Raw genomic sequence first — 54489 nt, 5'->3', positions numbered from 1 at the left:
GCTCGGCTTCGTAGGGCGTCACGCGTCCCATCAGGTAGACGGTGCCGCGCTCGGTGACGACCTTGAAGGCCTGGTTCTGCAGGTCGGAGGCGTCGACCAGCGAGGCGCGGATCTTGCCCGTGACGTAGGTGTCGGTCGAGCGCTGCTGCAGCGACGACGGCGGCGCCACCGCCAGTTCGTTGACGACGCTGCGCACGTTGTCGACGCGGCCGACGATGGTCTCGGCCATCTGCTTCGCCTGGTCGCTGGGCACCTCACCCGTCATCAGCACCTGGCGGTTGTAGCTGGTGACGTTGATGTGGGCCTTGTCGCCCAGCGCTTCGCTCAGGCGCAGCGCGGACCGGACCTCGATGGTCTCGTCGTCCACCTGGGCGCCGGAGCTGCGGCGGTCGGTGGCCATCAGCGCGGTGCCTGCTGCGGCGCCGACGACGACGGCGGCACAGCCGCCCAGGGTGGACGCGGCCACGGCGATGGCCGCGAGGCGCAGGGCGAAAGACGGGTACTGCAACTTCATGTGGGGCTCTCCTGGTCGCCGAGCAACTGCGCGTCTACGCCGTCGCAGATGCAATGAATGGCAAGGATGTGGACTTCCTGGATGCGCGCGGTGCGCTCGTGGGGCACGCAGATGTGCACGTCGGTTTCGCGCAGCACGCTGGCCATCCGGCCGCCGCCGCGTCCCGTCAGCGCCACCACGGTCATCTCGCGCTCGTGCGCGGCCTCGACCGCGGCCAGCACGTTGGCGGAGTTGCCGCTGGTGGTGATGGCCAGCAGCACGTCGCCGGCCTGGCCGAGCGCGCGCACCTGCTTGGCGAAGATGCGTTCGAAGTCGTAGTCGTTGGCGATCGCGGTCAGGATGGAGCTGTCCACCGTGAGGGCGATCGCGGCGAGTTCGGGCCGTTCGCGTTCGAAGCGGCCGACGAACTCCGCGGAGAAGTGCTGCGCGTCGGCGGCCGAGCCGCCGTTGCCGCAGGCCAGCACCTTCCCGCCACTGGTTACGCACGCCAGCACGGCCTGCACCGCCTGCGCGATCGGCTTGCTGAGCGTCTGGGCGGCCTGGTATTTCAGGTCCGCGCTGTCGATGAAATTCTGCTGGATCCGTTGCTCGAGCATGTGGGGAATGATACCTCTGCGCCTGTTGCGCCCCGGTAAATCCAGGCCCCGCAGCCGCCGCGCGCGCATGAGGTCGTGCGCCTGTGCTACGCACCGTTACCACCCTTTCCGCACCGTTGCGGGATGGGTCGAACGTGTAGGCCTCATCGGACGAGGCAGGCGCGGGATGACCGACGCAGAGGCGGACGTGACCCGACACGAAACCCCGCCGCGTGCTGACTCCGCGCAAGTTGCGGCTCACTACTCTTGACACCGCTGGCTTCGTTGCCCGCAGGTTCAATCCACAAATCAAGCTCTAGGAGAAGTTGCAATGGCTATCATGAAAAAAATCGCTGGTCTGATCGCGGGTGCCTCTGCCGTCGCCGTTATCGGTGTCGCCATGGCCCAGGGCGTCCCGCCCAACCCCTTCATCGCCAACCCCGCTCTCGGCGCCGGCCAGCAGAGCACCCACCTGACCTCGATGGGCGAAACCGGCGTGCCGGGCATCGTCGACCAGGTGCAGACCGCCCAGACGACGGTGGTCGAAGAGCGCACCGCCGTCGTGGAGCAACCCGCTCCGGTGGCCCAGGTGACCGAACAGCAATCCATGGGCGCCGCTCCCGAGCCGGCTCCGCAAGTGATTGCGAAGGCCGACCGGAACTGATCCGGGAAGCCAAAGCAGGTTTGCTAGGGCCTGAGGTCCTAGCCAGCATCGAAGGCGGCGCGCATCCACTGGATGCCGCCGCCTTCTTCCATGCAGACCACGTCGAAGCGGCAGGGGGGCTCCGCGCCCAGCCGCAGCAGGTAGTGCCGTGCGGCGAACACGATGCGGCGCTGCTTGGTTGCGGTGATGCTGCCCAGGGCCCCGCCGAAGGCCCGCGAGCGGCGCTTGCGCACCTCCACGAAGACGAGCGTGCCGTCGCGGTCCCACAGCACGAGGTCGATCTCGCCGCCGCCGCGGCCCGGCGTCCGATAATTGCGCGCGGCCAGCCGCAGCCCGCGTGCGCACAGGAAGACCAGGGCACGGTCTTCCGCCGCGTCGCCCTCGGCCTTGGTCGTCATGGCCCGGCCTTCAACAGGAGAGTCCTTGAGCGCATCGTTTGCCTCCGCCCTCGCAGCCGCGCGCGAGGCGGCCGCCTCGCAGCATTATCCGCAGGGGGCGCTGTACGTCGTCGCCACGCCCATCGGCAATCTGGCGGATGTCGGCCTGCGGGCCTTGCACGTTCTGGAGCTGGCGGACTGCATCGCCTGCGAGGACACGCGCCACACGCAGGCGCTCGCGCGCGCCTATGGCATTGCCAAGCCGGCGGGCGGCTGGCTCAGCGTGCACCAGCACAACGAAGCCGCCGGCGCGCAGGAAGTGATCAAGCGCCTGCAGCAGGGTGAGCGCGTGGCCTATGCCAGCGACGCCGGCACGCCTGGCGTCAGCGACCCCGGCGCGCGCCTGGCCGCCGCGGTGCAGGCCGCGGGCCTGCGCGTGGTGCCGCTGCCGGGGCCCAGCAGCATCACCGCGCTGCTCAGCGCCGCCGGCGCCGTCGGCGAGGAGTCCGGCTTCGTCTTCCAGGGCTTCCTGCCGGCCAAGGCCCAGGAGCGCCAGCAAGCCGTGCAGCAGCTGGCCGGCGAGACGCGGGCCATCGTGCTGCTGGAGGCGCCGCATCGCATCGAAGCGCTGGCCGACGCGCTGGTGCCCCTGGGCGAGCGCGGACTGACCGTGGGTCGCGAGCTCACCAAGCAGTTCGAGGAGGTCGCCACGCTGGCCTGCGCCGGTTTCCCGGCCTGGCTGCAGGCGTCGCCGCAGCGAAGCCGCGGCGAATTCGCCCTCGTCCTGCATCCGGTGGCCGCGCAGGCAGACGATCGCGAGCCGCTGCGCGTGCTGCGGCTGCTTTTGGCAGAGTTGCCGCTGAAGACGGCGGTGAAGCTGGCCGCCGAAATCACCGGCGCGCCACGGAATACCTTGTACGAAGCGGCGTTGCGCGAGAAGGAGTCCTAGGCGCCCGGACGGACCACGCAGCCGCCGACCACGCCTGCCAGCCGCGCCTGCATCGCGGCGCCCAGGCTCTGCAGTCCGAATGTTTGCGTGACCACCGGCGTGAGCGCGCCGGCCTGCATCCATGCCAGCAGCTGGCCCAGCCTTCGCGCGCGGCCTTTCGGGTCGCGCTGGCCGGTGATCACCATGGGCGAGCCGGTGACGGTGAGGCCTTTCAGCTGCAGCAGGTTCGTGGGCAGCAGGTCCGGCTGCAGCGAGCCGCCGGCGCCGTGCCCCGCCGCCACTTTGGTGTTGGCGGCCCAGCCGATGATCGCCATGCGGCCGCCGAAGAGCAGGGTGCGCAAGGCGGGGACCAGCCAGTCGCCGCCGACGGTGTCGAAGACGAGGTCCACGCCCTCGCTGCCGGTGAGCGCCTTGACGGCGTCGCGCAGGCCGGTGGGGCCTGGCGGCAGAGCCCGCAGGTCGATGACGTGATCGGCGCCATTGCCGCGTGCAGGCGCCAGGCGTTCGAGGCCGCGGCCGGTGGCGATGACCTGTCCGGCGCCCAGCAGCTTGGCCACTTGCACGGCCGCCAGGCCTGCGGCGCCGGTGGCCCCCGTGACCAGCACCGTCTCGCCGGCCTGCAGGTGAAGGCGGCTAGCGAACGCGAACTGCGCCGTCTCGTAGTTCAACAGCAGGTTGCAGGCGGCGTCGAAGCACAGGCTGGCCGGAATGCGGTGCAGCGCGGCGGCCGGTGCCAGCGCGTAGCGCGCCCAGCCGCCCCAGGCCTGGTACGCGCCCGCGCTGCGCGGCCCCGTATTCAGGAAGTCGCTCAGGACACGGTCGCCAGGCTGCAGGCCGCGCACGGCGCTGCCGGTGCGCGCCACGACGCCCGCGTACTCCAGGCCCGGCGTGTAGGGCAAGGGCGGCTTGTGGTGGTACTGGCCACTGAGCATCAGAAGGTCGATGTACGCGACGCTCGCGCTTTCGACCTGGACCAGCACTTCATCGGGGCCGATGCTGTTCGGCGCCTCCTGCCGCGCGAGCTCCACGCCATGCGCGACGCCGTCCTCGCGCGTGGCGGCGAACTGCGTCACGCGCGCATGCCAGCCCGGCGCGAGGGAGGCTTCGCTCATTCCGCCTGGATGCCGGCCTGGCGCACGTGCGCGCCCCAACGTTCCTGTTCGGAGTCGACGAACTTCGCGAAGGCGTCGCCGGTGAGCAGCGCGCCTTCCATGCCGATGGTGCGCAGCTTGTCCTGCACCGCCGGGACGGCCAGGGATTGGGCCAGTTGTTCGGTCCACCAGGTCACGACTTCGGGCGGCAGTTTCGCCGGCCCGTCGAAGCCGACCCAGCCCCCCAGCAGCACGGGAGTCAGGCCCACTTCGCGCGCCGTGGGAACGTCGGGCAGCAGCGGCGAGCGGCGCTCCGCCAGCACCGCGATGCCGCTCAAGCTGCCTTCCTTCAGGAAAGGCAGGATCGCGCCGAGGTCGGACGCGACGAAGTCGACGCGGCCTCCCAGCAGGTCGGTGACGGCAGCCGGCTGGCCCTTGTAGGGGATCGGGCGGACCTGGATGCCGGCCGCATGGCTGAACGCTGCGCTGCCCACCTGGCCCGTGCCGGAGCCGTAGCCATAGGTCAGGGCATCCGGCTTGGCCTGGCCGGCGTCGATCAGCGCCTTCGCGCTCTTGTAAGGGCCGGCCTTGCTGGTCACCACTGCAATGTCGAAGCGCGACACGCGGGCCACGTGCGTGAGCCCCTTCACCGGGTCGAGCTTCTGCAGCGCCTTGCCCAGGTGCGGCCCGGACGAATGCGTGGCGCTGGAGCTGGGCATCAAGGTGTAGCCGTCGGCCGGCGCGCGCTCCACCTGCTCGACGCCGATGGCGCCCAGCGCGCCGGGCTTGTTGTCGATGACGATGGTGGCGCCGGTGCGCGCGCGCACGTCGTCCAGCAGGATGCGCGAGGTCACGTCGATGCTGCTGCCCGCCGGGAAGCCGACCACGAAGCGGATCGGCTTGCTGGGGTACGCCTGCGCGAGGGCGGCGCTCGTTGCGGCGAGAGCGGCGGCGCCTGCCAGGATCCGGAACCAAGCTTTCATGTCGTCTCCTCGTTCTTGATGTCTGCGTTGTGTTCCCCGATGCGCGGGGCATGGCGGCGCACGCTGGCCGGCGTGCGCGAGAAGTGCACGGGCAGGCCGGCCTGCAGCAGGCGGCCTTCCGAAGGGTGGTCCACCTCGCGCCAGAAGCCGATCGCCTTCAGGTGCGGGTCGTCCAGCAGGTCTTCGAGGGAGTTGGCCTTCGCGAAGGGGATGTCCGCTTCCTGCAGCAAGGCCAGCCACTCCGCGGTCGTCTTGCCCGCGAGGATGGTCTCGACGAAGGCATACAGCTCGGGGAAATGCCGGCTGCGCGCCGCCTGCGTGCGATAGCGCTCGTCGGCCAGCATCTCGCTGGTGCCGGCCAGTTCGAAGAAGCGCTTCCACTGGCCGTCGGTGTAGGGCACCACGCCGAGGTAGCCGTCGCGCGTGCGGAACGGGCGGCGGAACTCGTTGAGCAGCCGCGTGTAGCCGGTGCCGCCTTCGGGCGGCACGAAGGTGCGGCCGGCCAGGTGCTCCGCGCTGGTGAAGGACACCATGCATTCGAACATCGGCACTTCGATGGCCTGGCCGACGCCGCTGCGCTCGCGCGCATACAGCGCCGCGCCGATGGCGCTGGTGACGTACAGCGCGACCACCTTGTCGGCGACGACGCTCTTCACGTATTCGGGCGCGCGTTGGCCGTTGTCTCCCTGGATATAGGCGAGGCCGCTGGCGGCCTGGATGGTGTCGTCGACGGCCGGCCGGCCGGCGTAGGGGCCGCGCTCGGAATAGCCGTAGCAGACGCAGTGGATCAGGCGCGGAAAGCGCTGCTGCAGCGACTCGGCGTCGAGCCCGAGCCGGCGCAGGGCCGGCGCGCGCATGTTGGAAACGAAGACATCCGCCGTTTCGATCAGCGCGAACAGCTGCTCGCGGCCCGCGGAGGACTTCACGTCGAGGCTGACGCTGCGCTTGTTGCGGTTCAGGTTGAGGAAGGCGTGGCTCATGCCCGCGTGCCGCTGCGGCATGACGTGGCGGAACACGTCGCCCTCGGCCGATTCGACCTTGATGACGTCGGCGCCGAAGTCGCCGAGCAGCTGCGTCGCCATCGGGCCCATGCCGACTGCGGTGAGGTCGACGATGCGCACGCCCTCCAGCGCGCCGACCGCGCTCATGCCTGCGCCGGACGCTTGTGCATCAGCGCCGCCCGCTTGCAGGCGCAGATCACCTTGCCGTCCTGGTTGTAGCCGGTGTGCTCGAACTCGATGATGCCGGCTTCGGGCCGCGACTTGCTCTCGCGCTTGGACAGCACTTCCGTCTTCACGTGGATGGTGTCGCCGGCGAACACCGGGTTGGGAAAGCGCGTGTCGCCCATGCCGAGGTTGGCGATGGTGGTGCGGAAGGTCGTGTCGTTGACCGTCATGCCGATCACCAGCCCCAGCGTGAACAGGCTGTTGACGATCGGCTTCCTGAACTCGGTCTGCGCCGAGAAGTGCGCGTCGAGGTGCAGCGGCTGCACGTTCATCGTGAGCGTGCTGAAAAGCACGTTGTCCATCTCGGTGACGGTGCGCGTCCACTCGTGGTCGAAGCGCTGGCCGACCTCGAAATCCTGGAAATACAGACCGGGCATGGGTGTCCTTATTGACGTTGCAGGGAAGCCAGTTCGGCGGCGGCGCGCTTGAGCGCGGCGCCGATCTTGTCCACCTCGGGGCCGAGGCGGCTCATGGGCGCGCCCACGACCAGGGCGAGCAGGGCGCCATCGAGCATCGCGGGCACGGCGATCGACACCGTGTCGGCCTGGTGTTCGCCCAGGTTCACGTGCCAGCCGCGCTTGCGGCCTTCTTCGACGCGCCTGGCCAGCGCCTTCGGCGTGGTGACGGTGGACTGGGTGAACGCGTGGTAGTCCAGGCTTGCGGCCAGGGCTTGCATCTCTTGTTCCGGCAGGCCGGCCAGCAGCGCGTGCCCCGAGGCGCCGGCGTGGATCGGCTTGTGCTGGCCGACGTGCGCCGAGAAGCGCAGCACGCGCTCGGCCTCGATCACGTCGAGGTACACCACCTTGTCGCGCGAGAGCTGGGCCAGGATCACCGTCTCGCCCACGGTCTGCGCCAGCTTTTCGAGCGTGGGGCGGCAACGCAAGGCCACCTGGTCGTGCGAGGCCACGGCCTGGGCTTCGCGCAGCCAGCGGCTCGTGAGGTAGTAACGGCCGTCGGTCTGGTACGCGTAGCCCTCGGTGACCAGCGTTTCCAGCAGCGCCAGGCAACTGGATTTCGGCAGGTCGAGGGCCGTGGAGATGCGCGCCAGCGAGGCCGGCGCCTGTTCCTCGGCGAAGAAACGCAGGATTTCGAGCACGCGCTTGGCGCTCTTGACGTCGCTCATTGCGTTCAGCCGGTTGAATGCCAGAACATATCCATGAATTCTGGCGGCGCCCCGGCGGGCGCACAAGCTAGGGCGAGCCCTTAGATCACCAGCGGATCGACGTCCACCGCCCAGCGGATCAGGCCGCGGATGCGCTGCTCCTGCAGCACCGGCTGCCAGGCCGCGAGGAAAGCCTGCAGCGCCGGGCGCGACGTGCTTTCCACCAGCAGCTGCGCGCGCTCCACGTTGGCGACCCGCTGCACGGTCATCGGCACCGGCGCATAGACGAACACGTGGCTGCTGCCGTCCAGGCCCGGCGCCGCGTCGGCCGCGGCTTGCAGGAATTGCTGCGCCACTTCCTGCGTGCGGCCTTCGGCGCGCAGCACGGCCTGGAAGGCGAAGGGCGGCATCGCGGCCGCCTGGCGCTCCTTCAACTGCTGTTCGGCGAAGGCGGGGAAATCGTGCTTGCGCAGCGCCATGAACAGCGCGTGCTCTGGGTTCCAGGTCTGCACCCACATCTCGCTGGCGGCGGCCTGGGCGGCATCGCGGCCGGCCCGGCCCGCGGCCTGCATCAACAGCGCGAACAGGCGCTCCGGCGCGCGGAAGTCGCTGGAATAAAGCGCCGAGTCCGGGTTCACCGCCGCCACCAGCGTGATGCGGCGGAAGTCGTGGCCCTTGGTGACCATCTGCGTGCCCACCAGCACGTCGACCTCGCCCGCGTGCACCTGCGCCAGCTGCTGTTCCAGCGCGCCCTTGGCCTTGGTGCTGTCGGCGTCCATGCGGGCGATGCGCGCCGGCCGGCCTCCGGGGCCTTGGGCATCGGCGAGCAGCTGGGCGAGCTGTTCCTCCAGCTGCTCGGTGCCGCGGCCCAGCGGCGCGATGTCGACGTTGCCGCAGGCCGGGCAGGCGCGCGGCACGCGCTCGGTGTAGCCGCAGTGGTGGCAGCGCAGCGTGCGGTCGATCTTGTGGAACACGCGGAAGGCGCTGCAGTTCGGGCATTCGCTGCGCCAGTCGCAGGCGCCGCAGGCCAGCACCGGCGAGTAGCCGCGCCGGTTGAGGAAGATCAGCGATTGCTCGCCGCGCGCGATGCGTTCGCGCACCGCCGCCAGCAGCGGTTCGGAGAACAGCGTGTTGCGCGGCTGGTGGTTCATGTTGACCACCCGCACGCGCGGCAGCGCACCGGCGCCGACGCGCGCGGGCATGTCCAGGCGGCGGTAGCGGCCGCGCTCGCAGGCGGACCAGCTTTCCAGCGAAGGCGTCGCCGAACCCAGCACCACCTTCGCGCCTTCCAGCCGCGCGCGGTAGATGGCGAGGTCGCGCGCCGAATAGCGTGCGCCTTCCTGCTGCTTGTAGCTGGGGTCGTGCTCCTCGTCGACGGCGACCAGGCGCAGCGCCGGCAGCGAAGCGAACACCGCCATGCGCGTGCCCAGCACGATGCGCGCCTGGCCCAGGTGCGCGGCGAGCCAGCTGCGCAGGCGCTGCGGGTTGGTCATGCCGCTGTGGATGGCCACGACGGATGCCTCGCCGAAGCGCTCGACGAAGCGCGCCTGCAACTGCGGCGTGAGGTTGATTTCCGGCACCAGCACCAGGGCCTGCGCCTGCGGTTCGCGCTGCAGCAGGGCCTGCACGGCGCGCAGGTAGACCTCGGTCTTGCCGCTGCCGGTGGCGCCGAACAGGAGGAAGGGGCCCGGCTCGGCATCGATGGCCGCCAGCGCCTGCGCCTGTTCGGCCGTCAGCGGCGGGCCTTTGGGCGCCGCCGGTCCTTCGCCGGGCGGGCCGGCGCGCTTGAGGCGACGCGCGAGCTGCGCCGCGTCCAGCTCGCGCAGCTGCGGCGGCAGCGCCGCCACGGCCACTTCTCCCAGGCTGCGCTGGTAATAGTTCGCGGCGAACGTAACGAGCTGTCGCCATGCTTCCGACAGCGGCGGCAATTGCGCCAGCGGCGCGATCACCGACTTCAGTTGGTCCGGCGCGAGGTCCGCTTCGCCCTCGGCGGCTTCATCCCAGACGACGCCGCACACTTCACGGCGACCCAGGGGCACGCGGACCAAGGTGCCAGGGGCGAGTGGAAGCTCACTTGCATAGCTCAGGGGTTCGCTGAGGGTGCTGTGCGCGGGCGTGGGCACCACCACCCGGACCGTCAGGCGCATGCCGGCTCCCGACTTAGGGTGTTTTCCTTAGGCTTGTCTCGCGAAAACCCGGGTAAGTGCTTGATTCCACAACGCTTTCCACAGCCGGGTAGATTTCTGTGGATAACTTTGGGGATTAACTGCCTCCGATCGGCCGGCAAGCCCCTGGAATCAAGGGCTTGGCTGGATCGCCCGGAAAAAGTGCATATCCTGAAATTCAACAAAATCAACAACTTACGTGCGCTACCGTTTTCGGAGCAAGAACCGTTAGCGACAGCTCTTCTGGTTGCGCCGCAGCACGGTTTCTGTGCACAAGTCAATGTGACTGGCAAAGTTTTTGCAGCCCATGTCATCTAGGGATCACCCGGATGACGCGGGCTTTACGAAGCGCTTGCAAGCCGCATGTGCGCGGAATGCGCATGCACTGCTTCCACCAGCGCATGCACGTGTTCCGGCGGCGTGTGCTGGCTGATGCCGTGGCCCAGGTTGAAGATGTGCGTGGGGCCGGTGCCCGCGCCCTGGTGCGGCGTGCCGAACTCCTCCAGCACGCGGCGCGCTTCGGCGGCCACCTGCTCCGGCGGGGCAAACAGCACCGCGGGATCGAGGTTGCCCTGCAAGGCCTTGCTGGCGCCCACCTGCGCGCGCGCCTGGGCCAGGTTCACCGTCCAGTCCACGCCCAGCACATTGCAATCCAGCTGCTCCATCTGCGGCAGCCATAGCCCGCCGCCCTTGGTGAAGACGATGCGCGGGATGGTCGCGCCATCCTTCGCCTGCTTCAGCTTGGAGAGCACTCGCGCCGTGTAAGGCAGGCTGAATTCGAGGAAGGCGCGGTGCGACAGTGCGCCGCCCCAGCTGTCGAACACCATCACGGCCTGGGCGCCGGCGTCGATCTGCGCGTTGAGATAGGCCGCCACCGCTTCGGCGTTCACTTCCAGGATGCGGTGCATCAGGTCGGGCCGGCTGTACAGCATGGCCTTGACGCCGCGCCAGTCGTCGGCCGAGCCGCCGCCTTCGACCATGTAGCAGGCCAGGGTCCAGGGGCTGCCGGAAAAGCCGATCAGGGGCACGCGGCCTTTCAGCGCATGGCGAATGGAAGTCACCGCGTCGAACACGTAGCGCAGGTTCTCGAGGTCCGGCACCTGCAGCGCGGCCACCGCCGCTTCGTCGCGCAGCGGGCGCGCGAGCTTCGGGCCCTCGCCCTCGGCGAAGCTCAGCCCCAGACCCATGGCGTCGGGCACGGTCAGGATGTCGGAGAACAGGATGGCCGCGTCCAGCGGGAAGCGCTCCAGCGGTTGCAGCGTGACTTCGGTCGCGTACTGCACGTTGGTGGCCAGGCCCATGAAGCTGCCCGCCCGGGCCCGCGTCGCCTTGTATTCCGGCAGGTAGCGCCCGGCCTGGCGCATCAGCCACAGCGGGGTGTAGGGCGTGGCCTGGCGCAGGCAGGCGCGCAGGAAGGTGTCGTTCGCGAGCGGGGGGAAAGCCATCCCGCGATTGTCGCAGGGCGTCCGGCGCCGATAATCCCGCCGGAATGAACAGCACATTCGAACAGGCCCGCGCCTTCTTCCTCGAAGGCATCGCGCACTATGAAGCCGGGCGGCTGCCGCAGGCGGAGCAGAAGTTCGCCGCGGCGCTGGCGCTGATGCCGGGCCGCCCTTCGGTGCTGACCAACCTCGGCGCGGTCCGCCTGAAGCTGGGCCGGCCGGCCGATGCGCTGGACCTGCTGGAAGAAGCCATCGCCCAGGAGCCCGCCAATGCCGAAGCCCTGGGACACTGCGGCGCCGCGCACGCCGAACTGGGGCACCGCGAGCAGGCACTGGCGCTGTTCGACCGCGCGCTGGCGGCCGACCCGTCGCGGGCCTCGGTCTGGACCTTGCGCGGCACGCTGCTGAAGGAACTGGGCCGCTTCGACGAGGCCGCGGCTTCGTTCGAGAAGGCGCTGGCGCAAGGCGGCGACCCGGAGTTGAACCGCTACTACCTGGCCGGCCTGGCGGCGGCGCGGGCGCCGCAGTACGCGCCGCGCCACTACGTGCAGGCGCTGTTCGACGGCTATGCCGCGCAGTTCGACAGCCACCTGGTGCAGGCGCTGAACTACCAGGCGCCGCGCCTGCTGACCGAACCACTGGCGGCCGCCGGCCGCCGCTATTCACACGCGCTGGACCTGGGTTGCGGCACGGGCCTGTGCGGCCATTACCTGCGCGCCATGGCGCAGCGCGTCACCGGCGTCGACCTGTCGCCCAATATGCTGCAGAAGGCGCAGGTGCTGGACGTCTACGACGAACTGCGGCAAGGCGACGTGCTCGAATTCCTGGGCACGGCGCAGGAGCAGTACGACCTGGTCGTGGCGGCCGACGTCTTCGTCTACGTCGGGGCGCTGGACGATGTCTTCCGCCAGCTCGCGCAGCTGGTGCCGGCGCAGGGCAGCTTCTGCTTCACCGTCGAAGAGTCGCGCGACGAGGACCTGGTGCTGCGTCCCAGCCTGCGCTACGCGCACTCCGAAAGCTACTTGCGGCGCCTGGCGCAGGAACATGGCTTCGCGCTGGCGCGCCTGGAGCATGCGCCCGTCCGCGAAGACCAGCGGCAGCCGATCCCCGGCCTGTTCGTCTGGATGGAGAGGGTTTAAACGGCCGCCCGCAAGGCCTGGTCGACGTCCCAGAGGATGTCCTCGACATCCTCGATGCCCACCGACAGCCGGATCATGTCCGGCCGCACGCCGGCCTGGGCCAGTTCTTCCTCGTTCAGCTGGCGGTGCGTGGTGGACGCCGGATGGATCACCAAGGTCTTGGCGTCGCCGATGTTGGCCAGGTGGCTGAGGAACTCGCAAGCGTCGATGAAGCGCTCGCCCGCCTTCACCGGGTCGTCGGCACGGATGCCGAAGGTGAGGATGCCCGAGGCGCCCGGCTGGCCGTCGATGGCGCGGAACTGCTTCTTCGCCAGCGCGTAGTGCGGCGAGGACTCGAGGCCGGGGTAGTTGACCCAGCCCACCAGCGGATGCTCGCTCAGGAACTCCGCCACGCGGCGCGTGTTGCGGCAATGCGCCTGCATGCGCAGGTGCAGCGTCTCGATGCCCTGCAGGATCAGCCAGGCGTTCAGCGGCGACAGCGCGCCGCCGAAGGTGCGGTTCACCTCCATGCGCGCCTTCATCGTGTAGCCGAAGTCGCCGAAGGTCTCGTAGAACTTGACGCCATGGTAGGCGCGGCTCGGCTCCAGCATTTCGGGAAACTTCTGCGCCGCGAGGCCGCTGCCCCAGTCGAACTTGCCCGACTCCACGACCACGCCGGCCATGGTGGTGCCGTGGCCGCCCAGGTACTTGGTGGCGCTGTGCACCACGATGTCGGCGCCGAAGGCGAAGGGGTTGCACAGGTAGGGGCTGGCCACCGTGTTGTCGACGATCAGCGGCAGGCCGTGTTCGTGCGCGATGTTCGCCACCGCTGCGATGTCGAGCACGTTCACCAGCGGGTTTCCCAGCGTCTCGCCATAGACGGCGCGGGTGTTGGGACGGATCGCGCGGCGGAAGTTCTCCGGGTCCTCGGGGTCGACGAAGGTCGTCGCTATGCCGAGCCGGCCGAAGCCTATGCCCAGCTGGCCCACCGTGCCGCCATACAGCGTGGAGGCGGCAACGATGTGGTCGCCGGCCTTCAGGATGGCGAGGATGGCGGTCATCTGCGCCGCCATGCCGGTGGCGCAGGCCAGCGCCGCGCGCCCGCCTTCGAGCGCCGCCACGCGTTCCTCCAGCACCGCCACCGTCGGATTGCTGATGCGGCTGTAGACGTTGCCGAAGGTCTGCAGGTTGAACAGGCTGGCCGCGTGTTCGGCGGAGTCGAACACGAAGCTGGTGGTCTGGTGGATGGGGACGGCGCGGGCGCCGGTCACGGGGTCGGGGATGGCGCCGGCATGCACCGCGCGCGTACCGAAACCGTACTCGTGGTCGTTCTGGCTCATCGTCAGTAGAAGAGTTGTTGCGGGCGACGCGCGGAGATGACCTTGGTGTTCACCCCGGCCCAGTTGAGCCCGCCGAACAGGCGCGCATGTTCGATCTTCACGCAGCGGTCCATCACCACGTCCAGACCCGCGGCGCGCGCCTTGGCGGCCGAGGCTTCGTCGATGACGCCGATCTGCATCCACAGGCACTTCGCGCCGATGGCGATGGCTTCGTCCGCGATCGGCGGGATGTCGCTGCTCTTGCGGAAGCAGTCCACCATGTCGATCTGGATGCCTGCTTCGGCGGCCGCGGTTACGCTGGGATAGCTGCGCTGCCCCAGGATCTCGGGCGCGGTGGGGTTCACCGGCACGATGCGGTAGCCGTGCTCCCGCATGTACTTGGCGGCGAAGAAGCTGGGGCGATGCCACTGCGGTGACAGCCCCACCACCGCGATCGTCCGGCAGGTGGCCAGGATGCGGCGCAGGTCGCGGATGGTGTTCATGGCCGCAGTGTAGGGTGTGCAGCTCCGCTGCGCACCTGCCACTGCGCCGCCCTGCCTGGTGCCGCGTTCAGCAATCCGGCCAGCGCTGGGCCCACGGCGCGAGCTGCTCGAAAGCCTCGCCCAGCGCCAGCAGCAGCGCTTCGCTGCCGCGCGGCCCGACCAGCTGCAGGCCGATCGGCAGGCCTTCCTCGGAGGGGCGGCAAGGCAGCGACAGCGCCGGCAGTCCCGCCGCATTCACCCAGCCCGTGTAGACGGCGTGGCCGCGCGGGCCGGCCTCCAGCCCCGCGATGCGGGGTGGGAAGCGCTCTTCCACCGGCCAGGGCAGGGCCGCCGTGGTCGGTGTCGCCAGCACGTCGCAGGTGGAGAACAGCGCGTCCGCTGCGGCACGCAGCGCATCGACTTCTCGCGTGATCTCCTGCGCGCGGCCTCGCGGCAGCTCGGCGCCGCTGGCTGCCAGTTCGCGCCAGCGCGGCGACGCCGCCGCGGCCCAGTCCGGCTTCTGCTCGAACAAGCCCGCGAGCGCAATGGCCGGCACTTGTGGCCAGAAGCGGTCGAAGGCGGTGAGATCCAGCGGAAACGCAGCGGGCGTGAGCGCGTGGCCCAGCGCCGCGAACTGCGCCAGCGCTGCGCCGACCGAGGCGGCGATCTGCGGGTCGAGCGGGTGCGGCCCGATGCGCTCGGCGTAGAGGATGCGAAGCCGTCGCCTGGCCCACGGCGGCAGCGGCGCGGACTGCAGCACTTCGAGTGCGAGCCGCAAGTCCGCCACGTTGCGCGCCAGCGGGCCGACTTCTTCGAAATCCAGCAACAGCGGCGGCAGCGTGTGCACGCGCGGCACGGTCCCCAGTCCGGGCTTCAGGCCGACCAGCCCGCAATGGGCCGCGGGCCGGCGGATCGAGCCGCCGCCGTCGGTGCCCAGGGCCAGCGGGCCCATGCCGGCGGCGACGGCCGCGGCCGCGCCGCCGCTGGAGCCGCCGGGCGTGAGCGCCGGCGCCCAGGGGTTGCGTGTCACGCCGTGCAGCGGATTCAGCGTGACGCCTTCCAGCGTGAACTCGGGGACGTTGGTCTTGCCTGGCAGCAGCGCACCGGCCGCGCGCAGGCGCTGCACCGCCAGTTCCTCCACCGGGCTGCGGAAATCGCGCAGGGCCGGCGTGCCCCAGGTGGTGGGCAGGTCGGTGGTCAGCAGGTTGTCCTTGATGCTCACCGGCACGCCGTCCAGCATGGACAGTGGCCGGCCCTGCGCGTGGCGCTGGCGCGAGGCGCGGGCGTCGGCGAGCAGGGCCGCGTCGCGCCGCGCGATGATGGCATTCAGGCGCGGGTTCACTGCATCGATGCGCGCGAGACAGGCTTGGGCAAGCTCCACCGGCGACAAGGTGCCGGCGCGATAGCGCGCCGCCAGCGTGCTGGCCGGCAGCCGCCACAGTTCTTCAGTCATGCAGGCTGGAGAGGAAGCTTTTCAGTTCCGCCGTCTGCGGGCTGCCGAACACGGCCTGCGGCTCGCCGGCTTCGTGCACGCGGCCCTGGTGCATGAAGACGATGCGGTCGCTGACCTTGCGCGCGAAGCCCATCTCGTGCGTCACCATCAGCAGGGTCATGCCTTCGGCGGCCAGGCTTTCCACCACCTGCAGCACCTCGCCCACGAGCTCGGGGTCGAGCGCGCTGGTGATCTCGTCGCACAGCAGCACCGCGGGCTCCATCGCCAGCGCCCGCGCGATCGCCACGCGTTGCTGCTGGCCGCCGGACAGGTGCTCCGGCATCGCGCCGAACTTCTCCGCCAGGCCCACGCGCTGCAGCAGGCGGCGCGCCTGCTTCTCGGCCTCGCCCTTGTCCTTCTTCTTCACCAGCGTGGGCGCCAGCATCACGTTGCGGCCTGCGCTGAGGTGCGGGAACAGGTTGAAGCCCTGGAAGATCATGCCCACCTGCTGGCGCAGCGCGCGCATGGCGGCCGCGTCGTCGTGCTTCAGCGCCTGGCCGTTGACGGTGAGCCCGCCGGACTGGAAAGCCTCCAGGCCGTTGACGCAGCGCAGGAGCGTGCTCTTGCCGGAGCCGCTGCGGCCGATGATGGCGATCACTTCGCCGCGGCCCACCTGCAGGTCGATGCCTTTCAGCACCTCGGTGGCGCCGTAGGACTTGCGCAGCGATTCGATTTCAACGATGGGCGACATTCAGCTTCTTCTCCAGCCCGCGCGCATAGAGGCTCACGGGGTAGCACAAGGCGAAATAGAGGAGGGCCACGCAGCCGTACACCAGGAAGGGCCGGAAGGTGGCGTTGGTGATCATGGTCCCGGCCTTGGTGAGCTCGACGAAGCCGATGACGCTGGCGAGCGCCGTGCCCTTCACCACCTGCACCAGGAAACCGACGGTGGGCGGCACGGCGATGCGCAGCGCCTGCGGCAGGATCACGTGGCGCAACTGCTCGTGGAAGTCCAGCGCCAGGCTGCGCGCCGCTTCCCACTGGCCCTTGGGCACGGCGGCGACGCAGCCGCGCCAGATCTCGGCGAGGAAGGCGCTGGTGTAGAGCGTCAGCGCCACGGACGCTGCCGTCCAGGGCGACACGTTGATGCCGAACAGCGCGATGCCGAAGTAGGCCAGGAACAGCTGCATCAGCAGCGGCGTGCCCTGGAACACCTGCACGTAGGCGCCGACGAAAGCCTCGGCCCAGCGCGAGCCCGTGAGCCGCAGCACCAGCAGCGCGAGGCCGACAACGCCGCCGCCGATGAAGGCGATCAGCGACAGCGCCACCGTCCAGCGCGCGGCCAGCAGCAGGTTGCGCACCACGTCCCACAGTGAGAAATCGATCATGCGCGGCTCCCGAACAGGAAGCGCGGGCCGGCCCAGTTGAGGGCACGCCGCAGCGCGAGGGCCAGCAGCAGGTAGACGCCGGTGGCGACGATGAAGGCCTCGAAGGCGCGGAAGTTGCGGCTCTGGATCAGGTTGGCGGCGTAACTCAGTTCCTCGGTGGAGATCTGGCCGCAGACGGCGGAGCCGAGCATCACGATCACGATCTGGCTCACGAGCGCCGGCCACACCTTGCGCAGCGCCGGCGGCAGCACCACGTGGAAGAAGGTCTGCGCGCGCGTCAATGCGAGGCTGGCGGCGGCTTCGAGCTGGCCGCGGGGCGTGGCCTCGAGGCCGGCGCGCACGATCTCGGTCGCATAGGCGCCGAGGTTCACCACCATCGCGATCACCGAGGCAGTTTCCGGTGACAGCTTCACGCCGGCCGCCGGCAGGCCGAAGAACACGAAGAACAGCTGCACGATGAAGGGCGTGTTGCGCACCAGTTCGACGTAAGCGCCGGCGACCGTGCGCAGCCAGCGCGGGCCGGCGCTGCGGGCCCAGGCGCCGCCCACGCCGATCGCCACGCCCAACACCGCGCTCACGGCCGTGAGGGCCAGCGTCCAGGCCACGCCGCGCAGCAGCAAGGGCCACTGCGTGAGCACCGCGGCGAAGTCGAAGGTGATGCGCACGGCTTCAGTTGGGCAGTTCGCCGGCCGGGCGGCCCAGCCACTTGAGCGCCATCTTGTCGATGTCGCCGTTCCTGCGGCCTTCCAGCAGGATCTCGTTGACCTTCTCGCGCAGCTTGTCTTCGCCCTTGCCCACGCCGATGTAGTTGGGCGAATCCTTCAGCACGAACTTGAACTCGGTGCCCAGCTGCGGGTTCTTGGCCATCATGGCGCCGGCCACCTGCGCGCTGGTGGCGAGCGTCTGCACCTGGCCGGCGACATAGGCCGACACGGTGGCGTTGTTGTCCTCGAAGCGGCGCAGCTCCGTGCCCGCGGGCGCCACCTTGGTGAGCTCCATGTCGTCGACCGAGCCGCGCGTGACCGAGATCGACTTGCCGGCCAGGTCCCCCGGCGACTTGACGGCGACGGACTTGGGCGCGAACACGGCGATGAAGAAGGGCGAGTAGGCGACGGTGAAGTCGATGACTTTCTCGCGTTCCGGGTTCTTGCCCAGGGTGGAGATCACCAGGTCGGCCTTCTTCGTCTGCAGGTAGGCGATGCGGTTGGCGGTGGTCACCGGCAGCAGTTCCACCTTCACGCCCAGTTTGGCGGCGATGTAGTTCGCCGTGTCGATGTCCAGGCCTTGCGGCTTGAGGTCGGTGCCGACGAAGCCGTAGGGCGGGAAGTCGGTGGGGATGGCGATCTTGATTTCCTTGGCCTTCAGCACGTCGTCCAGCGCGCTCTGCGCATGGGCGGCGCCGGTGGCGGCCAGGACGGCGGTGGCGAGCAGGGCCAGGGAGAAGTGGCGTTTGCGCATGGGAACAGCTCCTTATGAAATGGGGACGATGGCTTGGGGCGCGGCTGGCTGCAGCGCGTGGCGCAGCGCGGCGAGGCCATGGGCTCGGGGCGGGACGTGCAATTTCCGGTCCCAGGTGCCGAGGTGCGCCGCCATCGCGCTTTCGGCCGCGGCGAGGTCGCCTGCTGCGAGCGCATCGACGATGGCGGCGTGTTCGGCGCAGGACGCCTCGGCCTCCTGCGGGCTTTGGTGGTGCATGGCGACCAGCGTGGTGCGCACTGTCAGGTCGCGCAGGATGGCTGCGAGCAGCGGGCCGCCGAGGGCGCGCGCCAGGCAGACGTGGAAGTCGCCCAGCAAGGTGCTGCGGAGTCCTGCGTCGTCGTTCGCGAGTGCGTCGCGCTGGCGCTGCACATGGGCCCGCAGTTCTTCCACCGCGCCGGGCGACACGGCGCGCGCGCAGCGCAGCACGCCTGTTTCGATGGCGCGGCGCGCCTCGAAGGTGGCCTGTGCATCTTCGGCATCGGGCTGCACCAGGAACCAGCCGCGGCGGGCCGTGACTTCGACGATGCGCCGCGCCGCCAGCGCGGTCAGCGCTTCACGGACGACCGTGCGGCTGCACGCAAACAGGGTGGCGAGCTGGACCTCGCCCAGGTGGGCGCCCGGCGCGAGCTTGCGCGCCAGGGTGGCTTCGATGATGCGGTCGCAGATGTCCGCGGAGGTGGGCATGCCACCGGATCAGCAGCTTCCATGCCAGCTTGTCGACAAGGCTTGTGCACCACGCTGGCGCACAAGTGACGGAACTCAGGCGGCGCCGTCCTTGTACTTGATGGAGCAGCCGTAGGGCCGTGTCACCGGCGCGCTGATGGCCTTGCCGGCCGTGGCTTCGGCCAGCCCCTGCTTCACGTAGTTGGTCGCCTTGGCGATGTCCCCCGGATCGCTGGACGCAATGCTGTCGATGCCGCCCGCATAGACCAGCCGGCCTTGCGGGTCGACGATGTACATGTGCGGCGTGGTGCGCGCGCCGTAGGCCTTGCCGGCGCTGCCTTCTTCGTCCATCAACAGCGCCGTGGGGTGCGCCTTGCGCTGCTGCTGCCAGGCGACCAGCTTGGCCGGCTCCATGTAGTCGAAGCTGGCCTTCTCGGTCGAATCGATGGACAGCCACACCGCGCCGCGCGCGATCGCATCCTGCTGCGTGGCCGCCATGTTGCCGCTGTTGTAGTGCTTGCGCACGTAGGGGCAGCCGGGGTTGGTCCACTCCAGCACCACGTACTTGCCGCGGAAATCGCTCAGGCGCACGGGCTTGCCGCTCGCGTCCTGCAAGGTGAAGTCGGGCGCGGCCTGGCCCACCGAGGGAGCCGCATGGGCGGCCAGCGCGAACAGCGCGGAACACGCAAGCAGGGTACGACGCAGCATGGCTACTCCTTACAGGGAAGAACCGAGCGCGGCGCGCACCTCCTGCACGCTCAGCAACTCGGACAACACTTGGGGCGCCCGGCCCGGGCGATAGACCACGTAGACCGGCACGCCGCTGCGCCCCAGCTGGGCCAGGGCAGCGGTGATGGCGGGGTCGCGGCGGGTCCAGTCCGCGCGCAGCAGCGTGAACTTGCCGGCGTCGAAGTCCGCCAGCACGTCCCGGTTCGACAGCGTGGCCTTCTTGTTCACCTGGCAGGTCACGCACCAGGCCGCGGTGAAGTCCACGAACACCGGCTGGCCGTTGGCCACGAGCTGGTCCACGCGGCCCGGTTCCCAGGCTTGCCAGCGCTCGCCGGCCTGGGCCACGGCACCCGCGGGTGGCGCTTCGCGCGTGATCGCGCCACCCAGCCACCAGGCCACGAAGGCCAGGCTGGCAAAGGCCAGCGCGCCCAGCGCGACGCGGGCGCGGCCGCGCAAGGTCAGTGCCCACACGACCATGCTCAAGGTGACCAGCAGCACCAGCAGCGCGCCCGCGCCGTCGATGCCGCTTTGCTGCCCGAGCACCCACACCAGCCAGGCGACAGTGGCGAACAGCGGGAAAGCCATCAGCCGGCGGAAGGTGTCCATCCAGGGCCCGGGCCGCGGCATCCAGCGCGCGATGGCGGGCACGAAGCTCGCCGCCAGGTAGGGCAGCGCCATGCCTATGCCCAGCACCCCGAAGATGGCCAGCGCTTCCACCGCCGGCAGGCCCACCGCGAAGCCGAGCGAAGCGCCCATGAAAGGCGCCGTGCAGGGCGAGGCGATGGCCACCGCCAGCACGCCGGAGAGGAAGGAGTTGACGACCGGATGCCTGGACTCCAGCGTCGCCACGCTGCTTGGCAGGAAAGCGCCGAACTCGAACACGCCCGCGAGGTTGAGGCCCAGCACGGTGAACAGCGCCGCCAGCGCCGCCACGACCGCGGGCGACTGCAGCTGGAAGCCCCAGCCCAGTTGTTCGCCGGCCGCGCGCAGGGCAAGCATCGCTCCGCCCAACGCGACGAACGAGAGCATCACGCCCACCGCGTAAGCCAGGCCCGCGATGCGGGTGCCGCGGCGGTCGTCGGCGTGGCGCGTGAAGCCCACCACCTTGATCGCCAGCACCGGGAACACGCAGGGCATCAGGTTCAGGATCAAGCCACCAAGCAAGGCGCCGAACAGCGCCGCGGCGAAGGTGGTCGATGGCGTCTGGCTGGCGGCGGCGTTGCTGCGCAGCGCGGCCTCGAGGGCCGGAGACACGGTCGGCGCGGCGGCCACCTGCGGCCAGGCTCCCACCACTTTCAATTCGGAGCGGTAACCCTGGCCCTCGGGCGTGGCCAGCACCACGGGCATCACGCCCGGGCTGGCGCTGCGCTGGGCCGACAGCGGCACCCGCGCCGTCCAGGTGGCGCCGTTCCAGGATTGGACCCAGGCGCCGGCGGTCTCGATCACTTCGGCCGTCTCGGGGAAGAACTCCAGCCGCTTGCCGCGCACGTCCACCGGCAGGCCCTGCACCGTGACGTCAAGCGCGTTGCCGTCGATGCGCGCCGTGCTTTCCGGGATGACTGTTCCCTTGAGCTGGGGCACCGGCCGCGGCTGCGCGGCGAAGGCGGCCTCGAAGGCCTGCCCGTTGGCGGCGGTGGTGCTGCGAACGGGCAGCTTGAGCGTGAACTCGCCTTCCTCCGGGATGCATTCCTTCTTGCAGACCAGCCAGTTGGCCTTGAGCTTCACCTCCAGCGCACTGGAAAGCAGCGAAGGCTTGAAGTCGGGAGTGACCGTCAGCGGCACCGGCAGCAGCACCGTGCCTTCATAGCCGTAGTTGGCCAGGCCGCCGATCGGGATCTTCCTGGGCACCGGCCAGGCGATGTCGCCGGCCAGGACGCCGGTGGGCAGCGACCACGTCAGCTGCGTCGGCAGGCCGGAGTCGCCCGAATTCATCCAGTAGGTGTGCCAACCGGGCTGGTGCGTCAGCTGCAGGCCCACCCACACGGGCTTGCCCGGCTCCACGCCGTCGGGCGCGTGCGCCACCAGTTCGGCCCGTACGCGCTCGCTGGTGACGACCGTCCGGTCCTGGGCCTGCCCGGCCAGCGGCAGGGCGGCGACCAGCAGGCCGAAGGCGGTGGCGAGCAGGCGGGGCAGTTTCATCGCAAGGGTGGAGCGTGTGCAGCGTGACAAGTTCCGCCCTTTCAGGCGAAGCCCAGCACCACCCGCCGGGTGGCCGCGCTCTTCTTCTCGATCTTGGTCACGACCACGGGGCCGATCTCGGACGTGTTGGCCACGTGCGTGCCGCCGCAGGGCTGGAAGTCGACGGCGTCGCCGATGCGGACGGTGCGGATGCGGCCGGTACCGCGCGGGGGCTGCACCGACATGCTCTTGACCAGCGCCGGGTTGGCGTCCAGTTCCTCGTCGGTGATCGAGCCGATCTGCACCGCATGCGCCGCCGCGACGAGGCGGGCGATGCCTTCGCTGAGAACTTCCTTCTCCAGCGGATCCGTCATGTTGAAGTCCAGCCGCGCGTATTCCGGCGTGATGGAGCAGCCGTTCACCAGTTGCGGCACCAGGTGGCAAAGCAGGTGCGTCGTGGTGTGGAAGCGCATCAGCTTGTGGCGGCGGTCCCAGTCAATCCTGGCGACGAGCGCGTCGCCCGGCTTCAGCTGTGCCAGCAGTTCGTCCTGCCCGGCCTGCGGCACGTGGGCGATGGCGGCCGTCGGCTTGCCTTCGGCGTCCTTGGCCTTGCGGGTGTCGGCCACCTGCAACAGGCGGCCGTCGGCCAGCTGCAGCACGCCGCTGTCGCCGGCCTGGCCGCCGCCCAGGGGGTAGAACACGGTGCGATCCAGCACGATGCCTTGCGCGTCGACGGCGACGACCGTGGCGGGGGTCTCCCGCAGATACGCGTCCTGGCGGAACAGCTCTTGGGTCATGGCCGGATTGTCCCGGTTTTGTGGCCGACAATCTTGGCCGACCATGAGAACCCTCCTGCTCCTGCTGGCCGCCCAGGCGGCCAGCTCAATGCGCGGCACCAGGCGATGGCGGACCTGCTGGTGGACCGCGGCTATGCCGTGCTGTTCCCGGACAGCCTGACGCCGCGCGGCCTGGCCGAGATCTGCACGCAGAAGATCGGCAGCCGCACCGTCACGCAGACGCAGCGCCGCGCCGATACGCTGGCCGCACTGGAGTGGGTGGCGCGCCAGCCCTGGGCCGCTGGGCGCAAGTCCGTCCTGCTGGGTTGGTCCCACGGCGGCAGCGCGGTGCTGGCCAGCACGGATGCCACCCGGGCGGATGTGCGCGGCGTGGCGCCGCCCGCGGCGGCGGTGGCTTTCTATCCCGGCTGCACCGCTGCGCTGCAGTCAGGCTGGAAGCCCACTACGCGGGTGGTGGTGATGATCGGCGAGAAGGACGACTGGACCCCGGCCGATCCCTGCATCGCGCTGGGGCAGCGCAGCGGGATCGAGGTGAATGTGTACCCGGACAGTTACCACGACTTCGACAACCCGGTGGGCGAGGTGCGGCTGCGCCGCGAGGTCCCCAATGGCGTGCATCCGGGGCAGGGCGTGCACGCGGGCCGCAATCCGGTGGCGCGAGAACAGGCTTATGCGCGTTTGTGGCAGGTGCTGGAGGCGGCGTTCAACCCAGCAGGTTCGCCAGGATCATCCCGGTGATCGACGGGCCGCGCGTGAACTGGTCGAGGGCAATGGCGACGGCCAGCACCACCGACGGCCAGAAGGCGCGCGTCCAGGCCGCCGAGGCTGTGTTGACTGCATAGGTGTGAAGCGTTTCCATGGAGACATGGTCGCCGGCGGGCGGGGCGCGGTCATTCGGCCAACGCCGCATCGTGCGCGGCCATGGCGGCTGCCCGGCAGTCAGTCCGAGTCCGACACGCGCGTGGGGCGTCGGGCAGGCGTGTCGGTCAGGAGCGCATCCTTGGCAGAGGCAAGGCCGTCTTGGACCTCACCTGTTTCAGCGCGAAGCTGGACCGGATCTTCTCGATGCCCGGAATCGGCGTGAGCTGCTCCAGGATGAAGCGCTCCAGCGCCGCGATGTCGGCCACCGCCACCCGGATCAGGTAGTCGCTGTCGCCCGTCATCAGGTAGCACTCCATCACCTCGTCGTGCTCGCCGATGCGGCGCTCGAATTCCGCCAGCGCTTCCTTGTTCTGCGCCTTCAGGCTGATGTTGATGAAGACATTGAGGCCCAGCCCCAGCAGCTTGGCATTGGCCAGCGCCACATAGCGCTCGATGACGCCGGCCGCTTCGAGGGCCTTCACCCGCGCCAGGCAAGGCGAGGGCGACAGGTGGACGCGGCGCGCCAATTCCACGTTGGTCAGCGCGCCGTCCTGCTGCAGCTCGGCCAGGATTCGCAGGTCGATGGCGTCCAATTCCATGTTCGCGGCATTTTATGCTGCCGAGCCACCGCTTTTGCCGCGTTTCGACAGCCTCTGCTGCGCCAGCCGGCCTAGAGTGGAGGCATGGCCGACCACTCCCTCACCCGCTACCTTGCCGACCCGGGCGGCGACGCCGACCCTGCCGAAACCGCGGAGTGGCGCGATGCCTTCCTGGCGCTGGTCGCCACCGAAGGCCCGGCGCGCGCCCGCTTCATCCTCGACCAGCTGGCCGTGTTGGGTCGCGACCCGCATGTGGGCTGGTCGCCGGAGCTGGTCACGCCTTACGTCAACACGGTGCCGGTGGAGAAGCAGCCGGTCTTCCCCGGCGACCTCGCCCTCGAGGAGAAGCTGGCCTCGCTGATGCGCTGGAACGCACTGGCGATGGTGGTGCGCGCCAACAGCGCCTATGGCGACCTGGGCGGGCACATCGCCAGTTACGCCAGCGCGGCCGACCTGTTCGAAGTGGGCTTCAACCATTTCTTCCGAATGCGCGACCTGGTGTTCTTCCAGCCGCACAGCGCGCCGGGCGTCTATGCGCGCGCCTTCCTCGAAGGCCGCTTGAGCGAGAACGACCTCGCGCATTACCGGCAGGAGATCGCCGGGCCGGGCAATGGAGCCCGCGGCCTTTCGAGCTATCCGCATCCCTGGCTGATGCCGGACTTCTGGCAGTTCCCGACCGGCTCCATGGGCATCGGCCCCATCAGCTCGATCTATCACGCGCGCTTCATGCGCTACCTCACGCACCGCCAGTTGCTCGATTGCGAAGGCCGGAAAGTGTGGGGCGTGTTCGGCGACGGCGAGATGGACGAGCCGGAGAGCATGAGCGCGCTGACCTTGGCTTCGCGCGAGAAGCTGGACAACCTGGTGTGGGTCGTCAACTGCAACCTGCAGCGCCTGGACGGCCCGGTGCGCGGCAACGGCAAGATCGTCGACGAACTGGAGAAGCTGTTCCGCGGCGCCGGCTGGAACGTCGTCAAGCTGCTGTGGGGCAGCGACTGGGACGGCCTGTTCGCGCGCGACGCCGGCAACGCGCTGGTGCGGGCTTTCGCGACGACGGTGGACGGCCAGATGCAGACCTTCGCCGCCAAGGACGGCCGCTTCAACCGCGACAACTTCTTCGGCCAGAACGAGGAACTGGCGCGCCTGGCGCAAGGCATGACCGACGAACAGATCGATCGCCTCAAGCGCGGCGGCCACGACCTGGTGAAGATCCACGCCGCCTACGAGGCCGCGTCCAGGCATAGAGGCCAGCCCACGGTGATCCTGGCCCACACCAAGAAGGGCTACGGCATGGGCGCGGCCGGCCAGGGCCGCATGACCACGCACAGCCAGAAGAAGCTGGACGAGGCGGCGCTGCTGGAGTTCCGCAACCGCTTCAACCTGCCGATCTCCGACGAACAGGCGAAGAACCTGGACTTCTTCAAGCCGGCGGAGGACAGCGCGGAACTGCAGTACCTGCACGCGAAGCGCGAGGCCCTGGGCGGCTACCTGCCGCAGCGGCGCACGCAATGCGAGCCGGTGCCGGTGCCAGCGGCCGACAGCTACGCGCAGTTCGCGCTGGCCGCCAGCGGCAAGGAGATGTCGACCACCATGGCCTTCGTGCGCATGCTGGGCGGGCTGCTGAAGGACCCGGTGCTCGGCCCGCGCATCGTGCCCATCGTGGCCGACGAAGCACGCACCTTCGGCATGGCCAACCTGTTCAAGCAGGTGGGCATCTATTCCAGCGCCGGCCAGAGCTACGAGCCGGAGGACATCGGCTCCGTGCTGTCCTACCGCGAGGCGCTGGACGGCCAGATCCTGGAGGAAGGCATCAGCGAGGCGGGCGCCATTGCCAGCTGGACGGCCGCGGCCACGAGCTACAGCGTGCATGGCGTGGCCATGCTGCCCTTCTACATCTACTACTCGATGTTCGGCTTCCAGCGCGTGGGTGACGCGATCTGGGCAGCGGCCGACCAGCGTGCCCGCGGCTTCCTGCTGGGCGCAACCTCGGGGCGCACGACCCTGGGCGGCGAAGGCCTGCAGCACCAGGACGGCAGCAGCCACCTGGTGGCGGCGACCATCCCGAACTGCAAGGCTTACGACCCGGCTTTCGCCGGCGAGATGGCGGTGATCGTGGACCGCGGCATGCGCGAGATGCTGGTGGAGCAGCGCGACGTCTTCTACTACGTCACCTTGATGAACGAGAACTACGCGCAGCCGGACCTGCCGCCGGAAGCGCACGAAGACGTGATCCGCGGCTGCTGGCGCTTCGCCCGTTTCGGCGACCCGACGGCGCGCAAGCCGCTCACGCTGCTCGGCTCCGGCGCCATCCTCAACGAGGTGGTGCAGGCGGCCCGGCAGCTGGCCGAAGAAGGCGTCGCCACCGAGGTGTTCAGCGTCACCAGCTGGAGCGAGCTGGCGCGCGACGGCCAGGCCTGCGAGCAGCGTGCGCTGGCCGGCGAGGCCGAGCCGGGCCTGCCTTTCGTCACGCAGCAGCTGAAGGGGCGCGGACCGGTGATCGCGGCCAGCGACTACGTGCGCGCGGTGCCGGAGAGCATCCGCGCCTTCGTGCCCGCAGGCCGCAAGTACGTGACCCTGGGCACCGACGGCTTCGGGCGCAGCGATACGCGGGCGGCCTTGCGCTCGTACTTCGGCGTCGATTCGGCGAGCATCGTGCGGGCGGCGAAGCACGCCCTCGGCGCGTAATATCGGCGCATGCCGCTTCCCCGCTACTGGGCCGACCTCACTACCAACGACTTCGCGACCCTCGACGCGGCGCGCACGGTCGCCGTCCTTCCCGTCGGCGCCACCGAGCAGCATGGTCCGCACCTGCCGCTGCGGGTGGACCAGTGCCTGGTCGACGGCATGGTGGCCGAGGCGCTGCCGCAGTTGCCGGCCGAACTGCCCGTGCTGGTGCTGCCCACGCAGCAAGTGGGCTACAGCCCCGAACACCAGCAGTTCCCGGGCACGCTGACCTTGTCGGTGAATACGGTCATCGCGAACTGGGTGGAGATCGGCGAATGCGTCGCCCGCGCCGGCGTGAAGAAGCTGCTGGTCTTCAACAGCCATGGCGGCCAGGTCAGCCTGCTGGACATCGCGGCACGCGAGCTGCGCACGCGCAGCAACCTGATCGTCTACGGCTGCAGCTGGTGGAACCTGCCGCTGGGCGACGCCGTCAACGGCCTGTTCACGCCCGAGGAACACCGCTTCGGCGTGCATGCCGGCGAGATCGAAACCTCGTTGATGCTGGCGCTGCGTCCCGACACGGTGCGCATGGAGCAGGCCAAGCATTTCCCATCGACTTCGCAGCAACGTGCCGCCAGCTACCCCATCCTCGGCAACGGCCGCAGCGCCAAGCTGGGCTGGGCCATGCAGGACTACAACGCCGAAGGCGCGGCAGGCAATGCGGCGGGTGCGACGGCGGAGAAAGGACGCGCAGTGCTGCAGGCCACGGGGCGCGAGCTGGCGCTGCTGTTGCAGGAGATCTCGGCGCTGCCGCTGGACACCCTTGTTTCGCGACCGGCCACCTGACCCCCTTCGCGCGGCGCCCGGCAGGCGCTAAGATTTCGGCTGAAACTGGTTTCAGCCGAACATGCCTTCCAAGCCCCTGCCGCCCCTTGCCGTTCCAGCCGCTTCCCGCGTCACCATCGCGGACGTGGCGGACAAGGCCGGCGTCTCCAAGGCCACGGTCTCGCGCTTCCTGAACCGCCGCGACGAACTGCTGACGCCCGAGATCGCGCAGCGCGTCGAGACGGCCATCGCCGCGCTGGGCTACTCGCCCAGCCCCATGGCGCAGGCGCTCAAGCGCGGCCGCTCGCGCCTGATCGGGCTCGTGGTGGCCGACGTCACCAATCCTTTCTCGGTGGCCGTGCTGCGCGGGGCGGAAAAGGCTTGCCAGGAAGCCGGCTACCTGCTGATGCTTTTCAACCTGGGCGACGACGGCCAGCGCGAGCGCGACGCCATCGAGGCCCTGGCGTCCTACCAGGTCGAAGGCCTGATCCTCAACACGCTGGGGCACGACGAGGGCGCGGCCGCCGCGGTGGCCCGCCAGGGCCGGCCGGTGGTGCTGGTGGACCGCCGGCACGCCAACATGCAGGCGGACTTCGTGTCCCTCGACAACGCCGGCGCGGTGCGCCTGGCTGGTGAGCACCTGCTTCAATCGGGCTGGGACGAGCTGCTGTTCGTGTCCGAGCCGATCGCCGGTGTCAGCTCGCGCCAGGAGCGCGCGGCGGCCTTCCGTGCCTTCCTGGCCGACCAGCCCGAGGTGCATGGCGCCAGCTTCGAATCGGCGGCGGAGGACCTGGGCGGCCTCGAGACGCAGCTGCTGCAGCTGCGTGCCCGCGGGCGCCGGCCGGCGCTGCTGGCGAGCAATGCGGTCATCACGCTGCGCGTCGCCGACGCCGTGGCGCGCCTGGGCTGGCGCTTCGGCACGGACCTGGGTTTCGTCGGCATCGACGAGACCGAGTGGGCGCCGCTGGTGGGTCCCGGCCTCAGCACCATCGCCCAACCCACCGACGCCCTCGGGCGGCTCGCAACGGCCTGCCTGCTGGAGCGCCTGCAGGGGCGGGACCTGCCGCCGCGCCAGATCCTCTTGCCCGGCACGCTGGTCGTGCGCCCTTCCTCGGTGGCCGCAAGGACATTAGGGTAATTACGAATGATTCCCTGAAACCGGTTTCTATAATCCGTTGCAGAAACCGGTTTCAGTCGATCCCGCCGTGAACTACCAATTCCAGTTCCAGGACGTCTTCGCCGCCTGGCCGCTGCTGCTCCAGGGGACGTGGATGACCATCCAGCTGTCCTTGACCGCCACGGTCCTCGGCCTCGCCGTCGCCATCGTTGGCGCCTGGGCCAAGACCTCGGGCCCGCAGCCGCTGCGCTGGGTGGTCAATGCCTATATCGAGTTGATCCGGAACACGCCGTTCCTGGTCCAGCTGTTTTTCTTCTTTTTCGCGCTGCCGGCGCTGGGCCTGCGCTGGTCGGCCCACGCCGCGGCGCTGGTGGCGATGGTGGTGAACCTGGGCGCCTACGCCACCGAGATCATCCGCGCCGGCATCGAGTCGATCCCGCGTGGGCAGATCGAGGCCGGACTGGCGTTGAACATGAAGCGGCACCAGGTGTTCCGCTTCATCATCCTGAAGCCCGCACTGAAGGCGATCTATCCCGCGCTCACCAGCCAGTTCATCCTGCTGATGCTGTCGTCCGCGGTGGTCTCGGCCATCTCGGCGGACGACCTGACCTCGGTCGCCGCCAACCTGCAGTCGCAGACCTTCCGCAGCTTCGAGATCTACATCGTGGTGGCGGGCATCTACTTCCTGCTCGCGTTGGCCTTCTCCGGCCTGTTCCGGCTGGTCTACCAGCTCGCCCTCAACTACCCGGACCGCCGCTGATGCGCACCTTCGGTTATCCCGACCTGCTGTTCATCATCGAAGCGGCGCGCTGGACCATCGGGCTGTCGCTGATCGCCTTCATCGGCGGCACCATCGGCGGCCTGCTGGTGGCGCTCGGGCGCATCGCGGAAAGCCGCCTGGCCCGTGGCGCGGCCACCGTGTTCGTGCAGGTGTTCCAGGGCACGCCGCTGCTGCTGCAGCTGTTCCTGATCTTCTTCGGCTTCCCGGTGCTGGGCATCGACGTCAATCCCTGGGTCGCCGCCGGCGTCGCGCTGATCCTCAACACCAGCGCCTTCCTGGGCGAGATCTGGCGCGGCTGCATCCAGGCCATCCCGCGCGGCCAGTGGGAGGCCGCCGAGGCGCTGGGCCTGCACTACGTGGCCAAGATGCGCGACGTGGTGCTGCCCCAGGCCTCCAAGATCGCGCTGGCGCCCACCGTGGGCTACATGGTGCAGGTGATCAAGGGCACCTCGCTGGCCGCCATCATCGGCTTCACCGAAGTCACGCGCGCCGGCCAGATCGTCAACAACGCCACCTTCCAGCCGCTGATCGTGTTCAGCCTGGTGGCGGCCATCTACTTCGTGCTGTGCTGGCCGCTGTCGCTGCTGGCTGCCCGCATGGAGCGGCGCCAGGCCCGCGCCCTGGCGCGCTGAACCCCCTTTCCTTTTCCATCCACCCGGAGACAACCACAATGCATTCCCTCTCCCGCCGTGCCTTTGCCGCCCTCGGCCTCGCCGCCACCGTGGCTTTTGCCGCCACCCCCGTGCTGGCGCAGACCGTCGACGCGCTGAAGAAGAAGGGCGAAATCAACGTCGGCATGCTGGTCGACTTCCCGCCCTACGGCACGACCAACGCGCAGAACCAGCCCGATGGCTACGACGCCGACGTTGCCAAGCTGCTGGGCAAGGACTGGGGCGTGAAGGTCAACATCGTTCCGGTGACCGGCCCGAACCGCATTCCCTTCCTGCTGACCAACAAGGTCGACGTGCTGATCGCCTCGCTGGCCATCACGCCCGAGCGCGCCAAGCAGGTGCAGTTCTCCAAGCCTTACTCCGCCGCCACCATCGTCCTGTACGGCCCGAAGAAGGACAACATCAAGGGCCCGGCCGACATCAAGTCGCTGAAGATCGGCGTCGCGCGCGCCAGCACGCAGGACGTGGCGCTGACGCAGATCGCCCCGCAAGGCACCGAGATCCGCCGCTTCGACGACGACGCCTCCGCCATGCAGGCCCTGATCTCCGGCCAGGTCGACGCCATCGGCTGCTCCACCACCGTCGCCGCCCAGATCAACAAGCGCCAGCCCGGCGTGTACGAGCCCAAGTTCACGCTGAAGCAACAGGAAATGGCGGTCGCCCTGCGTCCCGGCCAGGAAGACCTGCTGAAGGCGGTGAACGACTTCGTCGCGAAGAACACGGCCAACGGCGAGCTGAACAAGCTGTACCGCAAGTGGCTGGACACCGACCTGCCGAAGATGCAGTAAGCGTCCCCCGGGGAACAGCATGAACGATCGCGCCCAAGACAGCGAGCCCATCATCCGCCTGGAAGGCGTGGAGAAGTGGTTCGGCAAGTTCCAGGTGCTCACCGACATCGACCTCACGGTTGCGCCCGGTGAGCGCATCGTGGTCTGCGGGCCTTCGGGCTCCGGCAAGTCCACGCTGATCCGCTGCCTCAACGGACTGGAAACGGTGCAGAAGGGGCGCATCGTCGTCGACGGGATCGACCTGACCGGCCACAAGCGCAACATCGACAAGGTGCGCGCCGAGGTCGGCATGGTGTTCCAGCAGTTCAACCTGTTCCCCCACCTCACCATCCTGCAGAACTGCACGCTGGCGCCGATGCGCACGCGTGGCATCAGCAAGGAAGAGGCGGAAGCCACGGCGATGAAGTACCTCACGCGCGTGCGCATCCCCGACCAGGCCCACAAGTACCCGAGCCAGCTCTCGGGCGGCCAGCAGCAGCGCGTGGCGATCGCCCGCGCGCTGTGCATGACGCCGCGCATCATGCTGTTCGACGAGCCCACGTCCGCGCTCGACCCCGAGATGGTCAAGGAAGTGCTGGACACGATGATTGGCCTGGCCGAAGAAGGCATGACCATGCTGTGCGTGACGCACGAGATGGGGTTTGCCCGCAGCGTGGCCGACCGCGTGATCTTCATGGCCGACGGCCGCATCGTCGAACAGGCGCCGCCGCAGCAGTTCTTCACCGCGCCGCAGGACCCGCGCACGAAGACCTTCCTGGGCCAGATCCTGTCATCGCATCAGCAGCCCGCCGCCGTATGAGCGCGGAGTTCACGTACGACGTCGCCACCTTCGGCGAGATGATGACCCTGTTCGTCGCGGACCGTCCCGGCCCGCTGGAACAGGCGACGTCCTTCCTCAAGCGCACCGCCGGCGCCGAGACCAACTTCGCCATCGGCATGGCGCGCCTCGGCCTGCGCGTGGCCTGGTGCAGCCGCCTGGGCGCGGATTCGCTGGGCCGCTACCTGCTGGCCGAGATGCAGCGCGAAGGCGTGGATTGCTCAAGGGTCGTCAGCGACCCGGCGCAGCGCACCGGCTTCCAGTTCAAGGGCCGCGTCACCGACGGCAGCGACCCGCCCATCGAGTACCACCGCAAGGGTTCGGCGGCCAGCCAGATGTCGCCGGCAGATGTCGACGCGCACTGGCTGCGCGGCGCGCGCCACCTGCACGCGACCGGCGTGTTTGCCGCAATTTCGCCGACCGCGCGCGCGGCGGCTCACCAGACCCTGGAAGTGATGCGTGCCGCCGGCCGCAGCATCTCCTTCGACCCGAACCTGCGTCCCACGCTTTGGGCCTCGCCCGAGGAAATGCGGCACGAGATCAACGCGCTGGCGGTGCAGGCCGACTGGGTGCTGCCCGGCATCGAGGAGGGCCGCTTCCTCACCGGGGAAGACACGCCGGAAGGCATCGCCCACTGGTACCGCGAGCGCGGCGCCAAGCTGGTGACCGTGAAGCTCGGTCCGGCCGGCGCTTACTACGACAGCGAGGAGGGCCGCGGCCTCATCGAAGGCTTCCCGGTGCGCGAGGTGGTCGACACCGTCGGCGCCGGGGATGGCTTTGCCGTCGGCGTGGTCAGCGCGCTGCTGGAAGGCCGCAGCGTGGTCGACGCGGTGCGCCGCGGCGCCTGGATCGGCGCCCGCGCCGTGCAGGTGCTGGGCGACACCGAAGGCCTGCCGACGCGGGCCCAATTGCAGGAGAGCGGACTGTGAGCAAGGTGCTGGTCTTCCGCGAACTGCCGCGCGACCAACTGGCGCGGATCCAGGCGCAGCACGACGTCCTCATCGCCAACCCGCGCAAAGGCCCCGGGCAGAAGGCCGCTTTCGACGCGGCGCTGCCGGCGGCTGAAGGCCTCATCGGTTCCAGCTACGCCATCACGCCGGCGCTGCTGGACCAGGCGCCCCGGCTGAAGGTGATCTCGACGATCTCCGTGGGCGTCGACAACTACCCCATCGCTGAACTGCGCCAGCGGGGCATCACGCTGTGCCACACGCCCGGCGTGCTGACCGAGACGACCGCCGACACGGTGTTCGCTCTGATCATGGCGGCCAGCCGCCGCATCGTCGAACTGGCCAACCACGTGCGCGAAGGCCGCTGGGACCGCAACATCGGTGAAGACCTGTTCGGCTGGGACGTGCACGGCAAGACCCTGGGCATCCTGGGCTTCGGCCGCATCGGCCAGGCCGTGGCGCGGCGCGCGGCGCTGGGCTTTGGCATGCGCGTGATCTATCACAACCCGCGACCGGTGGACCTGCCCTACGCGGTGCACCGCCCGCTCGATGCCGTGCTGGCGGAGTCCGACATCGTCGCCGCCACTTTGCCGCTGAACGACAAGACGCGCGGCCTGATGGGCGTGCGCGAGTTCGAGCTGATGAAGCAAGGCGCCATCTTCGTCAACGGCGGCCGTGGCGCCACCGTGCAGGAGCCGGCGCTGCTGGCGGCCCTGGACAGTGGCCACCTGCGCGCCGCGGCGCTGGACGTGTTCGCCACCGAACCGCTGCCGCTCGATTCACCGCTGCGCCAGCATCCGCGCGTCACGGCCCTGCCGCACATCGGCTCGGCCACGTATGAGACGCGGCAGGCGATGGCGGAACTGGCCACCACCAACCTGCTGCAGGCCCTGGCGGGCGAGCGTCCATCGGCCGTCTACGCCGGCTGAGCCTCGCCGGGTCCTACGCGAGCTTGCGCGCGAGTTGACGATGGCGCGGGCGGCGATCCCTGGTCGCTGACGCCATCCTCCACATGGCCGAGTTGGCGTGCGGCCACGCGTGCGTGAATATTCCGCGGCTGCTTACCGACGTTCACACGAGTGCCACAGAGCCTGCCTAAACTTTGAGCAGGTGGTCATCATGCGCTTCTCCTCCGTCTTCCAGTTACCCCTGCCGCAGCGCCTGGCTGCGGAAGCGCCGGCGCCCGTGCGCGCCGACGAAACCCCGGTGCCGCCGGTGCTGATACCGGAGCTGCCAGAAGACCTCGACCAGCGCGTGCGCCTGGTCGGGGAGTGGCAACTCGGCGAAGCCTGAAAGGAAAAAGCCGCCCGGGGGCGGCTTATTCGTGCGCGCGGGTTCTTCACTCGTTGTTGCTGCTGCCGCTGCTGCCGCCGTGCGAACCCGGGTTGCTGTTGCTGCCCGAGGCGTGCGAACTGCTGTTCTGGTTCATCACGGCGTTGCGCCGGTTGGCGCTGCGCGCCTGGCCGCCCTTGCGGCCGGCTTCGCGGGCTTCTTCCGAAGTGAACTCGTGGGCGGTGCCCTTCTCGTGTGCGGCGCGGCCACCCTCGCTGGCGATTTCACGCTGGCGCTGCGGATCCATGGAGGCGAAACCCCGGTTGGATTTGCCGCCCATGTTGCCCTGACTGTTGGAAGCCATCTTTGGATCTCCTTGCAAAACAGAAATGTGTTGGAACTGCATGTCCGGTCTGCGCCGTCCATGGTGCGATTGAGCTTGCAAGCGCGCACTCCGCTCGTCAGGCACGGAAGCGGCCGGATGTAGGAGCGGCCCTACCTCGTCAGACGAGGGCGTTCGGCAGGACGTCGGCAGCCAGGCGCTGGAGCAGGGCGCCGGCGGCGGGAGACAGGCCGGCCGCAGGCTTCGGATGAGCCCGCAGCGTGGCCAGGAGGCGCGCCAGTCCGGGGGCGGACGGCGGGATGGGACCCAGGAACAGGGGCTGGTCGCCGCGGCCGACCAGCAGGGTGGGGAAGGTTTCGATGTCGACGTCGCCCATGGCGTCCGCCTCGTCTTCCACGTCCACCCAGGCGAAGCGCAGGCCCGGGTGCGCGCGCGCCTGCGCCTCGAAGGCGGGGCGGAACTCGCGGCAGACCCCGCACCACTCGGCGCAGAGGCAGGCGACCCACCAGGTCGCGTCGCCGTGGTCGTCGGTGTGGGACATCGTGGGCCGAGTGTAGCGGGCCCCTGCGCTCAGTGCGCCCCGCAGCCTGCGTAGGCGTCCAGGTCGCGCTGGTAAGCCTGGGTGCTCACCTGCAGCAGGCCCAGCACGGTGTGGAACAGGTTGTCGTGCGAGATGCGGGTGTCGACCCGCCCTTTCAGGCAGCCCGCGGTGAGCCCTGTGCGCTGCTCGAAGCCGGGCGACAGCCACTGCACCCAGGGCACGTGCTTTTGCACGTCGGGCGCGATGGCATAGGGCAGGCCGTGTAGGTAAAGGTTGTTCTCGCCCAGCGACTCGCCGTGGTCGGCCACGTACAGGAAGGCGGTGTCGTAGCCGTTCTGCGTCTTCAGCCAGTCGATGGCGGAGGCCAGGATGTGGTCGGTGTAGGCGATGCTGTTGTCGTAGGCGTTGCGGACCTGCTCCACGCTGCAATCGGGCAGGTGCGCGCTGGTGCACTCCGGCTGGAAGCGCTTGAATTCGGGCGGCGAACGCAGCGAATAGGCCGGCCCGTGGCTGCCCATCTGGTGCATCACGAGCACGACGCCGCGCGCGCGCTTGTCTGCCGGCAGCGCCGCCAGGCGGGCGTCCAGGCCTTGCAGCAGCACGCCATCCAGGCATTCGCCGTCCTTGCACAGGGCCGGATCCTTGGTGTCGGACGTGTTGACGGTGGGCACGCGCTCGCACACGCCCTTGCAGCCGCCCGGCTGGTTGTCCAGCCACAGCACGGCGAGGCCCGCGTGCTGCAGCACGTCGACCAGGTTTTCCGAATCGCGCTCCCGCGCCAGGAAGCCGTCGCGCCCCAGGTGCGAGAACATGCAGGGCACCGAGGCCGCGGTGCTGGTGCCGCAGGACCAGGCGTTGCGGAAGCTCACGACGCCTTCCTTGGCGAGTTCAGGCGTGGTGTCGCGCGGGTAGCCGTTCAGGCCGAAATTGCCGGAGCGCCCGGTCTCGCCCAGCACCAGCAGGACTAGCGGGGGCCGCTGGCCCTTGGCCGCCAGCTGCGCGTCCTGCCCCAGGGGCACGATGCCCTTGGGCCGTTGCTTCTCGCCGACCGCGGCATAGCCGAAGGACCACAGCGAGGTCAGCGGGTTCATCAGGTAGCGCAGGTGCTTGTAGTTGCGCATCGCCGAGGCCAGCGGCTGGAAGCTCGCAAGCACCAGGGCGGCGGCCACCACCAGGCCGGCGATGACGCCACCCAGGTTGCGCAGGCTGCGGCCTTTCCAGCCGCCATAAGCGAGCGGCTGGCGCCAGAGCAGCCATGCGGGCAGGACTGCGCCCAGCGCGACCACCAGCGCCAGCTGCGGCGTGAGCAGGTCGCGCGTCTCACCCCAGTCGGTCTGCAAGGTGTTGACCGCCATGCCGGGGTCGATCACCACGTGGAACGTCCACATGTAATAGCCGCCGACCGCGGTGGCCACCAGCAGCAAGGCGATGGCGGGCTTCAACAGCCGCGGCCAGGCCAGCAGGCTCAGGAGCGAGAACAGCACCGCGGCCAGCGCGCCGCCCAGGCACAGGGCCAGCAGCCAGCCGCCGTGCGCGGCCAGCAGGCCTTGCCGTCCGAGTTCGCGCCATAGCGGCGCATTGCCCAGGACCGCCATCCACAGGCTGGCGGCAAGCACGGGCCAGGCCGGACTGCGGGGCCGGCGCGTATCGTGGGAGGGTTCGGACATCTTTGGGTGGGGAGCGCGGCAGGCACCCAGGGCGGGCCTGACCGGAGCCTGATTGTGGCAGGGCCGTCCGGGCGTGGCATGCATGGGGTCAATCGCCTGCCGCGGCCTCCCGCACAATCCGGGCATGCGCGTGCTGGTGGTCGAAGACGATGCGGGCATCGCCCAGGGGCTGGCAGCCCACCTGGCGGGGCTGGGCTATGCCGTGGACACCACGGACAGCGTGGCCGGGGGCTGGGCCGCGCTGGGCGCGGAGGCTTTTGACATCGTGCTGCTGGACCTGGGCCTCGCCGATGGCGACGGCATGACCCTGCTGGAGCGCCTGCGCCAGTCGCCGCCGGGACGGCAACCCGACCCGGACACGCCGGTCCTGATCATGACCGCCCGCGACGAAGTCGCCGCGCGCATTGCCGGCCTGGATCTGGGCGCGGACGATTACCTGGCCAAGCCCTTCGACCCCGACGAACTTGCCGCCCGCATGCGGGCGCTGCGCCGACGCGCCGCCGGCCGGGCCCAGCCCAAGCTGCTTTGCGGCGAACTGGAGATCGACCCGGCGGCGCGCACGGTGCTGCGCGCGGGCCAGCCGGTGGAGCTGTCCGGGCGCGAGTTCTCGGTGCTGCTGACGCTGGTGGAGGCGCGGCCGCACGTGCTGACGCGCGCACAGATCGAAGCGAAGCTTTACAACTTCGATGCGGCGCTGGAAAGCAACGCCATCGAAGTCCACGTGCATCGCCTGCGCCGCAAGCTGGGCGAGCAGGTGGTCCGAACCGTGCGCGGCGTGGGCTATTACGTGCCGGCGGAGCCCGGCGCATGAACGGCCTGCCGGCGCGCCCGCTGCCCACGCTGACCCGCCACCTGCTGGCCTGGGCGCTGGGCGCGCTGGTGCTGGTGTGGGCGACCTTCATGGCGATGGCCTACCGCACCGGTGCGCGCGAGGCCGACGAATTGACCGACGGCCACCTGGCCAGTGTCAGCGCGCTGCTGCTGCCGCTGACCGATACCGGGCTGCCGCGCAACCGGGACTACCACCCCAGCGACGGCGCGGCGCTGAAGGCCCACGACGTGCAGAGCTCGCTGTCGGTGATCTGGTGGAATGCCGACGGCCAGCTGGTCTCGCGCAGCGGCGAAGCGCCGGTGCCACCGTTTGCCAGCCCCGAAGGCTATGCCACGCTGGAACTGGGCGAGCCGCAGCAGCCCTGGCGCGCTTTCGCGCGCTGGGACGAGGCGCACGCACACCGGCTCATGGTGCTGTCGTCGCTGCAGGAACGCGACGCGCTCGCGGCGGACATCGCGCACCAAGTGGTGATTCCTGGGCTGCTGCTGCTGCCGGTGGTTGCGTTGCTGCTGGGCCTGGCCATCCACCGCGGCCTGAAGCCGCTGCGGCAGCTGGCGGACGCAGTGCACGCGCTGGACGTGCAGCAGCCGCAGGGGCTGCGCGCTCCTGCGCACTACGACGAACTCGCCGCCACCAGCGACGCGATCAACCGGCTGGTGGAGCGTTACCACGCGGCGCTCACGCGCGAGCGCGAACTGGCCAACGAGTTCGCGCATGAATTGCGCACGCCGCTCGCCTCGCTGTCGCTGCAGGCGCGCAATGCGCAGGACCAGCCGCCGGGCCCGGCGCACCAAGCCGCGCTGGGCCGGCTGCGCGCCGATGCCTTGCGCGCGGGCGAGGTGCTGTCGCACCTGCTGGCGCTGGCGCGGGCCAGCCGCGCCGAACTGGACGAAGCGGTGCAACCGCTGGACCTGGACGCGATCGCGCGCCGCCTGGTGGGCGAATACGCGCCGGCCGCGCATGCCGGCGGGCGCGACCTGGGCCTGTCCAGCCCGGGCCCGTTTCCGCTCGCGGGCCATGCAGTGCTGCTGGAACTGGCGCTGCGCAACCTGGTCGAGAACGCACTGGCGCACACGCCGCCCGGCACGCAGGTGGAGGTGGAGCTCGACCCCGCCGCGCGCTGGCTGCAGGTGAGCGACGACGGCCAGTCGCACGCGTCGCAAGCCGCGGCGCCGGCGGGCCCGCTGCAACCGCTGAAGCTGGGGCTGGGCCATCGCGTGGCGGAGAAAGTGGCGTCGCTGCATGGCGGCGCCTTCCAGCCGCAGATCGCCTTGCCGGGCGGCCGCCGCGGCTGGCGCATCAGCTTCCCGGCGCCGGATCAGGCGTAGGTGACCCAGTCCTTGTAGGCCGGCGCGTCGAGGTGCGGGATGGCGTTGAAGCCGACCAGCATGTGGCGCTTGGGCGTGAAGGCGAACTCGGTGACGCCGGTGTTGCGGATGCGCAGGTTCAGGTCGATGGTGGCCTGCGCCGGGGCGCCGAGCACCTGGCTGACGGCGGTGGCGATGGGGCCGCCGCTGGTGACCACGAGCACGTTCTGGCCGTAGTGTTTGGCGCGCACGTGGTCCAGCGCGCCGGCCACGCCGGCGCTGAACTCGGCCCAGGAGGGCATGCCAGCGGGTGAGGTGGCGCCTGCCATCCATTGCGCGAGGCCGTCGCGCAGCAGGCGGAAATGGTGCTTCACCAGCTCCGGCGAGCTGGGTTTCTCCAGCTTCTCCGGGTGGATGGCCGCGATGACCGCATCGGCGTCGTATTCGTTGAGGCCGTCCCAGGCGAGGTGCTCGCCGGCGTGCTGCATGCCGCGCAGGATGCCGGCCAGCGTCTGCTTGTGGCGGCGCAAGGTGCCGGCGATCAGGCCATCGAAACGGATGCCGCGCTCGGCGAAGTATTCGCCGAGGCGGACGCTTTGCCGCTCGCCGAGTTCGCTGAGCTGGTCATAGTCGTCGGCGCCGAAGGAGGCCTGGCCGTGGCGGACGAGATAGAGCGTGCCCATGCCGGAATTGTCGCAAGTGCGGGCTGGCGCCGGGCGTCCCTTGCGTGACTGGGCCGGTGCAATTCCAGGCCCATGCCGTCACATGCTGGTCACGTTCCGTTCGCAAGAACGCGCGCGAAGACTTCGGTGTCGACGTTGCCGCCGGTGATCGGCACGCCGACCGCCTGCGACTTCGTCCGGCCCCGTTGCTGGATGGCCGCCGCCAGGGCGGCCGCGCCGGCGCCTTCGGCGACGTTGTGGGTGGCAGCGAACAGAAGGCGCATGGCCGCGGCGACTTCATCGTCGGTGACCGTGACCACGTCATCGGCTTCGCGCAGCACGACTTCCAGCGCCTCGGCGTCGGCGATGCGGCAAGCCATGCCGTCGGCCAGTTGCGTCGTGACGGGCGCTTCCACCACGCGCTTGGCGCGGAAGGAGTCCAGGTAGGTCGTCGCATGCGCGGACACGACGCCGACCAGCTTGCTGCGGGCGCCGGTGTACGCACGGCCGGCCGCCGCGGCGCAGAAGCCCGAGCCCTGGCCGATCGGAACGTAGACCACGCCCGGCTCTTCACCGGGCGCGAAGCTCTGGAAGAACTCCACCCAGTAAGTCATCACGCCGCGCACCAGGTCGCGGTCGAAGGACGGCACCATGTGCAGGCCTTGCCGCCCGGCCAGCGCGATCGCATGCTCGCGCGCGGCCTGGAAATCGTCGCCGTGTTCCAGCAACTCGGCGCCCAGCGCGCGCATGGCGGCGTTCTTCTCCACCGAGTTGCCGTGCGGCACGACGATGGTGGCCTGCAGGCCATGCTTGCGTGCGCTGAAGCCCACCGACTGGCCGTGGTTGCCGCGGGTGGCGGAGATCACGCCGCGCAGCTTCGGCTCGCGCCGCGCGAGCGACTCGAAGTAGGTGAGGCCGCCGCGCAGTTTGAAGGCGCCGGCGGGCGTGTGGTTCTCGTGCTTCACCCAAACCGGCATGCCGAGGCGTTCGCGCAGCAGCGGCCAGGCATATTGCGGGGTCGGCGGCATCACGGCGTGCACCGTGGCCTGCGCGGATTCGACTTCTGCGCGCGTGAAATTCATTTCTGCTCCAGCAAGGCGATGCGGGCGGCCAGCAGGCCCAGCACGGTTCCCATCACCCAGCGTTGGGCCCGTAGCCAGCCGCGGCTCCGTGCGAGGAAGCTGCTGATGCGGCCGGCCCCGAGCACCAGCAGCGCGTTGACGGCGCCGCTGGTGAGGATCTGGATGGCGCCCAGCTGTAGCGCCTGCCAGGCCACGTTGCCGCGTTCCGGATGCAGGAACTGCGGGAAGAACGACAGGTAGAAGATCGCGACCTTCGGGTTCAGCACGTTCGTGAGCAGGCCCATGCGGAACAGCTTCGCCGTCGAGTCGATCGGCAACGCGCGCGGCTGGAAGGGCGTGCTGCCACCCGGGCGCACGGCCTCCCAGGCCAGCCACAGCAGGTAGGCAGCGCCCGCGATGCGCAGCGCGTCGAACGCGATCGGCACCGCGAGCAGCAGCGCGGTGAGGCCCAGGGTCGCGGCCACCAGGTGCGCGAGGAAACCGAGCAGCACGCCGCCCAGCGACACCAGGCCGGCGCGCGGCCCTTGTGCCAGCGAGCGCGAGACGCAGTAGATCATGTTGGGGCCAGGCGTCAGCACCAGCACCAGCGCTGCCAGCGCGAACCAGGCGACTTCGCCGACATGCAGCATCACAGTCCTTTCGATTGCAGCTGCACGCGCCCGCGCGGCGTGTCCAGCGTGGCGCAGAGATTGGCGGGGCCTTCCTTGACCTGTACGCCCAGGAGGCCGATCGCCTCGTAGGCGCCGCGCAGTTCGGGCGCCAGCGGGTGCCAGGCGGTGAGCGAGTGCAAGGTCACGCCCGACTCCGGCATCGACGCGGCCGGATGCGTCTCGCCCCATTCGATCAGCGTCGGCAGCATGCCGGCGATGAGGCGGCGGCCGTCCGCACGCACGGTGATCTGCCATTCCAGCAAGCCGCGCTGCGTCATGCGCGAGGCGCGCGCGACCTCGCCGTGTTCGTAGCCGGCGCGCTCCAGCGCCGCGCAGGCTGCGCGCACGTCCGGCACGTTGGCGACGAAGTGCAGCAGCCGCGGGCCATGGCGCCGCAGCGTGTCGCGCACGGTCTCGTCGTCGAGGTCGAACCAGCGCTTGCCCTGTTGCGGCTGCCGCCCGGGTTGCGGCGCGATGATCTCGAGATAGGCCCGCGGATAGTCGACGGTCGCAATGCGCAGCAGCCGGTTGTGCGTGCCCATCAGCGGGTGCTCGCCGCCGGGGCCGGGCGCGACGCCCAGCGTGGCTTCGGCCCAGGCCACGCCTTCGTCCAGCGTTGCCGCGCCGATGACGAGGTGGTCGGTCCGGGCCGTCATCTCAAAGCCTCACGCTGCCATCGACGCAGGTGACGGACGCGCCGCCCACCCAGATCTCGCCCTGTGCGTCGCGCTCGATGTGCACGCGCCCGGCCCGGCCCAGGACCGTGCCCTGACTGGCGATGTAGCGTTCGGGCGCCATGCCGGCAGCGATCAGCCACTGGGCGAGCGCCGCATTGAGGCTGCCGGTGACCGGGTCTTCGCCCATGCCGTTGTTGGCGGGGAAGAAGGCGCGCACTTCGAAGGCGCAGTCGTTACCGCGTGGCGCGACCACGCCCACCTTGCCGCGCGGGCCGATCACGCCGACGTCCAGGCCGGCGAGCACGGCGCCATCGGGCTTGAGTGCCAGCACCTGTTCCGCGGACTTGAGCATGACGCCGCGCCACTTGGGTCCGTTGTCGCACCAGGCGTGGGCGACGATGTCACTCCGCGGAACGCCGAGGCCGCGGGCGATGAGGTCGACGTCGCTGTCATCCAGCGGACCGCCGCGGCGCAGCGGCGGCGCGGCGAAGGCGAGGCGACTGCCATCGCGCTTCAGCTTCACCAGCCCGACGCCGCACTCCTGCACCACGTACTCGCCCTTGGGCTTGCCGCCGGCTTCCAGCCAGGCGTGGCAGCTGCCCAGGGTCGGATGCCCGGCGAAAGGCAGTTCGGCGGACGGGTAGAAGATGCGCACGCGGTAGTCGGCTTCCGGGTGCGTGGGCGGCAGCAGGAAAGTGGCTTCCGAGAGGTTGGTCCAGCGCGTGAACTGCTGCATCTCCTCGGTGGCCAGGCCTTGCGCGTCCAGCACCACGGCGACCGGGTTGCCGAGGTAGGGCACTGCGGTGAAGACGTCGACTTGCTTGAAGAGGCGGTCTTGCATGGTGTCAGCTCAGGGGAACGTCGAGCGCACCGCGCGCGGCGGGCAGGGCGCGGATGCCGTCGTACCAGCGCCGCAGGTGCGGTCGCTGCGGGAACTCCAGCGGCAGGCCCCACCAGCGGTGCATCTCGCAGGCGATGGGGATGTCGGCCATGGTCAGTTGCGCGCCTGCCATGAAGGGCTGCTTCGCCAGGTGCGCGTCGAGCATGGCCAGCAAGGGCTCGGTCGCCGCGATGGAGGCATCGATCGCTTCCGGCCGGCGCTTGTCGGCGGGCGTGCGGATCAACTGGATGAAGGCTTCGCGGCCGGCGCCGTTCAGCGTCGTCTGCTGCCAGTCCATCCAGCGTTCGGCGTCGAAGCGCTGCCGCAGGTCCTGCGGGTACAGGCCCTGCTGCGGATGCTGCGCGCACAAGTAGCGCACGATCACGTTCGACTCCCACAGCGTGAAGCCGTCCTCTTCGTCCAGCAGCGGCACCAGCGAGTTTGGGTTCTGCGCCTTGTACTCCGGCGTCTGCACGATGCCGAAGGCGGCGCCGGCGTCGACCCGCTCGAACGGGATGCCCAGCAGCTGCGCCGTGAGCACGACCTTGCGCACGTTGATGGAGGAGATGCGGCCCCAGAACTTCATGGTCAGAGCGCTTCCCGGATGGCGGCTGCCAGGGCGGCGATGCCGGTGTCGATTTGTTCCGGCGTCGCCGTCACGAAGGACAGGCGCAGGGTGCGCTCGTCCGGCACCTCGGCGTAGAAGGCCGCGCCGGGCACGAAGGCCACGCCGCGGTCCACCGCCTTGGGCAGCAGGTCCAGCGCGCGCACGCCTTCCGGCAGTCGAGCCCACAGGAACATGCCGCCATCGGGCTTGTTCCATTGCACGTCCAGGCCGGCCATCTCGCGGTCCAGCGCGCGCAGCATGGCGTCGCGCTGCTCGCGGTACAGCGCGCGGATCGTCGGCACGTGGCGGTCCAGGAAACCGTCCTTCAGCACTTCGCTGACGACGCGCTGGTTGAAGCCCGGCGTGTGCAGGTCGGCGGCCTGCTTGGCCTGCAGCAGCTTGGGCGCGATGGCGGCCGGCGCCACCACATAACCCAGGCGCAGGCCGGGCGCGAGCACCTTGGAGAAGGAGCCCATGTAGATGCTGCCTTCGGGGTTGCGTGCCGTCAGCGGCGCCGGCGGCGGCGCGTCGAACCACAGGTCGCCATAGGGGTTGTCTTCCACCAGCGGCAGGTTCAACTGCGCGGCGGCGGTAGCCAGGCCGGCGCGGCCGGCTTCGCTCATCATGCGGCCCGTAGGGTTCTGGAAGTTGGGCAGCACATAGAAGAAGCGGGCGCCCGGCGCCTTGGCGCCGAGGTCGGCCAGGTCCACGCCGTGCGCGTCGCCCTTCACGCCGACCACTTCCGGCTCCATGGGCGCGAAGGCCTGCAGCGCGCCGAGGTAGGTGGGCGTTTCCACCAGGATGCGGCTGCCGGCGTCGATCAGCACCTTGGCGATGAGGTCCAGGGCTTGCTGCGAACCGGTGGTGATCAGGACTTGCGCGGGGTCCACGTTCCAGGGCAGCAGCGCCGCGACCTGTTCGCGCAGGGGGCCGTAGCCTTCGCTGGCCGCGTATTGCAGGGCGCCGTGGCCGTCGTCGCGCAGGACCTTCTCGCACGCTTCGTGGAAGGCCTGGACCGGGAAAGTCTTGGGCGAGGGCAGGCCGCCGGCGAAGCTGATGATGCCGGGACGCTCCGTGACTTTCAGGATCTCGCGGATCACCGAGGGGTTCATGCGCTCGGCGCGGCGGGCGAGGGTCCAGGCCGGGGCCTTGGACTGCAGGTCGTTCAGTTTCATGCTTGCTCCAGGGAGACGTGGGGGCGCCGGGGCGCCGCGTGCACGGGCATTTTCTTGCCTGCGAACACGGTGGCGAGGACCGCCAGCGCGAAGAAGAGGGTGAGGGCGTCCAACCGTTCGCCCAGCAGGGGCACGGCGAACAGCATGCTCAGGAAGGGTTGTACCAGTTGCACCTGGCTGACGCGCACGGTGCCGCCCAGGGCCAGGCCGCGGTACCAGGCGAAGAAGCCGATCCACATCGAGAACAGCGCGACGTAGCCGAAGGCGAACCAGGCGGAGGCGGGCACGGCCGCGCGGGGGGCGGTCCACAGGGCCAGCGGTGCGGTGAGCGGCAGCGAGAGCACCAGCGCCCAGCAGATCACGTGTTCGGCGCGCATGCGTTGCGACAGGCGCGCGCCGTAGCCATAGCCGACGGCGGCGCAGGCGACGGCGGCGAGCAGCAGCAAGTCGGCGAAATGCAAAGCCACGCCGTTGCCGGACTTGAGCAGGGCGTAGAGGATCACCAGCGCGCTGCCGGCGCTGCCGCAGAGCCAGAAGCCGACGGAGGGCCGCTGGCGATGCAGCAGGGCGCCGACCAGCGCGGTGGCGAGCGGAAGCGCGCCGATGATCACGCTGGCGTGCACCGCCTCCACGTAGCGCAGGGCGAGCGAGCTGAACAGGGGGAAGCCAAAGACAACACCCGCTGCCGTGAGGGCGAGCGGGGCCCAGTCGGCGCGTCGCGGCCGGGCCGCGCGCGTCGCGAGCAGGAAGGCGATGGACAGCAGGCCGGCGATCGCCGCCCGGCCGAAGGCGATGAACCAGCCGGACATGAGCGGCGCGGCCGGCGTGCCGACGGCCAGCCGCGTCATCGGCAAGGTCAGGGCGAAGATGGCCACGCCGGCGAAGCCGAGCGCGAGGCCCTGGCGATCCTGCACGTTCATACCACCAGCATCCAGGCGGCCGTCGCCACCAGAACCAGTGCGAGCACGCGGTTGAACCAGAGCAGGCGCTTGCCTTGCGCGAGCCAATGGCGCAGCAGCGAGCCGGCCAGCGCGTAGGCGAAATTGCTGCTGAAGGCGAACACGGCCATGATCGCGCAGATGATGGTCAGCCGCTCGCCGGGGTTGCTGGCGGGCTGGCCGGCAGCGTTCACCACCCAGCCGGCGCTGAGCGTCAGTGCGAGCAGCCAGGCCTTGATGTTCACGAACTGCAGCGACACGCCCTGCCAGAAGCCCACTTCCAGCCGCGCGCCGTCCACCTGCGTCATCTTCGCGGCGCGCGCGAGTTTCCAGGCGAGCCACAGCATGTAGCCGACGCCCACCAGCTTGACGGCCCAGCGCAGCGCCGGCAGGCCGAGGATCAATGCGCCCAGGCCGAGGCCGCTGGCGGCCATCAGCAGCGTCCAGCCGGTCGGCACGGCGAAGCAGAAGCGCAGGGCCGGCCGCAAGCCGCGGTTCGCCGCGAGCGCGGTGGAGAGCGTCGTGTTCGGTCCGGGCGAGAAGCTCATGGCCGTGGCGAACAGCAGCAGCGCGGTGAGTTCCGCGGGGGTCATGGCAGACGATGTTGCAGGGGCATCGCAAGCAATGTAATCTTCGGCACCAATACACGACCAGTACAGTTTGCCAGATCACATCGGCATCTGTACTGGCCGCCATGCCAATACACGAGGAGTCCACTCGGATGTTGATGAAGGCCTCGTCGCAGTCGCTCACCGAGCAGCTGGCCGCCCGTTTCGCGGAGCGCATCCGCAACCGACTGCTGGCGCCGGGCGCCCGCCTGCCTTCGGTGCGGCAGTGCGCGGAGCAAAACGGCGTGAGTCCGTCCACCGTGGTGGCGGCCTACGACCAGCTGCTGGCGCAGGGCCTGGTGGAGGCCCGCAAGAACCGCGGCTTCTTCGTGCGGGAGCTGTCCGGCGCGCGCAGCGAGGACAACGGCGGCGCGCCGGCCGATGACAAGGGCGCCGCGGCCTGGACCGCGGCGCACTGGATCGTGGCGCGCCGCCAGCCGGGCCCGGTGAACGCCACGTCCCTCATCCGCGGCATGTTCCACAAGATCAGCGACAAGCCGCAGCCGGGCATGGGCGTGTTCCCGTCCGACTGGCTGGAGTCCACTTTCATGCCCGCCGCAGTGCGCAAGGTCACGAACTCGCGGGCACTGAACGAATGCTCGCTGCAGTACGGCGAGCCGCTGGGCGATGGCGGACTGCGCCGGGCGCTGGCCGGCAAGCTGGGCGGCCTGCACGTGCCGGCCGCGCCCGACCAGATCATCACCTCGGTCGGCGCGACGCACGCGCTGGACATCGTCAGCCGCACGCTGCTGCGTCCCGGTGACCCGGTGATGGTGGAGGAGCCCGGCTGGGCGGTGGAGTTCGCGCGGCTGAATGCGTTGGGCATGCGCCTGCTGCCGGTGCCGCGCCGCGCCGACGGGCCGGACCTGGAAGTGATGGCGCAGTACTGCGCGCTGCACAAGCCCAAGCTCTATGTGAGCGTCAGCGTCTTCCACAACCCGACCAGCTACTGCCTGTCACCGGGCAGCGCGCACCGCATCCTGCAGCTGGCGAACCAGCACGACTTCCACATCGTCGAGGACGACACCTACAGCCACATCGCGCCGGCGCACGCCACGCGCCTCGCCGCGCTGGACGGCCTGCGGCGCACCATCTACGTGGGTGGCTTCGCCAAGATCCTGGCGCCGAACTGGCGCATCGGCTTCATGGCCGCTCCACCCGACCTGGTGGAGCAGCTGCTGGACACCAAGCTGCTGGCAACCTTGACCACGCCCTCGCTGATGGAAAAGGCGCTGGCGCTGTGCATCGAGCAGGGCCAGCTGCGGCGCCACTGCGAACGCATCCGCACCCGGCTGGACGTGGCGCGCAGCCGCAGCGTGAAGCTGGCAATGCATGCGGGTTGCAAGTTCGCCGCCGAACCGGCCGGCCTGTTCGGCTGGGTGGACACGGGCGTGGACACCGATGCGCTGGCGCAGCGCATGCTGGACGAGGGCTACCTGCTGGCGCCCGGGGCGCTGTTCCATGCGGAGCGCAAGCCGAGCACGCTGATGCGGATCAACTTCGCGACCACGCAGGACGCGGCGTTCTGGAAGAAGTACGCGGAGCTGGTGAAGCGGATGTAGCCGCTACAACATCTCGTCCGGCGCGAAGGGCCCCAGCACATCCACCAGCAGCTTGAGCCTGGTGCTCGCGCCCGGCTCGCTGTCGCTGTCCGCGAAGCCCGCGCCGGCGGGGGCATGCCAGTGGAAATGGCCGTCGCGTTGCTCCAGCCGGTAGGCCGCGGTGGCGAAGGTGTGCTCCACGATCTGCGTGGCCTGCTGCACCAGCGAGCCGCTGCGGATCACCAGGCCGACTTCACTGTTCTTCAGTTGCGAGCGCAGGTCCAGGTTCATGGAGCCGATCGCCGCCAGCCGGCCGTCGATGAACACCGCCTTGGAATGCAGGCTGGCGCGGCTCTGGGTGCCGCTCTTCGAGCCGCCAGGGCCGCTGCCCAGGCTGACGCCGGAGCCGGCGCTGCCGGCCTGGCTGCCACCGTGTGAACCTCCGAGCAGGTCGGCGACGGCTTCCGGGTCCGAGCGCATTTCGTACACCTCGACGCCCATCGCGAGCAGGGCTTTGCGATAGCGTGCGTAGCCGGCATGCGCGGCCGGCGCATCGTTCGAGGCCAGCGAGTTGGTGAGCACGCGGATGCGCACGCCGCGCTGGCGCAGCTCCTTGTACACGGCCATCATGCGCGCGCCCGGCACGAAGTAGGGCGAGACGATCAGCACGTCGCGCTGCGCGCCCTGGATCATCGACAGCAGGCCGTCGATGACGGTCTCGCCGGCATTCACTTCGTCGTCGCCAGGACCGACCTTGCCGGGAGCGTCGGCCAGCAGCACCGAGGGCGCCCAGGTCAGCGACACCGTGCGCAGGTCCAGCGGGGGGCGCTCGGCTTGCACCACGGCCGAAGGGGTGACGCTGGGCAGCACCGTCGGACTGACCGTGACCGGCAGCGGCTTGGCCTCCGCAGCGGTCCGCACCACGCCGCCTTGCGGGCCGGGCGCCGAAGCGGGCGCCTGCGGCTTGCGCAGTTCGTCCAGGTCCTGCGGATCCAGCAAGGTCTGCACCGGGTAGGCGAGTTCGTCGTTCCAGAAGCGGTCGAAGCTCGCGGACATGTCGCGCACGATGCGGCCGGCGGCCAGCACATCGAGGTCGACGAAATTCTGCTTGTCGCTGCTGCCGAAATAGGCGTCGCCCAGGTTGCGGCCGCCGGTGATGCCCCAGGCGTTGTCGGCGATGAACAGCTTGTTGTGCATGCGCTTCTGCATGCGGTCGAAGTCGTGCAGCGAACTGAAGATGCGGCCCACCATGCTGCCGCGCGAGCCGGGCAGCGGGTTGAACAGCCGCATCTCGATGTTGGGCACGAAGGCCAGGCGCAGAACCTGCGCGTCCTGGCCCACGGAGTTGAAGTCGTCCAGCAGGATGCGCACGCGCACGCCGCGGCCGGCGGCATCGCGCAGCTTCTGCAGCAGCACCTCGGTGCTCGCGTCGGCATGGATGGCGTAGTACTGCAGGTCCAGCGAGCGCTGCGCGCCTTCGATCAGCGCGATGCGGCTCGTGAACGCGATGTCCGTGTCTTCCATCAAGTGGAAGCCGGAGTCGCTGCGCGCGTTGGCCTCCGTGCGACGCTGCGCGACCAGTTGGCCGAGCGGCGTGGTCTCGGGCTGCGCGAAGGCTGTCGTGCGGGTGCGATTGGTGTTGGCCGGGAGGCTGGCGCAACCGGTGGCCCAGGACAGCAGCATGACCGCGGCGCACCAGCGCCACAGCTTCTGCCAGTGGAAGGGCGATGCGTTCTCGGTGGCGGCGCTGTTATTCATGGGCTGCTGGCCACTTTAGCCGCGGCCCCTGCTTCACAGGGGCGCAGCAAGGTCAGCAATGGCCACGACTTGCTGCCGGCAAATGCCTACAGCTGGCCCAGTTCTTCCCAGCGCTCCAGCGCCTGCATCAATTGGTCTTCAATTTCGCCAGTGCGTTGCACGAGCTGCGCGGCGCGACCCGGGTCGTCGCGATAGACCGCGCCGGTGGCGAGTTCGTGCTGGATTGCCTTCTGTTCGTGCTCCAGCGCTTCGATGAGCGCCGGCAGCGCCTCGAGTTCGCGCTGTTCCTTGTAGCCCAGCTTGCGCTTGGCAGCCTGCGGCTGGGAGGGTGCAGCAGCGGGCTTGCCGCGCGCTGGCGCAGCGGGCGCGGCGACTTGCGTTGCCGCGAACTCGCGCGCGCGTCGCGATTGCGCGATCCAGTCCTCGACGCCGCCTTCGTACTCGCGCCAGCGACCCTCGCCCTCGAAGGCGATGGTGCTGGTAACGACGTTGTCGAGGAAAGTGCGGTCGTGGCTCACGAGGAACACCGTGCCCTCGTAGTCCTGCAGCAGTTCTTCCAGCAGCTCCAGCGTGTCGATGTCGAGGTCGTTGGTGGGTTCGTCGAGCACCAGCACGTTGGCAGGCCGCGCGAACAGGCGCGCGAGCAGCAGCCGGTTGCGCTCGCCGCCGGAGAGCGAGCGCACGGGTGAGGTGGCGCGCGCGGGCGAGAACAGGAAATCGCCCAGGTAGCTCTTGACGTGCTTGCGCTGGCGGCCGATCTCGATCCACTCGCTGCCGGGGCTGATGAAGTCCTCCAGCGTGGCGTCCGGGTCCAGCGCGGTGCGCATTTGGTCGAAATAGGCGACCTGCAGGTTGGTGCCCAGGCGCACCTGGCCGCTGTCGGGCGCGAGCTCGCCCAGGATCAGTTTCAGCAGCGTGGTCTTGCCGGCGCCGTTGGGACCGATCACGCCGACCTTGTCGCCGCGCAGGATGATGTCGCTGAAGTCGCGCACGATGGTGCGGTCGCCGAAGGACTTGGACACGTGCTGCAGCTCGGCGACGATCTTGCCGCCCGGCTGGCCGGACGCGATGTCCATGTTCACGCGGCCCAGCGCTTCGCGCCGCTCGGACCGGCGCGCGCGCAGCTGCTGCAGGCGGCCGATGCGGCTTTGCGAGCGCGTGCGCCGCGCTTCCACGCCCTTGCGCACCCAGATCTCTTCCTGGGCCAGCAGCTTGTCGGCCTTGGCGTTGATGACGGCTTCCTGCGCGAGCTGCTCCTCCTTCAACGCCTGGTACTGGGTGAAGTTGCCGGGGTAGGAGAGCAGCCGGCCGCGATCGAGCTCCACGATGCGGGTGGACACGCGATCGAGGAAGGCGCGGTCGTGCGTGATCAGCACCACGCTGCCGCGGAACTCCAGCAGCAGGTTTTCCAGCCACTCGATGGAGTCCAGGTCCAGGTGGTTGGTGGGCTCGTCCAGCAGCAGCACGTCGGGGCGGCGCACCAGCGCCTGCGCCAGTGCCACGCGCTTGCGGTTGCCGCCGGAGAGCGTGCCGATGCGCGCTTCGGGCTCCAGGTGCAGCCGGTGCAGCGTTTCGTCGATGCGCTGCTGCCAGTTCCAGCCGTCCTGGGCCTCGATCTGGCCTTGCAGGAGGTCGAGGTCGCCTTCGCCATGGGTATAGCGGTCGATCAGGCGAATGACGTCGTCCAGCGCGGCGCGCACGGACTCGAACACCGTCTGGTGCTCGTCGAGGTTCGGCTCCTGGGCCACGTAGGTGCTGCGCAGGCCTTGCTGGAACTGCACTTCGCCGTCGTCGGGACGCTCCAGCCCGGCCAGGATCTTCAGCAGGGAGGACTTGCCGGCGCCGTTGCGGCCGATCAGGCCCACGCGTTCGCCGGCTTGCAGGGAGAAATCGGCGTGGTCCAGGAGGGCTACGTGGCCGAAGGCGAGGTGGGCGTCGGCAAGGGTGATCAGGGCCATGGGGAGGGAAACGCGGGAAAGCGCCCGAGGTTAGCACCGCGGCGCGTGCGCAACGGAGGAGTCGCCGTGCACGGCCGGCTTGGCTATAGTGGAATGGACCGGGCGCGGAGGATTCGTGGAACTGAACATCAATGGCAGTCGCCAGGAAATCCGGGCCGATCCGGCCATGCCCCTGCTGTGGGTGTTGCGCGACCTGCTGAACTTGACCGGCACCAAGTTCGGTTGCGGTGTCGCGGCCTGCGGGGCCTGTACGGTGCGCGTCGACGGCCAGGCGGTGCGCTCCTGCGTCGTGGCGGTGGGCAGCGTGGCCGGCAAGAAGATCCAGACCATCGAAGGGCTGGCGCCCGCCGGCAAGGCGCATCCGCTGCAGGCCGCGTGGATCGCGGAACAGGTGCCGCAGTGCGGCTATTGCCAGAGCGGCATGCTGATGGCGGCCGCGGCGCTGCTGGAAAAGAAGCCCAAGCCGACGGACGCGGACATCGACGATGCCATCACGAACATCTGCCGCTGCGGCACTTACCAGCGGGTGCGCGCCGCGATCAAGCGGGCCGCCGGGGTGAAGGCGTGAAGCGGCGCGGCTGGCTGCTGGGCACGACGGCGGCGGCAGCGCTGGTGGTTGGCTGGGGCGTGCTGCCGGCGCGCTCGCGCATCGGCATCGGCAGCATGATGCTGCCGGGCGAGGGCGATATCGCGCTCAACGGCTGGATCAAGATCAATCCGGATGGGACGGTCATCCTTTCCATGCCGCGCAGCGAGATGGGGCAGGGCGTGCACACCGCGCTGCCGATGCTGGCCGCGGAGGAACTGGACGTGCCGCTGTCCGCCATGCGCATCGAACAGGCCGGCGCCGATGCGATCTACGGCAACGTGGCGATGCTGTTGGGTGGCCTGCCCTTCCATCCGCTGGAACAGGAGCGCCAGGACGGCTTCGGGCGCGTCCAGGCCAGCCGCTGGCTGGTCGGCAAGGTGGCGCGGGAGCTGGGCATCAATGCGACAGGGGGCTCCTCCAGCGTTGCCGATGCCTGGGACGTGGTGCGTCTTGCGGCGGCGACTGCCCGGGCCTCGCTGCTGGGCGCGGCCTCCCTGCAGTGGAAGCTGCCGGTGGAGGAACTGCGCACGGCCAACGGCGTCGTGACGCACTCCGCGGGCCGGGCAGCGCCGTATGGTGAACTGGCGCGTTACGCGGCGGCCACGCCGCCTGGCGAGGTGACGCTGAAGGCGCGCAAGGACTGGCACATCATCGGCCGACCGGCGCCGCGGCTGGACCTGGCCGGCAAAGTGGATGGCAGTGCCCGCTTCGGCATCGACGTGCGGGTGCCCGGGATGCTCTATGCCGCCTTGCGGCTGGCTCCCATGCTGGGTGGGGCGCCTGGGCGGGTGGATGCGGCCAAGGCGTTGGCCATGCCGGGCGTGCACCGGCTGGTGATGCTGCCGGCCCTGGCGGGTTCGACGGCTGGCTTTGCCGTGGTCGCAGACAACTCGTGGCTGGCCCGCCAGGCGGCTCAGGCTGTGGACGTGGAATGGCGGCAGCGGCCGGCCGGCGGCCTGGACAGCACGGTCATTGCGCGCGAACTCGCGGAGGCTGTGAAGTCGCGGGACGGGCATGTGTTCTATACGCGGGGCGAAGCGGCGCCGGCTTCATCCGGCCGCACGCTCGAGGCCTGGTACAGCGCGCCCTACCTGGCCCACGCGACGATGGAGCCCATGAACGCGACGGCGCGCTTCGATGGCACGCACGTGGAGGTCTGGGCGGCAACCCAGGCGCCGCAGATGTGCCGTGCCGCTGCCGCACACGTGGCCAAGGTCCCGCTTGCCAACGTCGAGGTACACGTCACGCTGCTGGGTGGCGGCTTCGGGCGTCGGCTTGAGGTGGACTACGTGGCGCAGGCGGTGCGGGTGGCGATGGACCTGCCCGGGATCCCTGTTCAATTGCTGTGGTCGCGCGAGGAAGACACCGCGCACGATTTCTACCGGCCCATGCATGCGGTGCGCATGCGGGCGCATCTCGACGCTTCCGGCCAGCCGTTGGGGCTGGAGGTCAAGTCGGCGGGGGATGCGATCCAGCCGCGCTGGATCGAGCGTGCGTTGCCGGCGCTGTCAGGGCCGGTGGACCTGCCGGACAAGACGGCTTCCGAGGGCCTGTTCGACCAGCCCTATGGATTTGCCCAGCAGCGCATGGAGCATGTTTTCACCCAGTCGGGTGTGCCGGTGGGTTTCTGGCGCTCGGTTGGGCACTCGCACAACGCCTTTTTCACCGAATCCTTTATTGACGAGATCGCGGCAGAACTCAGGCGCGATCCGGTGGAACTGCGGCGCGAACTGTTGAAGGGGGTGCCGCGGCACCTGGCGGTCTTGAATCTCGCAGTGGCGCGTTCCGGCTGGGGCTCGCGGCTGCCGCTGGGGCGCGCGCGCGGCGTGGCGCTGCATGAGTCTTTCGGCAGCGTCGTGGCCCAGGTGGCCGAGGTGTCCATCGAGGGCGGGCAGCCGCGCGTGCACCGGGTGGTCTGTGCGATCGACTGCGGCACGGCGGTCAATCCCAATGTGATCGCCCAGCAGATGGAGAGCGCGGTGGTGTTTGGTCTCACTGCTGCGCTCCATGGAAGGATCGACATCCAGGGCGGCGTGGTACAGCAGGGGAACTTCCCCACTTATCCCGTGCTCCGACTGGCTGCTACGCCGGTCGTGGAGACCTGGATCGTCCCCAGTGAGCGGCCTCCAGCCGGCGTGGGCGAGCCGGGGGTGCCACCGATCGCCCCGGCGGTGGCGAACGCGCTGTTCGCCCTGAACGGGCGTCGTTACCGGTCGTTGCCGCTGCAAGGCTAGTCGGGCTTTCCCGAGTCGTGCTATAGTCGCGGGCTCCGCTGACGACAAGAAGGGCTTCGGTCCGACGGCAACGGCAGAGGAAAGAGTTTCGAACTTCAGTTCGGCCGATGATCAAAAATCGGTATAGAATTCGAGGTTCCGCTGAACGAAGCGCGACGCGAAAGCAGAGCAAGACGGCAGCGAAAGAAATTCAAAAAGCTTGACCGGCTTTCAAAAAATGTGTCATAATCGAAGGCTTCGCTGATCGCAGCGAGGTTGGCAAGAAAAGAAGGCGCAACGCTGGAGATTCTTGCAGGTTCGTTAACAAATTACAGCCGATAAGCGTGGGCGTTTGGTGGGCAGGAATTGCCAAGTTCTTCGGAACAAATCAAACGCTCTACGAAAAGAAGTGAAGTTCACTTCGATTCCTATGAGCAAACATCAAGATCGAACTGTAGAGTTTGATCCTGGCTCAGATTGAACGCTGGCGGAATGCTTTACACATG

General features: G+C 69.5%; 56 protein-coding genes (1 of these 56 only partly in view). 19 read left to right on the top strand and 37 right to left on the bottom strand.

The features are described from left to right. Together HHL11_RS33040 and HHL11_RS33035 are read right to left on the bottom strand one after the other, a co-directional pair. Nucleotides 1–514, bottom strand: the 5' portion of a protein-coding gene (locus tag HHL11_RS33040) for a BON domain-containing protein (RefSeq protein ID WP_169422901.1). Its footprint begins 224 nt before the window's first position; the window shows 514 of its 738 coding nt (coding positions 1–514); its start codon is at nt 512–514; its stop codon lies off the left edge, out of view. Beyond that, nucleotides 511–1110, bottom strand: coding sequence for a phosphoheptose isomerase (locus HHL11_RS33035; RefSeq protein WP_169422900.1), 600 nt, complete (start codon nt 1108–1110; stop codon nt 511–513). Before HHL11_RS33035 ends, HHL11_RS33040 begins: the two co-directional genes overlap by 4 nt. A 319-nt stretch (nt 1111–1429) precedes the next feature. Here HHL11_RS33035 and HHL11_RS33030 point away from each other — a divergent pair, with 319 nt between their 5' ends. After that, nucleotides 1430–1753 carry a hypothetical protein gene (locus tag HHL11_RS33030; protein WP_169422899.1) on the top strand — a complete coding sequence of 108 codons (324 nt, stop codon included), beginning with the start codon at nt 1430–1432 and terminating at the stop codon, nt 1751–1753. Between the two features lie 38 nt (nt 1754–1791). Here the strand turns inward: HHL11_RS33030 and HHL11_RS33025 are convergent, their stop codons facing one another. Continuing rightward, a complete protein-coding gene (locus HHL11_RS33025) occupies nt 1792–2151 on the bottom strand; it encodes a YraN family protein (RefSeq protein ID WP_169422898.1) in 360 nt (119 codons plus the stop codon). Between the two features lie 25 nt (nt 2152–2176). On the opposite strand from HHL11_RS33025, the gene rsmI reads away from it, so the two are divergent. Further along, on the top strand, nt 2177–3079 hold the full coding sequence (gene rsmI / locus HHL11_RS33020; RefSeq protein WP_169422897.1) for a 16S rRNA (cytidine(1402)-2'-O)-methyltransferase: 903 nt from the start codon (nt 2177–2179) through the stop codon (nt 3077–3079). Here rsmI and HHL11_RS33015 read toward each other — a convergent pair. The 7 genes from HHL11_RS33015 to hemE form a co-directional block, all read right to left on the bottom strand. After that, nucleotides 3076–4191, bottom strand: a complete 1116-nt coding sequence (locus HHL11_RS33015) for a zinc-binding dehydrogenase (protein WP_169422896.1) — start codon at nt 4189–4191, stop codon at nt 3076–3078. The two genes, rsmI and HHL11_RS33015, sit on opposite strands and share 4 nt — an antisense overlap. Then, nucleotides 4188–5153 carry a Bug family tripartite tricarboxylate transporter substrate binding protein gene (locus HHL11_RS33010; protein WP_169422895.1) on the bottom strand — a complete coding sequence of 322 codons (966 nt, stop codon included), beginning with the start codon at nt 5151–5153 and terminating at the stop codon, nt 4188–4190. The genes HHL11_RS33015 and HHL11_RS33010 overlap by 4 nt, the downstream gene beginning before the upstream one ends. Further along, nucleotides 5150–6301: a CaiB/BaiF CoA transferase family protein gene (locus HHL11_RS33005; RefSeq protein WP_169422894.1), complete on the bottom strand. Its 1152-nt coding sequence runs from the start codon at nt 6299–6301 to the stop codon at nt 5150–5152. Before HHL11_RS33005 ends, HHL11_RS33010 begins: the two co-directional genes overlap by 4 nt. After that, nucleotides 6298–6756, bottom strand: a complete 459-nt coding sequence (locus HHL11_RS33000) for a MaoC family dehydratase (protein ID WP_169422893.1) — start codon at nt 6754–6756, stop codon at nt 6298–6300. Before HHL11_RS33000 ends, HHL11_RS33005 begins: the two co-directional genes overlap by 4 nt. Before the next feature lie 8 nt (nt 6757–6764). Then, entirely contained in the window at nt 6765–7502 is a 738-nt protein-coding gene (locus tag HHL11_RS32995) for an IclR family transcriptional regulator (RefSeq protein ID WP_169422892.1), read from the bottom strand. An 80-nt stretch (nt 7503–7582) separates the two neighbouring features. Further along, nucleotides 7583–9628, bottom strand: a complete 2046-nt coding sequence (gene priA, locus HHL11_RS32990) for a replication restart helicase PriA (protein WP_169422891.1) — start codon at nt 9626–9628, stop codon at nt 7583–7585. Between the two features lie 359 nt (nt 9629–9987). Further along, nucleotides 9988–11091, bottom strand: coding sequence for a uroporphyrinogen decarboxylase (hemE, locus tag HHL11_RS32985; protein WP_169422890.1), 1104 nt, complete (start codon nt 11089–11091; stop codon nt 9988–9990). A gap of 44 nt (nt 11092–11135) precedes the next feature. Between hemE and HHL11_RS32980 the strand changes: the two genes are divergently transcribed. Continuing rightward, nucleotides 11136–12227 carry a tetratricopeptide repeat protein gene (locus HHL11_RS32980; protein WP_169422889.1) on the top strand — a complete coding sequence of 364 codons (1092 nt, stop codon included), beginning with the start codon at nt 11136–11138 and terminating at the stop codon, nt 12225–12227. Here the strand turns inward: HHL11_RS32980 and HHL11_RS32975 are convergent. The 11 genes from HHL11_RS32975 to HHL11_RS32925 all read right to left on the bottom strand — a co-directional run bounded on the left by HHL11_RS32975 (nt 12224) and on the right by HHL11_RS32925 (nt 22613). Continuing rightward, nucleotides 12224–13546, bottom strand: coding sequence for an O-acetylhomoserine aminocarboxypropyltransferase/cysteine synthase family protein (locus HHL11_RS32975; protein WP_169422888.1), 1323 nt, complete (start codon nt 13544–13546; stop codon nt 12224–12226). The two genes, HHL11_RS32980 and HHL11_RS32975, sit on opposite strands and share 4 nt — an antisense overlap. A 2-nt stretch (nt 13547–13548) precedes the next feature. Further along, a complete protein-coding gene (locus HHL11_RS32970) occupies nt 13549–14028 on the bottom strand; it encodes a CoA-binding protein (protein WP_169422887.1) in 480 nt (159 codons plus the stop codon). A 67-nt stretch (nt 14029–14095) separates the two neighbouring features. Continuing rightward, complete coding sequence (locus HHL11_RS32965) at nt 14096–15460, bottom strand: amidase (protein ID WP_169422886.1); 1365 nt, start codon at nt 15458–15460, stop codon at nt 14096–14098. Then, the gene (locus HHL11_RS32960) at nt 15453–16190 is read right to left on the bottom strand and encodes an amino acid ABC transporter ATP-binding protein (protein ID WP_169422885.1); all 738 of its coding nucleotides are present in this window, start codon (nt 16188–16190) and stop codon (nt 15453–15455) included. The genes HHL11_RS32965 and HHL11_RS32960 overlap by 8 nt, the downstream gene beginning before the upstream one ends. Beyond that, on the bottom strand, nt 16174–16827 hold the full coding sequence (locus tag HHL11_RS32955) for an amino acid ABC transporter permease (protein WP_169422884.1): 654 nt from the start codon (nt 16825–16827) through the stop codon (nt 16174–16176). Before HHL11_RS32955 ends, HHL11_RS32960 begins: the two co-directional genes overlap by 17 nt. Further along, complete coding sequence (locus tag HHL11_RS32950; protein WP_169422883.1) at nt 16824–17492, bottom strand: ABC transporter permease subunit; 669 nt, start codon at nt 17490–17492, stop codon at nt 16824–16826. The genes HHL11_RS32955 and HHL11_RS32950 overlap by 4 nt, the downstream gene beginning before the upstream one ends. Before the next feature lie 4 nt (nt 17493–17496). Continuing rightward, nucleotides 17497–18285, bottom strand: coding sequence for a transporter substrate-binding domain-containing protein (locus HHL11_RS32945; protein ID WP_169422882.1), 789 nt, complete (start codon nt 18283–18285; stop codon nt 17497–17499). A 12-nt stretch (nt 18286–18297) separates the two neighbouring features. Next, the gene (locus HHL11_RS32940; protein WP_169422881.1) at nt 18298–18990 is read right to left on the bottom strand and encodes a GntR family transcriptional regulator; all 693 of its coding nucleotides are present in this window, start codon (nt 18988–18990) and stop codon (nt 18298–18300) included. A gap of 75 nt (nt 18991–19065) precedes the next feature. After that, entirely contained in the window at nt 19066–19677 is a 612-nt protein-coding gene (locus tag HHL11_RS32935) for a redoxin domain-containing protein (protein WP_169422880.1), read from the bottom strand. Between the two features lie 9 nt (nt 19678–19686). Further along, entirely contained in the window at nt 19687–21837 is a 2151-nt protein-coding gene (locus HHL11_RS32930; protein WP_169422879.1) for a protein-disulfide reductase DsbD family protein, read from the bottom strand. A 41-nt stretch (nt 21838–21878) separates the two neighbouring features. Beyond that, complete coding sequence (locus HHL11_RS32925) at nt 21879–22613, bottom strand: alanyl-tRNA editing protein (protein ID WP_169422878.1); 735 nt, start codon at nt 22611–22613, stop codon at nt 21879–21881. Nucleotides 22614–22646: 33 nt separating this feature from the next. Here HHL11_RS32925 and HHL11_RS32920 point away from each other — a divergent pair, with 33 nt between their 5' ends. Beyond that, on the top strand, nt 22647–23351 hold the full coding sequence (locus HHL11_RS32920; protein ID WP_169422877.1) for a dienelactone hydrolase family protein: 705 nt from the start codon (nt 22647–22649) through the stop codon (nt 23349–23351). On the opposite strand, the gene HHL11_RS32915 is transcribed toward HHL11_RS32920, so the two are convergent. Together HHL11_RS32915 and HHL11_RS32910 are read right to left on the bottom strand one after the other, a co-directional pair. Next, nucleotides 23317–23472: a hypothetical protein gene (locus HHL11_RS32915; RefSeq protein WP_169422876.1), complete on the bottom strand. Its 156-nt coding sequence runs from the start codon at nt 23470–23472 to the stop codon at nt 23317–23319. The two genes, HHL11_RS32920 and HHL11_RS32915, sit on opposite strands and share 35 nt — an antisense overlap. A gap of 127 nt (nt 23473–23599) precedes the next feature. Further along, entirely contained in the window at nt 23600–24073 is a 474-nt protein-coding gene (locus HHL11_RS32910) for an Lrp/AsnC family transcriptional regulator (protein WP_169422875.1), read from the bottom strand. An 84-nt stretch (nt 24074–24157) separates the two neighbouring features. Here HHL11_RS32910 and mdeB point away from each other — a divergent pair, with 84 nt between their 5' ends. The 10 genes from mdeB (at nt 24158) to HHL11_RS32860 (ending at nt 33976) form a co-directional block, all read left to right on the top strand. Next, nucleotides 24158–26758, top strand: coding sequence for an alpha-ketoglutarate dehydrogenase (mdeB, locus tag HHL11_RS32905; protein WP_169422874.1), 2601 nt, complete (start codon nt 24158–24160; stop codon nt 26756–26758). Between the two features lie 9 nt (nt 26759–26767). Beyond that, nucleotides 26768–27583 carry a creatininase family protein gene (locus HHL11_RS32900; protein WP_169422873.1) on the top strand — a complete coding sequence of 272 codons (816 nt, stop codon included), beginning with the start codon at nt 26768–26770 and terminating at the stop codon, nt 27581–27583. Nucleotides 27584–27644: 61 nt separating this feature from the next. Continuing rightward, nucleotides 27645–28700: a LacI family DNA-binding transcriptional regulator gene (locus HHL11_RS32895; protein WP_169422872.1), complete on the top strand. Its 1056-nt coding sequence runs from the start codon at nt 27645–27647 to the stop codon at nt 28698–28700. Nucleotides 28701–28767: 67 nt separating this feature from the next. After that, the gene (locus tag HHL11_RS32890) at nt 28768–29439 is read left to right on the top strand and encodes an ABC transporter permease subunit (protein ID WP_169422871.1); all 672 of its coding nucleotides are present in this window, start codon (nt 28768–28770) and stop codon (nt 29437–29439) included. Beyond that, nucleotides 29439–30092 carry an amino acid ABC transporter permease gene (locus HHL11_RS32885; RefSeq protein ID WP_169422870.1) on the top strand — a complete coding sequence of 218 codons (654 nt, stop codon included), beginning with the start codon at nt 29439–29441 and terminating at the stop codon, nt 30090–30092. Before HHL11_RS32890 ends, HHL11_RS32885 begins: the two co-directional genes overlap by 1 nt. Nucleotides 30093–30130: 38 nt before the next feature. Then, nucleotides 30131–30919: a transporter substrate-binding domain-containing protein gene (locus tag HHL11_RS32880; protein WP_169422869.1), complete on the top strand. Its 789-nt coding sequence runs from the start codon at nt 30131–30133 to the stop codon at nt 30917–30919. A gap of 19 nt (nt 30920–30938) precedes the next feature. Continuing rightward, the gene (locus HHL11_RS32875; RefSeq protein ID WP_169422868.1) at nt 30939–31718 is read left to right on the top strand and encodes an amino acid ABC transporter ATP-binding protein; all 780 of its coding nucleotides are present in this window, start codon (nt 30939–30941) and stop codon (nt 31716–31718) included. Continuing rightward, nucleotides 31715–32665: a sugar kinase gene (locus HHL11_RS32870; protein WP_169422867.1), complete on the top strand. Its 951-nt coding sequence runs from the start codon at nt 31715–31717 to the stop codon at nt 32663–32665. Before HHL11_RS32875 ends, HHL11_RS32870 begins: the two co-directional genes overlap by 4 nt. Further along, nucleotides 32662–33612 (top strand): NAD(P)-dependent oxidoreductase, encoded by a 951-nt coding sequence (locus HHL11_RS32865; RefSeq protein WP_169422866.1) that lies wholly within the window; start codon nt 32662–32664, stop codon nt 33610–33612. The genes HHL11_RS32870 and HHL11_RS32865 overlap by 4 nt, the downstream gene beginning before the upstream one ends. A gap of 181 nt (nt 33613–33793) precedes the next feature. Then, a complete protein-coding gene (locus tag HHL11_RS32860) occupies nt 33794–33976 on the top strand; it encodes a hypothetical protein (protein ID WP_169422865.1) in 183 nt (60 codons plus the stop codon). A 46-nt stretch (nt 33977–34022) separates the two neighbouring features. Here HHL11_RS32860 and HHL11_RS32855 read toward each other — a convergent pair whose 3' ends face one another. From HHL11_RS32855 to HHL11_RS32845, 3 genes are all read right to left on the bottom strand, one after another. Then, nucleotides 34023–34319 (bottom strand): KGG domain-containing protein, encoded by a 297-nt coding sequence (locus HHL11_RS32855; RefSeq protein WP_240980536.1) that lies wholly within the window; start codon nt 34317–34319, stop codon nt 34023–34025. A 139-nt stretch (nt 34320–34458) separates the two neighbouring features. After that, a complete protein-coding gene (locus HHL11_RS32850) occupies nt 34459–34839 on the bottom strand; it encodes a thioredoxin family protein (RefSeq protein ID WP_169422864.1) in 381 nt (126 codons plus the stop codon). A 29-nt stretch (nt 34840–34868) separates the two neighbouring features. Beyond that, nucleotides 34869–36506 carry a phosphoethanolamine transferase gene (locus HHL11_RS32845; protein WP_169422863.1) on the bottom strand — a complete coding sequence of 546 codons (1638 nt, stop codon included), beginning with the start codon at nt 36504–36506 and terminating at the stop codon, nt 34869–34871. A 124-nt stretch (nt 36507–36630) separates the two neighbouring features. Here HHL11_RS32845 and HHL11_RS32840 point away from each other — a divergent pair, with 124 nt between their 5' ends. Beyond that, nucleotides 36631–37317, top strand: coding sequence for a response regulator transcription factor (locus tag HHL11_RS32840; RefSeq protein ID WP_169422862.1), 687 nt, complete (start codon nt 36631–36633; stop codon nt 37315–37317). Further along, nucleotides 37314–38666, top strand: coding sequence for a histidine kinase dimerization/phospho-acceptor domain-containing protein (locus HHL11_RS32835; RefSeq protein WP_169422861.1), 1353 nt, complete (start codon nt 37314–37316; stop codon nt 38664–38666). The genes HHL11_RS32840 and HHL11_RS32835 overlap by 4 nt, the downstream gene beginning before the upstream one ends. Here the strand turns inward: HHL11_RS32835 and HHL11_RS32830 are convergent. From HHL11_RS32830 to HHL11_RS32790, 9 genes are all read right to left on the bottom strand, one after another. After that, entirely contained in the window at nt 38657–39328 is a 672-nt protein-coding gene (locus HHL11_RS32830) for a histidine phosphatase family protein (RefSeq protein ID WP_169422860.1), read from the bottom strand. The genes HHL11_RS32835 and HHL11_RS32830 overlap by 10 nt on opposite strands. Nucleotides 39329–39417: 89 nt before the next feature. Then, nucleotides 39418–40389 carry a threonine dehydratase gene (locus HHL11_RS32825; RefSeq protein WP_169422859.1) on the bottom strand — a complete coding sequence of 324 codons (972 nt, stop codon included), beginning with the start codon at nt 40387–40389 and terminating at the stop codon, nt 39418–39420. After that, on the bottom strand, nt 40386–41018 hold the full coding sequence (locus HHL11_RS32820; RefSeq protein WP_169422858.1) for a LysE family translocator: 633 nt from the start codon (nt 41016–41018) through the stop codon (nt 40386–40388). Before HHL11_RS32820 ends, HHL11_RS32825 begins: the two co-directional genes overlap by 4 nt. Beyond that, nucleotides 41018–41695 (bottom strand): VOC family protein, encoded by a 678-nt coding sequence (locus HHL11_RS32815; RefSeq protein WP_169422857.1) that lies wholly within the window; start codon nt 41693–41695, stop codon nt 41018–41020. Before HHL11_RS32815 ends, HHL11_RS32820 begins: the two co-directional genes overlap by 1 nt. Before the next feature lies 1 nt (nt 41696). Then, a complete protein-coding gene (locus HHL11_RS32810) occupies nt 41697–42557 on the bottom strand; it encodes a PhzF family phenazine biosynthesis protein (RefSeq protein WP_169422856.1) in 861 nt (286 codons plus the stop codon). A gap of 4 nt (nt 42558–42561) precedes the next feature. After that, the gene (locus tag HHL11_RS32805; protein ID WP_169422855.1) at nt 42562–43182 is read right to left on the bottom strand and encodes a glutathione S-transferase family protein; all 621 of its coding nucleotides are present in this window, start codon (nt 43180–43182) and stop codon (nt 42562–42564) included. A 2-nt stretch (nt 43183–43184) separates the two neighbouring features. After that, nucleotides 43185–44378 carry an aminotransferase-like domain-containing protein gene (locus HHL11_RS32800; protein ID WP_169422854.1) on the bottom strand — a complete coding sequence of 398 codons (1194 nt, stop codon included), beginning with the start codon at nt 44376–44378 and terminating at the stop codon, nt 43185–43187. Then, nucleotides 44375–45298, bottom strand: a complete 924-nt coding sequence (locus HHL11_RS32795; RefSeq protein ID WP_169422853.1) for a DMT family transporter — start codon at nt 45296–45298, stop codon at nt 44375–44377. Before HHL11_RS32795 ends, HHL11_RS32800 begins: the two co-directional genes overlap by 4 nt. Next, complete coding sequence (locus HHL11_RS32790) at nt 45295–45909, bottom strand: LysE family translocator (protein WP_169422852.1); 615 nt, start codon at nt 45907–45909, stop codon at nt 45295–45297. Before HHL11_RS32790 ends, HHL11_RS32795 begins: the two co-directional genes overlap by 4 nt. Nucleotides 45910–46037: 128 nt before the next feature. On the opposite strand from HHL11_RS32790, the gene HHL11_RS32785 reads away from it, so the two are divergent. Then, nucleotides 46038–47486: an aminotransferase-like domain-containing protein gene (locus HHL11_RS32785; protein ID WP_169422851.1), complete on the top strand. Its 1449-nt coding sequence runs from the start codon at nt 46038–46040 to the stop codon at nt 47484–47486. 3 nt (nt 47487–47489) lie between these two features. Here HHL11_RS32785 and HHL11_RS32780 read toward each other — a convergent pair whose 3' ends face one another. Both HHL11_RS32780 and HHL11_RS32775 read right to left on the bottom strand, forming a co-directional pair. Further along, nucleotides 47490–49223, bottom strand: coding sequence for a phospholipase D family protein (locus tag HHL11_RS32780; protein ID WP_169422850.1), 1734 nt, complete (start codon nt 49221–49223; stop codon nt 47490–47492). Nucleotides 49224–49309: 86 nt separating this feature from the next. Then, complete coding sequence (locus HHL11_RS32775; protein WP_169422849.1) at nt 49310–51181, bottom strand: ATP-binding cassette domain-containing protein; 1872 nt, start codon at nt 51179–51181, stop codon at nt 49310–49312. Between the two features lie 115 nt (nt 51182–51296). Between HHL11_RS32775 and HHL11_RS32770 the strand changes: the two genes are divergently transcribed. Together HHL11_RS32770 and HHL11_RS32765 are read left to right on the top strand one after the other, a co-directional pair. Continuing rightward, nucleotides 51297–51749 carry a 2Fe-2S iron-sulfur cluster-binding protein gene (locus HHL11_RS32770; RefSeq protein WP_169422848.1) on the top strand — a complete coding sequence of 151 codons (453 nt, stop codon included), beginning with the start codon at nt 51297–51299 and terminating at the stop codon, nt 51747–51749. Then, complete coding sequence (locus HHL11_RS32765) at nt 51746–54004, top strand: molybdopterin cofactor-binding domain-containing protein (RefSeq protein ID WP_169422847.1); 2259 nt, start codon at nt 51746–51748, stop codon at nt 54002–54004. The genes HHL11_RS32770 and HHL11_RS32765 overlap by 4 nt, the downstream gene beginning before the upstream one ends. Nucleotides 54005–54489: the final 485 nt, after the last annotated feature.

This window comes from Ramlibacter agri, from assembly GCF_012927085.1.
Classification (GTDB): domain Bacteria; phylum Pseudomonadota; class Gammaproteobacteria; order Burkholderiales; family Burkholderiaceae_C; genus Ramlibacter; species Ramlibacter agri.
The sequence above is the reverse complement of the archived record's forward strand: the minus strand, read 5'-3'. Positions and strand labels throughout refer to the sequence as shown.

Coding starts and splice junctions, on each gene's coding strand:
- HHL11_RS33035 (WP_169422900.1), bottom strand. CDS start 1,110: ATGCTCGAGCAACGGATCCAGCAGAATTTCATCGACAGCGCGGACCTG.
- HHL11_RS33030 (WP_169422899.1), top strand. CDS start 1,430: ATGAAAAAAATCGCTGGTCTGATCGCGGGTGCCTCTGCCGTCGCCGTT.
- HHL11_RS33025 (WP_169422898.1), bottom strand. CDS start 2,151: ATGACGACCAAGGCCGAGGGCGACGCGGCGGAAGACCGTGCCCTGGTC.
- HHL11_RS33015 (WP_169422896.1), bottom strand. CDS start 4,191: ATGAGCGAAGCCTCCCTCGCGCCGGGCTGGCATGCGCGCGTGACGCAG.
- HHL11_RS33010 (WP_169422895.1), bottom strand. CDS start 5,153: ATGAAAGCTTGGTTCCGGATCCTGGCAGGCGCCGCCGCTCTCGCCGCA.
- HHL11_RS33005 (WP_169422894.1), bottom strand. CDS start 6,301: ATGAGCGCGGTCGGCGCGCTGGAGGGCGTGCGCATCGTCGACCTCACC.
- HHL11_RS33000 (WP_169422893.1), bottom strand. CDS start 6,756: ATGCCCGGTCTGTATTTCCAGGATTTCGAGGTCGGCCAGCGCTTCGAC.
- HHL11_RS32995 (WP_169422892.1), bottom strand. CDS start 7,502: ATGAGCGACGTCAAGAGCGCCAAGCGCGTGCTCGAAATCCTGCGTTTC.
- priA (WP_169422891.1), bottom strand. CDS start 9,628: ATGCGCCTGACGGTCCGGGTGGTGGTGCCCACGCCCGCGCACAGCACC.
- hemE (WP_169422890.1), bottom strand. CDS start 11,091: ATGGCTTTCCCCCCGCTCGCGAACGACACCTTCCTGCGCGCCTGCCTG.
- HHL11_RS32980 (WP_169422889.1), top strand. CDS start 11,136: ATGAACAGCACATTCGAACAGGCCCGCGCCTTCTTCCTCGAAGGCATC.
- HHL11_RS32975 (WP_169422888.1), bottom strand. CDS start 13,546: ATGAGCCAGAACGACCACGAGTACGGTTTCGGTACGCGCGCGGTGCAT.
- HHL11_RS32970 (WP_169422887.1), bottom strand. CDS start 14,028: ATGAACACCATCCGCGACCTGCGCCGCATCCTGGCCACCTGCCGGACG.
- HHL11_RS32965 (WP_169422886.1), bottom strand. CDS start 15,460: ATGACTGAAGAACTGTGGCGGCTGCCGGCCAGCACGCTGGCGGCGCGC.
- HHL11_RS32960 (WP_169422885.1), bottom strand. CDS start 16,190: ATGTCGCCCATCGTTGAAATCGAATCGCTGCGCAAGTCCTACGGCGCC.
- HHL11_RS32955 (WP_169422884.1), bottom strand. CDS start 16,827: ATGATCGATTTCTCACTGTGGGACGTGGTGCGCAACCTGCTGCTGGCC.
- HHL11_RS32945 (WP_169422882.1), bottom strand. CDS start 18,285: ATGCGCAAACGCCACTTCTCCCTGGCCCTGCTCGCCACCGCCGTCCTG.
- HHL11_RS32940 (WP_169422881.1), bottom strand. CDS start 18,990: ATGCCCACCTCCGCGGACATCTGCGACCGCATCATCGAAGCCACCCTG.
- HHL11_RS32935 (WP_169422880.1), bottom strand. CDS start 19,677: ATGCTGCGTCGTACCCTGCTTGCGTGTTCCGCGCTGTTCGCGCTGGCC.
- HHL11_RS32930 (WP_169422879.1), bottom strand. CDS start 21,837: ATGAAACTGCCCCGCCTGCTCGCCACCGCCTTCGGCCTGCTGGTCGCC.
- HHL11_RS32925 (WP_169422878.1), bottom strand. CDS start 22,613: ATGACCCAAGAGCTGTTCCGCCAGGACGCGTATCTGCGGGAGACCCCC.
- HHL11_RS32915 (WP_169422876.1), bottom strand. CDS start 23,472: ATGGAAACGCTTCACACCTATGCAGTCAACACAGCCTCGGCGGCCTGG.
- HHL11_RS32910 (WP_169422875.1), bottom strand. CDS start 24,073: ATGGAATTGGACGCCATCGACCTGCGAATCCTGGCCGAGCTGCAGCAG.
- mdeB (WP_169422874.1), top strand. CDS start 24,158: ATGGCCGACCACTCCCTCACCCGCTACCTTGCCGACCCGGGCGGCGAC.
- HHL11_RS32900 (WP_169422873.1), top strand. CDS start 26,768: ATGCCGCTTCCCCGCTACTGGGCCGACCTCACTACCAACGACTTCGCG.
- HHL11_RS32895 (WP_169422872.1), top strand. CDS start 27,645: ATGCCTTCCAAGCCCCTGCCGCCCCTTGCCGTTCCAGCCGCTTCCCGC.
- HHL11_RS32885 (WP_169422870.1), top strand. CDS start 29,439: ATGCGCACCTTCGGTTATCCCGACCTGCTGTTCATCATCGAAGCGGCG.
- HHL11_RS32880 (WP_169422869.1), top strand. CDS start 30,131: ATGCATTCCCTCTCCCGCCGTGCCTTTGCCGCCCTCGGCCTCGCCGCC.
- HHL11_RS32875 (WP_169422868.1), top strand. CDS start 30,939: ATGAACGATCGCGCCCAAGACAGCGAGCCCATCATCCGCCTGGAAGGC.
- HHL11_RS32870 (WP_169422867.1), top strand. CDS start 31,715: ATGAGCGCGGAGTTCACGTACGACGTCGCCACCTTCGGCGAGATGATG.
- HHL11_RS32855 (WP_240980536.1), bottom strand. CDS start 34,319: ATGGCTTCCAACAGTCAGGGCAACATGGGCGGCAAATCCAACCGGGGT.
- HHL11_RS32850 (WP_169422864.1), bottom strand. CDS start 34,839: ATGTCCCACACCGACGACCACGGCGACGCGACCTGGTGGGTCGCCTGC.
- HHL11_RS32845 (WP_169422863.1), bottom strand. CDS start 36,506: ATGTCCGAACCCTCCCACGATACGCGCCGGCCCCGCAGTCCGGCCTGG.
- HHL11_RS32840 (WP_169422862.1), top strand. CDS start 36,631: ATGCGCGTGCTGGTGGTCGAAGACGATGCGGGCATCGCCCAGGGGCTG.
- HHL11_RS32835 (WP_169422861.1), top strand. CDS start 37,314: ATGAACGGCCTGCCGGCGCGCCCGCTGCCCACGCTGACCCGCCACCTG.
- HHL11_RS32830 (WP_169422860.1), bottom strand. CDS start 39,328: ATGGGCACGCTCTATCTCGTCCGCCACGGCCAGGCCTCCTTCGGCGCC.
- HHL11_RS32825 (WP_169422859.1), bottom strand. CDS start 40,389: ATGAATTTCACGCGCGCAGAAGTCGAATCCGCGCAGGCCACGGTGCAC.
- HHL11_RS32820 (WP_169422858.1), bottom strand. CDS start 41,018: ATGCTGCATGTCGGCGAAGTCGCCTGGTTCGCGCTGGCAGCGCTGGTG.
- HHL11_RS32815 (WP_169422857.1), bottom strand. CDS start 41,695: ATGACGGCCCGGACCGACCACCTCGTCATCGGCGCGGCAACGCTGGAC.
- HHL11_RS32810 (WP_169422856.1), bottom strand. CDS start 42,557: ATGCAAGACCGCCTCTTCAAGCAAGTCGACGTCTTCACCGCAGTGCCC.
- HHL11_RS32805 (WP_169422855.1), bottom strand. CDS start 43,182: ATGAAGTTCTGGGGCCGCATCTCCTCCATCAACGTGCGCAAGGTCGTG.
- HHL11_RS32800 (WP_169422854.1), bottom strand. CDS start 44,378: ATGAAACTGAACGACCTGCAGTCCAAGGCCCCGGCCTGGACCCTCGCC.
- HHL11_RS32795 (WP_169422853.1), bottom strand. CDS start 45,298: ATGAACGTGCAGGATCGCCAGGGCCTCGCGCTCGGCTTCGCCGGCGTG.
- HHL11_RS32790 (WP_169422852.1), bottom strand. CDS start 45,909: ATGACCCCCGCGGAACTCACCGCGCTGCTGCTGTTCGCCACGGCCATG.
- HHL11_RS32785 (WP_169422851.1), top strand. CDS start 46,038: ATGTTGATGAAGGCCTCGTCGCAGTCGCTCACCGAGCAGCTGGCCGCC.
- HHL11_RS32780 (WP_169422850.1), bottom strand. CDS start 49,223: ATGAATAACAGCGCCGCCACCGAGAACGCATCGCCCTTCCACTGGCAG.
- HHL11_RS32775 (WP_169422849.1), bottom strand. CDS start 51,181: ATGGCCCTGATCACCCTTGCCGACGCCCACCTCGCCTTCGGCCACGTA.